The 57,671-nt window shown below is 43.5% G+C and carries 47 protein-coding genes and 2 riboswitches (1 of these 49 only partly in view); of the genes, 43 read left to right on the forward strand and 4 right to left on the reverse strand.

The window, feature by feature from the left end; all coding sequences use genetic code 11:
• Together OCV61_RS00635 and proS are read left to right on the forward strand one after the other, a co-directional pair.
• On the forward strand, window positions 1-3,972 hold a 3,972-nt coding region (locus OCV61_RS00635; protein WP_262582566.1), incomplete at its 5' end, for an Ig-like domain-containing protein.
• A gap of 455 nt (window positions 3,973-4,427) precedes the next feature.
• A complete protein-coding gene (proS, locus tag OCV61_RS00640; protein WP_158420106.1) occupies window positions 4,428-5,867 on the forward strand; it encodes a proline--tRNA ligase in 1,440 nt (479 codons plus the stop codon).
• 8 nt (window positions 5,868-5,875) lie between these two features.
• On the opposite strand, the gene OCV61_RS00645 is transcribed toward proS, so the two are convergent.
• Window positions 5,876-7,306 carry a hypothetical protein gene (locus tag OCV61_RS00645; RefSeq protein WP_158420107.1) on the reverse strand — a complete coding sequence of 477 codons (1,431 nt, stop codon included), beginning with the start codon at window positions 7,304-7,306 and terminating at the stop codon, window positions 5,876-5,878.
• Window positions 7,307-7,622: 316 nt separating this feature from the next.
• On the opposite strand from OCV61_RS00645, the gene OCV61_RS00650 reads away from it, so the two are divergent.
• The 27 genes from OCV61_RS00650 (at window position 7,623) to OCV61_RS00780 (ending at window position 37,108) form a co-directional block, all read left to right on the forward strand.
• Window positions 7,623-8,588 (forward strand): PD-(D/E)XK nuclease family transposase, encoded by a 966-nt coding sequence (locus OCV61_RS00650; protein WP_158420108.1) that lies wholly within the window; start codon window positions 7,623-7,625, stop codon window positions 8,586-8,588.
• 16 nt (window positions 8,589-8,604) lie between these two features.
• Window positions 8,605-9,153, forward strand: a complete 549-nt coding sequence (locus OCV61_RS00655) for a DUF4430 domain-containing protein (RefSeq protein WP_244092983.1) — start codon at window positions 8,605-8,607, stop codon at window positions 9,151-9,153.
• A gap of 25 nt (window positions 9,154-9,178) precedes the next feature.
• Window positions 9,179-9,820, forward strand: coding sequence for a thiamine phosphate synthase (gene thiE, locus OCV61_RS00660; RefSeq protein ID WP_158420110.1), 642 nt, complete (start codon window positions 9,179-9,181; stop codon window positions 9,818-9,820).
• Between the two features lie 20 nt (window positions 9,821-9,840).
• Window positions 9,841-10,461 carry an HAD family hydrolase gene (locus tag OCV61_RS00665; protein ID WP_173728174.1) on the forward strand — a complete coding sequence of 207 codons (621 nt, stop codon included), beginning with the start codon at window positions 9,841-9,843 and terminating at the stop codon, window positions 10,459-10,461.
• The gene (gene thiD / locus OCV61_RS00670; protein WP_158420112.1) at window positions 10,458-11,237 is read left to right on the forward strand and encodes a bifunctional hydroxymethylpyrimidine kinase/phosphomethylpyrimidine kinase; all 780 of its coding nucleotides are present in this window, start codon (window positions 10,458-10,460) and stop codon (window positions 11,235-11,237) included. Before OCV61_RS00665 ends, thiD begins: the two co-directional genes overlap by 4 nt.
• Before the next feature lie 86 nt (window positions 11,238-11,323).
• Window positions 11,324-12,670 (forward strand): CCA tRNA nucleotidyltransferase, encoded by a 1,347-nt coding sequence (locus tag OCV61_RS00675; RefSeq protein ID WP_158420218.1) that lies wholly within the window; start codon window positions 11,324-11,326, stop codon window positions 12,668-12,670.
• A gap of 89 nt (window positions 12,671-12,759) precedes the next feature.
• Window positions 12,760-13,728, forward strand: a complete 969-nt coding sequence (locus OCV61_RS00680; RefSeq protein ID WP_158420114.1) for a protein kinase family protein — start codon at window positions 12,760-12,762, stop codon at window positions 13,726-13,728.
• A 138-nt stretch (window positions 13,729-13,866) separates the two neighbouring features.
• Window positions 13,867-14,142, forward strand: coding sequence for an HU family DNA-binding protein (locus OCV61_RS00685; protein WP_158420116.1), 276 nt, complete (start codon window positions 13,867-13,869; stop codon window positions 14,140-14,142).
• 5 nt (window positions 14,143-14,147) lie between these two features.
• Complete coding sequence (locus OCV61_RS00690) at window positions 14,148-14,387, forward strand: RNA-binding S4 domain-containing protein (RefSeq protein WP_158420118.1); 240 nt, start codon at window positions 14,148-14,150, stop codon at window positions 14,385-14,387.
• Between the two features lie 99 nt (window positions 14,388-14,486).
• Window positions 14,487-14,768: a sporulation protein YabP gene (gene yabP, locus OCV61_RS00695; RefSeq protein WP_262582567.1), complete on the forward strand. Its 282-nt coding sequence runs from the start codon at window positions 14,487-14,489 to the stop codon at window positions 14,766-14,768.
• 3 nt (window positions 14,769-14,771) lie between these two features.
• Window positions 14,772-15,284: a spore cortex biosynthesis protein YabQ gene (yabQ, locus tag OCV61_RS00700; RefSeq protein ID WP_158420120.1), complete on the forward strand. Its 513-nt coding sequence runs from the start codon at window positions 14,772-14,774 to the stop codon at window positions 15,282-15,284.
• On the forward strand, window positions 15,238-15,552 hold the full coding sequence (locus OCV61_RS00705) for an FtsB family cell division protein (protein ID WP_244092985.1): 315 nt from the start codon (window positions 15,238-15,240) through the stop codon (window positions 15,550-15,552). Before yabQ ends, OCV61_RS00705 begins: the two co-directional genes overlap by 47 nt.
• Window positions 15,553-15,808: 256 nt before the next feature.
• Entirely contained in the window at window positions 15,809-17,302 is a 1,494-nt protein-coding gene (locus OCV61_RS00710; RefSeq protein WP_158420122.1) for a SpoIIE family protein phosphatase, read from the forward strand.
• A gap of 3 nt (window positions 17,303-17,305) precedes the next feature.
• A complete protein-coding gene (tilS, locus tag OCV61_RS00715; RefSeq protein WP_158420124.1) occupies window positions 17,306-18,721 on the forward strand; it encodes a tRNA lysidine(34) synthetase TilS in 1,416 nt (471 codons plus the stop codon).
• Entirely contained in the window at window positions 18,714-19,241 is a 528-nt protein-coding gene (gene hpt, locus OCV61_RS00720; RefSeq protein ID WP_158420126.1) for a hypoxanthine phosphoribosyltransferase, read from the forward strand. Before tilS ends, hpt begins: the two co-directional genes overlap by 8 nt.
• A 33-nt stretch (window positions 19,242-19,274) precedes the next feature.
• Complete coding sequence (ftsH, locus tag OCV61_RS00725; protein ID WP_158420128.1) at window positions 19,275-21,131, forward strand: ATP-dependent zinc metalloprotease FtsH; 1,857 nt, start codon at window positions 19,275-19,277, stop codon at window positions 21,129-21,131.
• 238 nt (window positions 21,132-21,369) lie between these two features.
• Window positions 21,370-23,496 (forward strand): glycoside hydrolase family 13 protein, encoded by a 2,127-nt coding sequence (locus OCV61_RS00730; protein ID WP_158420130.1) that lies wholly within the window; start codon window positions 21,370-21,372, stop codon window positions 23,494-23,496.
• Window positions 23,497-23,625: 129 nt separating this feature from the next.
• On the forward strand, window positions 23,626-24,489 hold the full coding sequence (fba, locus tag OCV61_RS00735; RefSeq protein WP_158420132.1) for a class II fructose-1,6-bisphosphate aldolase: 864 nt from the start codon (window positions 23,626-23,628) through the stop codon (window positions 24,487-24,489).
• Window positions 24,490-24,566: 77 nt separating this feature from the next.
• On the forward strand, window positions 24,567-25,775 hold the full coding sequence (locus OCV61_RS00740) for a GNAT family N-acetyltransferase (RefSeq protein ID WP_330382849.1): 1,209 nt from the start codon (window positions 24,567-24,569) through the stop codon (window positions 25,773-25,775).
• Window positions 25,776-26,020: 245 nt separating this feature from the next.
• Entirely contained in the window at window positions 26,021-27,295 is a 1,275-nt protein-coding gene (locus OCV61_RS00745) for an ABC transporter substrate-binding protein (RefSeq protein ID WP_158420134.1), read from the forward strand.
• A gap of 175 nt (window positions 27,296-27,470) precedes the next feature.
• Window positions 27,471-28,325 carry a carbohydrate ABC transporter permease gene (locus OCV61_RS00750; RefSeq protein ID WP_158420136.1) on the forward strand — a complete coding sequence of 285 codons (855 nt, stop codon included), beginning with the start codon at window positions 27,471-27,473 and terminating at the stop codon, window positions 28,323-28,325.
• Window positions 28,325-29,185 (forward strand): carbohydrate ABC transporter permease, encoded by an 861-nt coding sequence (locus OCV61_RS00755; protein ID WP_158420138.1) that lies wholly within the window; start codon window positions 28,325-28,327, stop codon window positions 29,183-29,185. The genes OCV61_RS00750 and OCV61_RS00755 overlap by 1 nt, the downstream gene beginning before the upstream one ends.
• 206 nt (window positions 29,186-29,391) lie before the next feature.
• On the forward strand, window positions 29,392-30,942 hold the full coding sequence (locus tag OCV61_RS00760) for a response regulator transcription factor (RefSeq protein ID WP_158420140.1): 1,551 nt from the start codon (window positions 29,392-29,394) through the stop codon (window positions 30,940-30,942).
• A gap of 4 nt (window positions 30,943-30,946) precedes the next feature.
• Complete coding sequence (locus OCV61_RS18725) at window positions 30,947-32,620, forward strand: cache domain-containing sensor histidine kinase (RefSeq protein ID WP_262582573.1); 1,674 nt, start codon at window positions 30,947-30,949, stop codon at window positions 32,618-32,620.
• Window positions 32,610-34,301, forward strand: coding sequence for a type 2 periplasmic-binding domain-containing protein (locus tag OCV61_RS00770; protein ID WP_262582568.1), 1,692 nt, complete (start codon window positions 32,610-32,612; stop codon window positions 34,299-34,301). Before OCV61_RS18725 ends, OCV61_RS00770 begins: the two co-directional genes overlap by 11 nt.
• Before the next feature lie 163 nt (window positions 34,302-34,464).
• A complete protein-coding gene (locus OCV61_RS00775) occupies window positions 34,465-35,871 on the forward strand; it encodes an MATE family efflux transporter (RefSeq protein WP_244092986.1) in 1,407 nt (468 codons plus the stop codon).
• A gap of 109 nt (window positions 35,872-35,980) precedes the next feature.
• Window positions 35,981-36,078: riboswitch (NiCo riboswitch) on the forward strand.
• 118 nt (window positions 36,079-36,196) lie between these two features.
• Entirely contained in the window at window positions 36,197-37,108 is a 912-nt protein-coding gene (locus OCV61_RS00780; RefSeq protein ID WP_158420143.1) for a cation diffusion facilitator family transporter, read from the forward strand.
• Between the two features lie 106 nt (window positions 37,109-37,214).
• Here OCV61_RS00780 and OCV61_RS00785 read toward each other — a convergent pair whose 3' ends face one another.
• Together OCV61_RS00785 and OCV61_RS00790 are read right to left on the reverse strand one after the other, a co-directional pair.
• Entirely contained in the window at window positions 37,215-39,071 is a 1,857-nt protein-coding gene (locus OCV61_RS00785) for an outer membrane protein assembly factor BamB family protein (RefSeq protein WP_262582569.1), read from the reverse strand.
• Between the two features lie 78 nt (window positions 39,072-39,149).
• Window positions 39,150-40,208, reverse strand: coding sequence for a DUF6786 family protein (locus tag OCV61_RS00790; protein WP_158420145.1), 1,059 nt, complete (start codon window positions 40,206-40,208; stop codon window positions 39,150-39,152).
• Window positions 40,209-40,491: 283 nt separating this feature from the next.
• On the opposite strand from OCV61_RS00790, the gene OCV61_RS00795 reads away from it, so the two are divergent.
• The 10 genes from OCV61_RS00795 (at window position 40,492) to OCV61_RS00840 (ending at window position 53,024) form a co-directional block, all read left to right on the forward strand.
• Window positions 40,492-41,979, forward strand: a complete 1,488-nt coding sequence (locus OCV61_RS00795; protein ID WP_330382850.1) for a sugar ABC transporter ATP-binding protein — start codon at window positions 40,492-40,494, stop codon at window positions 41,977-41,979.
• 15 nt (window positions 41,980-41,994) lie between these two features.
• Complete coding sequence (locus OCV61_RS00800) at window positions 41,995-42,960, forward strand: ABC transporter permease (RefSeq protein WP_158420149.1); 966 nt, start codon at window positions 41,995-41,997, stop codon at window positions 42,958-42,960.
• A 22-nt stretch (window positions 42,961-42,982) separates the two neighbouring features.
• A complete protein-coding gene (locus OCV61_RS00805; protein WP_262582570.1) occupies window positions 42,983-43,921 on the forward strand; it encodes a substrate-binding domain-containing protein in 939 nt (312 codons plus the stop codon).
• Between the two features lie 85 nt (window positions 43,922-44,006).
• On the forward strand, window positions 44,007-44,795 hold the full coding sequence (locus OCV61_RS00810; protein WP_158420151.1) for a DeoR/GlpR family DNA-binding transcription regulator: 789 nt from the start codon (window positions 44,007-44,009) through the stop codon (window positions 44,793-44,795).
• A gap of 19 nt (window positions 44,796-44,814) precedes the next feature.
• On the forward strand, window positions 44,815-46,011 hold the full coding sequence (locus tag OCV61_RS00815) for an L-rhamnose isomerase (RefSeq protein WP_158420153.1): 1,197 nt from the start codon (window positions 44,815-44,817) through the stop codon (window positions 46,009-46,011).
• A gap of 17 nt (window positions 46,012-46,028) precedes the next feature.
• Window positions 46,029-47,525: a rhamnulokinase gene (locus tag OCV61_RS00820; RefSeq protein WP_158420155.1), complete on the forward strand. Its 1,497-nt coding sequence runs from the start codon at window positions 46,029-46,031 to the stop codon at window positions 47,523-47,525.
• Entirely contained in the window at window positions 47,522-49,258 is a 1,737-nt protein-coding gene (dhaK, locus tag OCV61_RS00825; protein ID WP_158420157.1) for a dihydroxyacetone kinase subunit DhaK, read from the forward strand. The genes OCV61_RS00820 and dhaK overlap by 4 nt, the downstream gene beginning before the upstream one ends.
• A gap of 2 nt (window positions 49,259-49,260) precedes the next feature.
• Window positions 49,261-50,082 (forward strand): rhamnulose-1-phosphate aldolase, encoded by an 822-nt coding sequence (gene rhaD, locus OCV61_RS00830; protein ID WP_158420159.1) that lies wholly within the window; start codon window positions 49,261-49,263, stop codon window positions 50,080-50,082.
• A 158-nt stretch (window positions 50,083-50,240) separates the two neighbouring features.
• Window positions 50,241-50,347: riboswitch (glycine riboswitch) on the forward strand.
• The gene (locus tag OCV61_RS00835) at window positions 50,348-51,757 is read left to right on the forward strand and encodes an alanine/glycine:cation symporter family protein (RefSeq protein ID WP_158420161.1); all 1,410 of its coding nucleotides are present in this window, start codon (window positions 50,348-50,350) and stop codon (window positions 51,755-51,757) included.
• Between the two features lie 388 nt (window positions 51,758-52,145).
• Complete coding sequence (locus OCV61_RS00840; protein ID WP_158420163.1) at window positions 52,146-53,024, forward strand: DegV family protein; 879 nt, start codon at window positions 52,146-52,148, stop codon at window positions 53,022-53,024.
• Here OCV61_RS00840 and OCV61_RS00845 read toward each other — a convergent pair whose 3' ends face one another.
• Window positions 53,025-53,855, reverse strand: a complete 831-nt coding sequence (locus tag OCV61_RS00845) for a delta-lactam-biosynthetic de-N-acetylase (RefSeq protein WP_158420165.1) — start codon at window positions 53,853-53,855, stop codon at window positions 53,025-53,027.
• Between the two features lie 615 nt (window positions 53,856-54,470).
• Between OCV61_RS00845 and OCV61_RS00850 the strand changes: the two genes are divergently transcribed.
• The 4 genes from OCV61_RS00850 to secG all read left to right on the forward strand — a co-directional run.
• Window positions 54,471-55,541, forward strand: a complete 1,071-nt coding sequence (locus OCV61_RS00850; RefSeq protein WP_158420166.1) for a M24 family metallopeptidase — start codon at window positions 54,471-54,473, stop codon at window positions 55,539-55,541.
• A gap of 22 nt (window positions 55,542-55,563) precedes the next feature.
• Window positions 55,564-55,968, forward strand: coding sequence for an amino acid-binding protein (locus OCV61_RS00855; protein WP_158420167.1), 405 nt, complete (start codon window positions 55,564-55,566; stop codon window positions 55,966-55,968).
• 97 nt (window positions 55,969-56,065) lie between these two features.
• Window positions 56,066-57,385: a phosphopyruvate hydratase gene (gene eno, locus OCV61_RS00860; protein ID WP_158420168.1), complete on the forward strand. Its 1,320-nt coding sequence runs from the start codon at window positions 56,066-56,068 to the stop codon at window positions 57,383-57,385.
• 119 nt (window positions 57,386-57,504) lie between these two features.
• Window positions 57,505-57,671, forward strand: partial view of a preprotein translocase subunit SecG gene (gene secG / locus OCV61_RS00865; protein WP_158420169.1) — the 5' portion only. Its footprint extends 70 nt past the window's final position; 167 of the gene's 237 nt are visible here — the first part of the coding sequence; its start codon is at window positions 57,505-57,507; its stop codon lies beyond the right edge, outside the window.

Raw genomic sequence — 57,671 nt, forward strand, 5'->3', positions numbered from 1 at the left:
TACACCATTACTGCTTCTGCTGAAAACTATACGGCTGAAGATGGATCCGAGCAGGCTGTAATAAAAGATTTTGTCCCATCTCAGGATGAAACCAAAGCTTTTACTCTGATCCAAAGCCCGGAAGCCAAAGCCGCAAAGTGGATCAAAGACAACTGCGATAACATCTTTGCAGGCTGTTCCGATGCCTACAAAGCAGTCATTACCAAAGATGGCGATACCTACACCATCCCCTACCGGGCTTCTGACAATACCATTATTGCATCTGGCATAAAATTATTAAGACCGGATAAAAGTCTGTATCAGAGTGGTTGGTTTTTCAGTACAACGGAATGTTTTTCCAGACCTTCTAAAACATATTCCACATCCGCCACTTATTCTTTCAGTAATGTCCGTTTCATCAGTCAGACAGACACAGAAATGACTGCAACCTTAAAACTCTACGATCCTGCTACCACAACCTCGGCGATCAAGAGCAATACCGCCACGGCTCTCGCTTCTTACACTTATACATGGATCGTTCAGCCTAAAATTGAGCCTTATTCTGTAACTCTCAAAGCAAAGGATACGGATGGAAATCTGGTAACGGATCCAGTTTATACGGTAACAGATAACTACGGCAATGTTATTACTTCATCTGATGCTGCTGTTTACCAGCTGTATGCGGATCGTACCTATACCATTACTGCTTCTGCTGAAAACTATACGGCTGAAGATGGCTCCGAGCAGGCCATAATAAAAGATTTTGTCCCATCTCAGGATGATTGTATAACTTTTACTTTAAAGAATAAATCTGTTGCTCTGGAAGATGGTACCTACACCATAGATACCATTTCTGACAGCACAATGTTCGCTTTTTATAATACAAAAATCATCGTAAAAGACAAAAAAGCTTACCTGGTAGTTACCCTCAAAGGAACCGGATTTGACAGACTTTACATGGGTGACTGTTCAGAATCTTCTGTAAAGCCAGCAGAAGAAGATACGATTTGCTATGCCCCTGAACAATTTGATGGCTCTGAGCATTACACTTTCTGGCCGGTTCCAATTGTTTCCCTGAATGATCCACTGAGTATTTCCGGACATTCAGCAAGAAAGGATACCTGGTATCATCACACAATTACTTTTGATCAGAATACTCTCAAGAAAATCAGCGATGATTGTCTGGTTCCTTCCGAAAAAATGGAAGCTCAGAAGCTGATGCAGCAATATTACATTGATGGTAACGTAATTGCAAAGAATAAAGAAGTCTGCCAGAAGTCCAAACAAACTTATCAAATTCCCTATTATGAGGCAGATGGAAGTACCCCTCTTACAGAATTTACATTAAAACGCCCGGACACTGCGCGCTTCAAGAGTGGTTGGAAATTTGAAACAACTGAAGCAGCAAACTGTTTCACTGATAAAACCCAGCAAGGATTTTCAACTCCTTCTGTCGGTCAGAATTATACTCTGAAGGAGCAAAGACCCACATCTGCAGCTACAATAAATGCGACGCTTTCCTTCTATTCCCCAACAGAAACAGATGCCGCAATTGATGCCGGAACTGCTGTGGTTCTTGCATCCACGGAAGTTACTTTTGTTATTGCACCAAAAGCAACTACATATCAGATAAAGTTCCAGGCTGTAAATAGCTTTACACAGGATATTCTTCCAGATGCCCGGATTACAATAGTGGATCAGAATGGTAATACGTTAACCCCTGGCGCAAATGGTACATATACTTTGAATGACGCTACCTCATACACCGTAACAGCTTCTCAGAATGGCTATGTAGGCGCCGGAGGCAAGGAAGAGGCCTACCTGGTTTTTGTACCTTCCAAAGATGAAACGGTTTCTCTCCCTCTTACCAGAGCTGAAGACGGGAAATGTTTTATCAAATTTGCCTACGTTGATGAAAACAACAATTCACTGGATTTGACAAATGTGTCTGTCACTGTATATGATGCAGACGATCATACCAAAACAGTAGATCCAGAGCCTGACGGCAGTTATTTAATCTGGAAAGACCGCACTTACCACTATTCCATCAATGCCTATGGATATTACAAGATAACCTATCAGGAATTAACCGTATCTACGGACCAGATTATTACTGTTTCTTTAAAAGAGCGCATTAAAACCTATACAATGACTTTAATAGCTTTTGGTTATGATACGGGAAAAGATCTTTCTGATGCAACCCAAAAAGTCATTGGAGAAAAGAATGGAATTAAAACACAAATAGACGCAAATTCAGATGGAACCTACACACTTGACTGGGAAACTATGTATACAGTGTATCTTTCCTGTGACAACTATTCCGACCGGGAATATTCTATGGGCGCATTTACGGAAAATGAAAAACAGAGCTTTACGCTTCGACTAGCCCTTAGCCCCAGTCAGAAGCATCAGCTGGAAACTACGATTGCATCTGCCAATGATTTTCTTGCAACAATTATAGAAAGTTCTGATCCGCTTGACTGGCCAACTGGAACAAAAGACAAACTTCAATCTGCTATTGCAGAAGCAAATGCAGTCCTAAACAATGATGCTTCTACCGATTCAGATTATAGTAATACAAGAACATCTCTTGAAAAAACGATACGTGAAATAAAAAAATCTCGAAATCCTGCACAGGAGACTATAACCATCCGATATCAGATTGACCGTGATGGTCCAACTTTCCAGAAAACTTTAAACGTTAGCGGAAATCAAGCCTTAAAAGCAGGGTACACGAAAGGAAACCTTGACAACTATGCAAAAGTAAATGTAACAGATGCTCTGGCTGCTTTACATCAGGATCTTTATGGCACTGAATTCGTTGCCAGACCTTATGATTATCTCGATACTATGTATGGCATGGAAGGACTTATCACCAAGGTATTTCAAAATACCGGAAGCCATTATACCTACCGTATTAATCACAAAAATGTAGATTTTATGTATACGGGTACCACACTTTTATCAAACAACGATATTCTTTCCATTTATCCAAGTGCCAGCAGCACAACATCACAAACAGAAGAATATCTTTATTTTACTCAGACAGCCCTTACCACTGTAGTAAATACTCCGTTTGCTCTTACTCTTATGGGCTTAAATAAGGAAGCAGCGAAAAATGTAGAGGCCTATGTGGAAGAAGGATATACTGTAACCTTAAAAAATGCACAAACCAATGACACACTTACTGCTACATCTGATAAGAACGGTATTCTTACTTTTATTCCTTCCGTTGCCGGTATTTACAAAGTAGAAGCCGTCTCTAAAGACGGTATAACAGCAGTTGCAGCTCCATATGCAGAAATCACCGTAAATATTCCGGAACCAACCGCTGTTCCGGTTCCAACCGTTACTCCGGAACCAACCGCTACTCCGGTTCCAACCGTCACTCCGGTTCCAACCACTCCGGTTCCGACCGTTACTCCAGTTCCAACGACAGTGACAAAGCCTGTAGACAAACAGATTCTAATGCTTCAGTTAAAAAGCCGGAAAAATTCTATGGTTTTGAAATGGAACAAAATAAAAGGGGCTGACACATATAAGATTTACGGCGCAAAATGTGGAAACAGCTACAAACTGTTAAAAACGGTTTCATCCAAAAACCTCACCTGGACGAATCGTAAACTAAAGAAAGGAACTCACTATAAATATTATATTGTTGCCATTTCCAATGGACAAAAACTGGCAACTTCTCCACATACTCATGCAGTAACAAAGGGCAGCAGTTATGGCTATGCACAAAAGATCACTGTCAATAAAAAAACTCTGAAACTCCGTACCGGAAAAACAAAACGGATTAAAGCATCCGTAACCAATTCAAGCACTTACGTACAGAAACATGTTGCAACTGTTCGTTATCTATCATCAGACCCTTCTATTGCAACGGTTTCCAAAACTGGTGTCGTCAGGGCTAAAAAGAAAGGTAACTGTACCATTTACTGCTACACATCCAATGGGCTTTTCAAAAAAGTAAAGGTTACAGTTACAAAATAAAATAATACTTTTTACAGAAAAAGCGCTGCGCTCTGTATGGTTCTCTCCATGCAGACGCAGCGCATTGCTATACATTGGGAATAATCCTATCATCGGTCTTGACAGATGGCAGGTTTTCGCATAAAATAAACAGCGAGCAGGGGCTGATCCGATGCAGTTCCTTATATATGAAGTATGACGATGAAGAGAATAGTACATGAGGAGTAATCCCAGAGAGGGCTTTTGAGCAGAGAAGGATACAGTTTCTGCAAAGGTGTGAGAAGCCTGTGCACAAGTCATGGAACCGGCCTTGGAGTCACTGTGCAACTGAAGCGCAGCGCATTTCCAGCGATAAAGGGAAGATGAGAGAGCATCTTTATATGTGAGATGCTAATCAGGGTGGTACCGCCGAGCTTTTCGGTCCCTATGATATGGGATTGGAAGGTTCTTTTTTTATTTAAAAAGGAGAATGCAAAATGGCAAAAGAAAAGAAATTAGTAGAAGCCATCACATCTATGGAGGAAGATTTCGCCCAGTGGTATACAGATGTGGTGAAAAAAGCAGAGCTTTGCGGCTATACAAGTGTAAAAGGCTGCATGGCCATCAAACCGGCAGGATATGCGATCTGGGAGAATATCCAGAAAGAGCTTGACCGCAGATTCAAAGAGACAGGCGTAGAGAATGTATACATGCCAATGTTTATCCCGGAGTCTCTTCTTGACAAAGAAAAAGACCATGTAGAAGGTTTTGCACCTGAGGTTGCATGGGTAACACACGGTGGTCTGGATCCGCTGCAGGAGCGTCTTTGCGTGCGCCCTACTTCTGAGACCCTGTTCTGTGATTTCTACCAGAAAGAGATCCAGTCCCACAGAGATCTGCCAAAGGTATATAACCAGTGGTGTTCTGTAGTGCGCTGGGAAAAGACAACCCGTCCTTTCCTTCGTTCCCGTGAGTTTTTATGGCAGGAAGGCCATACAGCACACGCTACTGCAGAAGAAGCAGAAGCAAGAACCATCCAGATGCTGAACCTGTATGCAGACTTCTGCGAAGAGGTTTTGGCTATTCCAGTTATCAAAGGCCGCAAAACAGATAAAGAGAAATTTGCAGGAGCTGAAGCTACTTATACCATCGAGTCACTGATGCATGATGGAAAAGCCCTTCAGTCTGGCACAAGCCATAACTTTGGTGATGGCTTTGCACGAGCATTCGGCATTCAGTATACAGATAAAAACAATCAGCTTCAGTATGTACATCAGACATCCTGGGGAATGACAACACGTATGATCGGTGCACTTATCATGGTTCACGGAGATAACAGCGGACTTGTACTTCCGCCAAGGATCGCACCGGTTCAGGCTGTGATCATCCCAATCCAGCAGAGAAAAGAAGGAGTCCTTGAAAAAGCAGATGAGCTTCTGGCTGCATTAAAGGCTGCCGGCATCCGTGCAAAAGCAGATGTGACAGATAAGAGTCCTGGATTCAAATTTGCAGAGCAGGAAATGAGAGGAATCCCGGTACGTATTGAGTGTGGACCAAAGGATATTGAAAACGGACAGGCTGTAGTCTGCCGCAGAGATACAAGAGAGAAATACACAGTTAGATTTGAGGAGCTTACACAGAAAGTTAATGAGATCCTTGAAACTATGCAGAAGGATATGCTGGAGCGTGCTAGAGCACACAGAGATGCACACACATACACAGCAACCACTTATGATGAGTTCAAAGATACCATCGTGAATAAACCAGGCTTTGTAAAAGCTATGTGGTGTGGCTGCCGTGAATGTGAGGATAAGATCAAAGAAGATGTTCAGGCAACTTCAAGATGCATCCCATTTGAGCAGGAGCATCTTTCCGATACCTGTGTATGCTGCGGTAAACCGGCGAAGAAAATGGTATATTGGGGCAGAGCTTATTAATTCGTGCTTCAGGGCACATTATCAGGCATGCTTGTTACAGAGAAAGGGTTGTCAGGATTATCCTGATCAACCCTTTTTGCGTATTCAAGAAGGGCAGGATATTCTGAGCATTGTATACTGTCATTTGGATCGTATTGCACGTCTGTAGGGAAAATAGCAACATATTTTTTGTCAGAACTTAGCCCTGCGATCTGATAAGAAGGCAGTTCTGAATAGCTGTTGTCACCCCAGTCATAGGCTCGGATCGTCATAATGTGACCACCGTAGCCGCTTTCTGCTGCCTGGGGATAGTAAAAACGAATAGCGGAATCATCAATTACTTCCCATGCCCACTCCCCATTCAGATAGGCTTCAGTATTAAAATAAAGACAGAAATAGTCAGTGCCCATAAAAGCACCCCCTGCGCTGGCATTAGCATATAGTCCATCGGCGATATTGAAGCTGCCTGTCTCCATGGTAGAAGGCTCTACCTGGGTGTTACCAGAATTGCCTGTATTTTGGCCTGTCAGTGCATCAAGTTCCAGGATATTCTGCTGATAATCGGCCATATTTAAGATGAAAAGCTTCCCAGTGGCATAGGAATAATACATCTGATTATTTTTGATCACACGGCTCTCCTTATCAGGAAGGGAAGTGCTGTGGATCTCTGTTTCCAGGCCTGTGGAAAATTCGTATTTATAGGTACTGAAATCATCGTCAGTAAAAAGCAGATAATCATTCATAGGAACAATATCGTCATATTCATTAACTGAATGGGAAACAGGCAGCTGTTCAAGAGTCTGTGTGTCCAGATCATAAACAAAGATCTGATCGGTTGTAATATACATCCTGGAGCCCAAAAGCGTCATTTTTCCATCGGAAAAAGAATCTCCCAATGTTTGAGTCAAAGTACCGTCCAGGCTAGAAAAGCAAAAACGTCCCTGGCTGGTAAGATAATAAATCCCGTCTGTAGTCAGTTCATAATCTTCCACATTTTCTACAACAAGATCTTCTTCACCCCCATCCTTTGAAACCCGATAAACAGATGAACCATAAGGATAATAAATAAAGCCATCATAGATCTGGAAGCCATCATCTGCACCATCATCGCAGATCAGCTGTGAAACCTGGGTACCCTGATCCTTCTGGGCAATATCCACCCGGTTCAGTTGGGAAGTGGTTCCAAGATATAAATACTGGCCATCCTGGGCAACGGTATAGATGTTCTGATCCAGGGACAGTTCCTGTATAAGGTTGTATACATCGCCTTTTTCATCAAGAAGTCCTGTGATCAGGTGATTTTCATAGGGGATCATGATCACATCGTCCTGGATAAAAATATTCTGACCATAAATGATCCCCTGTGTATGAGACGATGCTTCTGTCTGTGCCATACACAGATTACAGGAAAACAGTGTGCCAAAACATAGAAGTATTGGAAATAAAGCTGATTTTTTCATGGATTCCCTCCTTTTTTTGTGTAAATTGTATCATGCTTTATTGGATAAAAAAAGACTTAGGATCAATATAAATAATCGGCTTGTAAAGGGAGATTGGAGAGAGGGCATTTTTGAAGCGTAAAAGCCTGGAATATGTCAAAAGCCCTTCTTCTTCCGTGGAACAGTATACGGAGAGATGACCTGTCCGGGAAATTGAAACCGGGAAATCAAATTGGACAGAAATCAAATTGAATGTTGTTACAAATGCGGACTTCGAGTATAATAATAGACAGCCGGAGAATGATTTCAAATATACTGTAGAAAGGGAATAAGGTAATTGAATACAGAGATTAGAAATTCAATTCTTACGACAGATAAAGACGCACAGTATGATGAAAGTGCGAAAAGATTACTTGGCCAGAAAGGTATTCTGGCACATATACTGGTGAAAACCGTGGAGGAATTTGGAGGAATGGATCCTATGGACGTAATTCCATATATAGAGGGAGATCCATTTATTAATACGGTTCCTGTGGATCCGGGACTTACCAATACAGAATCGGAGAGAAACGGAACACGGGTTACAGGGCTTAATTCTGAAAACCAGGAGTTACATGAGGGCTTGATTCGGTTTGACATTGTTTTTTATGTGAGGATGAAGGATGGGCTGTCACAGATGATCATTAATGTAGAAGCCCAAAAGGATGAACCGGATGGATATGATATTTTGAATCGGGCGATCTTTTATGTAAGCCGTATGATTTCCTCACAAAAGGAAAGGGATTTTGTAAATTCAAATTACAATGATATCAAGCGGGTTTATTCTATCTGGATCTGCATGAATATGTCGGAAAACAGTTTGGAACACATTCATCTGGTAAAAGAAAGTATCATAAATTCGCATGAATGGAAAGGGGAAATGGATCTGGTTAATATCGTAATGATCGGACTTTCAGAAGAACTTCCACAACGTGAAGAAAAATATGAATTACATAGATTACTGGGGACACTGTTGTCTCAAGATTTATCGGTAAGCGAAAAAATAGACATTATTGGAAATGAATATGCGATTCCAGTAGAAAAGAAATTCAGGGAGGATATAAGCATTATGTGTAATTTGAGCCAGAAAATCAAGGAGACAGGAATTGAAATTGGAATTAAGACAGGCACTGAAATGGGCAAACGGGAAATGATCATAAAGATGCACAACAAAGGTTATACGGCTGCTCAGATTGCAGACATAGCAGAGATGGAGGAAAAACAGATCAAAGATATTATAGAAAATGCAGAGATGCTTGTATAGAAGTACAGAGGATGCCATGAAGAAGCGGAGGAAAAAACAGAAAATCGTGAAAAAACAACATACATTACAAAGGTTTCAGACAGGCAGGCTGTTATTTGGCCTGCTTCTGTGCTGTTTGCTGGCAGCAGGCTGTGGCGGCAGCGACCAGGTCAAGGAAAGCCATACCTGTACCATTTCCATAGATTGCTCTTCCATCCTTGACAACCGGGATGATCTGAAGGCTGAAAAGGCGGAATTTGTGCCTTCCGATGGCTGGATCCTGGAACCTGAAGAAGTATCCTTTAAATCCGGTGATACAGCTTTTGATGTGCTGAAAAATGCATGTAATCAGGCCGGGATCCAGATGTCTTCCAGATATACCCCATTGTACGGAAGCTATTATATTGAAGGGATCAACCAGCTTTATGAATTTGACTGCGGTGCCAATTCAGGATGGATGTTCAGTGTGAACGGATGGTTTCCTAATTACGGATGCTCCGAGTATACAGTGGAGGATGGAGATAAGATCGAGTGGAAATATACCTGCGATCTGGGCTCAGATGTAGGCAACAGTTATCAGGAATAATTATAGATGATCAGGAGATAAAGACATGACTATAGGAAAAAAGGATTTATTATTATATGCGGTGACAGATCAGACCTGGACAGGGAAGCTGTCTTTGTATGAACAGGTGCAGCAGGCCATTGAAGGGGGCATCACCTGTCTTCAGTTAAGAGAGAAGAATATGTCTGAGGATAAGTTCCTTCAGGAAGCAAAAGAGATTGGTGCATTATGTAAGGAGAAGCAGATTCCTTTTATTGTGAATGATGATGTGGAGGTGGCTGTAAAAACAGGTGCAGACGGAGTTCATATCGGCCAGTCCGATATGGATGGAGCAAAGGCCAGAGCACTTCTTGGACCGGACAAGATCCTTGGAATCTCGGCCCGGACTGTAGAACAGGCTCAGAAAGCACAGGCAGATGGAGCGGATTACCTGGGGGTTGGAGCTGTATTTCATACTTCTACCAAGAAGGATGCCCATGCAGTGGACTTTCAAACCCTGAAGCAGATCTGTCAGTCTGTTTCCATTCCGGTGGTAGCGATCGGTGGAATCAGCAAAGAGAATCTTCTGCAGCTAAAGGGAAGCGGTGTATGCGGAGTGGCGCTGGTGTCTGCCGTATTTGCTGCCGAAGATATCAGAAAGGAATGCAGGGAACTGCACAGGCTTTCCAGTGAGATGGTAGAAGGATGATCCGGGGAGCGATTTTTGATATGGACGGTACCTTGCTGGATTCTATGGGGTACTGGAGGCACCTTGCAGAACAATATCTTGCAGAAAAGGGTATCCAGGCCGAAGAGGGGCTGAATGATACCCTTCTTCGCATGACTGTGCACCAGGGAGCCATTTACATAAAAGAAACCTATCAGATCCAGGAGAGCCCGGAGGCGATCATGGAGGGGATAGGAAAGCTGATGTCTGAGAATTACAGTTTACGGGTTCAGCCGAAAAAAGGAGTGGTTCCGTTTTTGAAAATGCTGCATCACAATCATATACAGATGTGTGTGGCGACGGCTACAGATGAGTATCTTGCAAAAGAAGCCTTGAAGCGAACCGGGATCTGGAAATATTTTAAAGGGATCTATACCTGTGCCGGTGTAGGTTATGATAAATCTACACCTCATATTTATGAAGCTGCACTTACATATCTTGACCTTGCTAAGGAAGAGGTACTGGTGTTTGAAGATGCCATTCATGCAGCCAGGACAGCCAGGGATGCAGGCTTTAAGGTAGTGGGAGTGTATGATGCCTGGGAGCCGGAAACAGTTAAGCTTCAGGCAATGGTTTACCGATATACAAAGGATTTTTCTGAAATGGAGGCATTAATACAATGAAAAAAGTACTGACCATTGCAGGCTCTGACTGCAGCGGCGGGGCAGGGATCCAGGCTGACCTGAAAACCATTACTGCCCATAAATTATATGGGATGAGTGCGATCACAGCACTGACAGCTCAGAATACAACCGGAGTAAAAAGCATTATGGAGGCAGAGCCGGAGTTTGTGGCAGATCAGCTGGATGCAGTTTTTACAGATATTTATCCAGATAGCGTGAAGATCGGTATGGTATTAAGCAGCCGGATCATCCGTGTGATCGCTGACAAGCTTTTGGAATATGGTGCAAAGAATATTGTAGTGGATCCGGTGATGGTTTCCACCAGCGGACACCGTCTGATGTGTGAGGAAGCCATGGATGCGGTGACGGATATACTTCTTCCTATGGGAGATGTGATCACACCCAATATTCCTGAGACCCAGGTGCTCTGCGGATTTGAGATACATACAGAAGAAGATATGATCAAAGCTGCCGGAAAACTGGCAGAAAAATATAAAGGCGCTATCCTGATTAAAGGAGGTCATCTGGTAAACGATGCTACAGATCTGTTGTACCAGGATGGAAAGCTTCAATGGTTCCGTGGAAAGAGAGTGGCAAATCCTAATACTCATGGTACAGGCTGTACCCTTTCTTCAGCTATTGCCTGCAATCTGGCTCTTGGGTTTTCAGTGGAAGACAGTGTGGCAAATGCGAAAGCCTATCTTACAGGTGCGTTAGAGGCTATGCTGGATCTGGGAGCAGGCAGCGGACCTTTAAACCATGTATATGCCCTGTAAATATAAAATGATACCATGGGTAAAAGAGACCTTAGCCTCTGGCATCATAATATGAAGGAGGACTGGAAAGAAAAATGGAGAAACATATGTTTATAGAGATTCCTCCAAAAGTTGACAGAATATTAAAAACGTTGGAAAAGGCAGGGTTTGAGGCATATGCAGTAGGTGGCTGTGTCAGGGATCGGGTTCTTTCGGACACCCCGGATGACTGGGACATTACCACTTCTGCCAAGCCGGGGCAGGTAAAAAGCCTTTTTCACAGAACCATAGATACAGGCCTGCAGCATGGTACAGTTACGGTACTTCTTGACAAAGAAGGGTTTGAAGTGACCACTTATCGTGTAGACGGAGTATACGAGGACGGCAGGCACCCTAAGGATGTAACCTTTACGGCAAGCCTGGAAGAAGATCTGAAGCGAAGAGATTTTACGATTAATGCAATGGCATACAATCCGAAGCAAGGGCTGGTGGATCCTTTTGGAGGCCTTGGTGATTTGGAAAAAAAGGTGATCCGGTGTGTAGGAGATCCTAAGGAGCGCTTTACAGAGGATGCTCTCAGGATTCTGCGGGCAGTGCGTTTTTCTGCAAAACTGGGATTTTCCATTGACCCTGCAACGGAAAATGCCCTTTCTTTGCTTGCCCCCAATCTGGAAAAGGTAAGTGCAGAGCGGATCCAGGTGGAACTTGTAAAGCTGCTGATATCTGATCATCCGGACTATCTTCGTACAGCCTGGCGGGCAGGGGTTACAAAGATATTTCTTCCTGAATTTGATACATGTATGGAAACTCAGCAGAATACACCTTATCATATGTATTCCGTTGGGGAGCACATCCTGCACAGCTTGGTAAATATCCGGCCTGACCGTGTGCTGCGGCTCACTATGTTGCTTCATGATATTGGAAAGCCTGTATGTCGGACAACTGATGAGAATGGCAGAGATCATTTTAAGGGACACGGTCCTGTGGGGGAGAAGCTGGCTGGTGAGATCTTGCGGAGGCTGAAATTTGACAATGATACCATCCGGAAGGTATGCCGTCTGATCCGGTGGCATGATCTGCGGCCGAAGGCTGAAGAAACCCAGGTGCGACGTGCAGTGAACAGTATTGGTGAGGATTTGTTTCCTTTATATTTGGAGGTGCAGCGGGCGGATATGCTGGCACAAAGTCTGTACAGGCGAGAGCAGAAGGAAGAAAGACTGGATGCTGTGGAGCAGATCTATCACAGGATCTGTGAACGGGGTGACTGCGTTTCCCTGAAGGGTCTGGTCATCAGCGGCAGGGATCTGATCCAGGCAGGATTAAAAGCAGGACCATCCATAGGAAGGATCCTGGAGAGTCTTTTAGACCAGGTGCTGGAAGATCCCGGGAAAAATAACAGGGAGTATCTTCTTGCCCAGGCAGAACAGTTGGCTGTTCAGAACAGTGAAGCTTAATAGGAATTACAAAGGACATAAATAATATATTCCCCTCATAAGTATAGAAAGTATCGTGGGAAAGCAAGTATGATGAGGGGGATAACAGATTGTATGATTATGGAATCGGCACTTTGGAAAAGTATGGTCTTACAGCTGAAGGAACCAGCAGGACCCGTGGAGCTGTTCTTTGCAGAACACAGAAGGGGCTATTTCTTCTAAGGGAATACTGGGGATCGGAAAAAAAACTGGCCATGCAGCAACGGCTTTTAAAAAAGCTGTCAGAGGCAGGATACAGTGTGGATCTTTACCTGGAAAACCAGGAAGGGCAGCTGATAACAAAGAATAAAGACGACATTCCATTTACCTTACAATACTGGTATGAGGGCAGAGAATGTGATACAAAGTCCAAAGCAGATATTTTGGAGAGTGTACGTATCCTGGCAGTATTACATACTCATATGTGTCTTCCGGCAGAGGGGATTTATCAGGAAAAATCTCTTAAGGATGAGTATTTACGTCATAACCAGGAGCTGCGTAAAATCCGGAAGTTTATTCGGAAGAATGGGGCAGGCAGTGCTTTTGAAAAGGAATATCTGGCTAATGTCCAGTGGTTTCTGGAAAGAGCAGAGGTAGCGCTTGGAAAGCTGCAGGACTCCGATTACGAAGCACTCCGGCAGCAGACAAAGGAAGCAGGCTGGATCTGTCATGGGGAATATAATCAGCATAATGTGTTAATACTGAAAAAGGAAACAGCAGTGACCAATTTTGGTCATTTCAGGTTTGATGTCCAGGTGGCAGATTTGTACCGTTTTATGAGGAAAATATTGGAAAAATATAACTGGGATCCACAGCTTGGCAAGGACATGCTGAAAGAATACGATGCTGTACGGCGGATTTCGCCTGCAGAAAGGGAGAATCTGAAGATCCGTTTTCTTTATCCGGAGAAGTACTGGAAGCTGGCAAATTACTATTTCTCCCACAATAAAGCATGGATTTCGGAGAAAAATGTGGAAAAACAACGGAAGATCATTGAGCAGAAAGAGATTTGGGCAGACTTCACCAAAAAGGCTTTTTAGGAAGCATTAAAAACAGCCCGCTAAAAGGCGAAAATTCTTGACAATGCCCAGTAAAAGGTATATATATAGAGGATAGAGCGCTGTCGCCATCGGCAGTTGCCACGAACTAGAAAGAGATCATTTAGAGGAGGAAACACCATGAATAAAACAGAATTAGTAGCAGCTATGGCGAAAGAGACAAATTTATCAAAGAAAGACGTTGAGGCTGTTCTGAAATCTTTTGTTGACGTTGTATCTGGCGAGCTGAAAAAAGGAGAGAAAGTTCAGTTAGTGGGCTTTGGTACTTTTGAAGTAAGCGAGAGAGCTGCTAGAGAGGGAAGAAATCCTCAGACTGGTGAGACAATGAAGATCGAGGCTTCCAAGGCTCCTAAGTTTAAAGCCGGAAAAGCCCTGAAGGATATGATCAACGAGTAAAGAATATGCGTCTTGATAAATTTTTGAAGGTTTCCCGTTTGATCAAGCGTCGCACTGTGGCTAATGAAGCCTGTGATGCAGGGCGTGTAATGGTGAATGACAAGCCTGCCAAAGCATCCGCACAGGTGAAAGCGGGAGATATTATAGAGATCCAGTTCGGCAGTCGTAATGTGAAGGTAGAAGTGCTGGACGTAAAAGAAACCGTTAAAAAAGAAGATGTGGAGAATCTGTACAGATACCTTTAACAGACATTTATATCGCACCCGACCGGGAAGAACCGGCCGGGTCTATTTTTTTCTGAAAAAGCATACACTGACATAAAGGATACTTTCAGGAGGGCATTTTTGGAAGGAAAAAACGAAAACATGCCTCACAAACTGACCTTTGAAAACAGAACCTCCGGAACTATAACAGGAGTCAGGGATGTGACGTCTTTTGACGAAAAGGAGATCATTCTTCTTACAACCCAGGGAAAGCTGAAATTAAAAGGGGAACAGATGCATGTGAAAAGGCTGGATCTGAAACAGGGAGAAGTGGAAGTGGAAGGAAAGCTGGAGGAAGCGGTATACCAGTCAGGAAACAGTCTGAAAAAAGAAGAACCGTTATTAAAAAGGATGTTTCGCTGATCTGTGGAAAGCTATATCCATTATGAATTCCTCCTTCTGATCCAGTCAGTGTATACCGGGGCTGCCCTTCTTTTGTGCTACAGCTGTCTATTGATCCTTCGCAGACTGCTTCCTCATTCCAGGCTGGGGGTAATGGCAGAAGACCTGATCTACTGGCTTTTTGCAGGATGCTTCCTGTCTGTCAGGCTGTATGATAAAAACCAGGGAATACTTAGGCTTTTTCTGGCTGCAGGGCTTCTTTTGGGGGCTTTTGCTGCAAAAAAGCTGATAGAACCTGTTTTTATAAGCCTTACTGTAAAGATTTTGGAATATCCGTTGAAAATTGTAAAAATCCTGATAAAGAGGTTGCTATTTTGGGCCGAAAGATGTAAAATTTCAGTATGCGAGTTTGCAAGCAGGTGGGGAAAGTGCCCCTTTCGGAAGGGCTTTCACACCCATGCGAAGAAAAACGCAAAAAGGAGTTGGCAGTTTGGCAGGGTCAGGCAAAAAGAAACGAAAAAAGAAAACAGGATATAACCGTCTCGGAATGCTGACCATTGCAGTGACTGTTCTGATGCTTTTGGGGATTCTCATGATGCAGAGCCGGGATATCAGCGATAAGATTGCTGTCTATGATGCAAGGGCTGCAGCACTTGAGCAGGATCTGGAAGAGCAGAAGAGCCGTACTGAGGAGATCGATAAGTACAAGGCATATATGAAGACTGACGAGTATGCCGAGCAGGTTGCCAGAGAGCGGCTTGGTCTGGTAAAGGACAATGAGATCATTTTTGAGGAAGAAAAATAGTATTTCAGCAAGATAACAGTATTTTATCGGGAACATTTTAAAGAGAGACCATAACTGTGAAGTTACATAATAGTTATGAAAGATCGCAAAAAGATCGCAAAAAAGATCGCAAAAGAGGAAATCCTGACGAAAACTTTTTACAGGCATATGCCTGTGTTTGACAGATATTTCCCTGTTCATCCCTTATAATATCAGACTGTGAACAGTGCGGATGACCCGCACAGGCAGGAGCGTTGTTGTAAGGGGAGGGGAGAATATGCAGGAATGGATGATTGCCATGCTCGCACTCAGCATTATGCTGATTGTCCGGGACATGGCAAAAACTATCTTGTCAGGGAAAGGGAGGCGTATGGAGGAAGCATTTCCCCTGTACGAAAGCCATCCTCAGAAAGAAAAAGTAGAGAAATATGCAGAATCCTTTCAGAAGCTGGCAGACACCTTTTACGGGATGCCATACAGGAAGGATTATTTAAGCTCTGGGCAGGTAGAGCAGATTCTGAAGGACACAGGAGAGAATGTGTGTACCAGATGTTATCAGCAGGAGCTTTGCTGGAGGGAGAACCAGCAGCAGATGTGTACCTGGGCCGGGGAACTGATCCGTGCTGTGGAAGAAGGAGATCCTCAGAAGCTTCAGTCTGCAAAGACTCAGTGGATGAGTGTGTGCGGACGTTTTACCCAGTATTATGACCGGCTTTTGGAGAATTTTCAGCGAGAGAAGCAGCGCCTGATCTGGGACAACCAGATGATCGAAGGGCGGCTGGCAGTTGCACAGCAGCTTGCTGAGATTTCAAGGCTTATGGAGATGGTAGCCAGAGATTTATATGATATCAGCCAGCCGGATCCTGATTTTCTTGAGAGTCTGACACGCAGCCTTAAGAAAAGACACATTGTTCTGAAAACAGCCTGGGTAATGGACAAAGCAGAAGGCAGAAGGCAGATCTTTCTCACTATGCGTGCAAGGAGCGGACAATGCATCTCCGTATCAGAGGTTTCCCAGATCCTCTCCGGAGAGTATGGCACGCCTATGACAGCAGCAGGTGATGGAAGGCGGGTGTTGAACGGAGAATTTCATACAGTCCGCTTTACGGAGGATGTAAGCTATCAGATGCTTTATGGGGTGGCACGGCTGACCAAGGAACAGGAAAAGGTTTCCGGGGATAATTATGCATGCCGGCAGGAGGAAGAGGGCAGATTTGTGATGTGTCTTTCTGATGGCATGGGCTCCGGGGCAGAGGCCTGCAGGGAAAGCGAGATCGTAGTGGAACTATTGGAACAGTTCCTGGAATCCGGCTTTTCCCAGGAGACAGCAGCCAGGATGGTGAATACAGCTCTTGTTCTGAAGGGGCAGGAAGGTATGTTTTCTACAGTGGATATTTGTGCGGTGGATCTTTATACAGGGATCTGTGATTTCCTGAAAGCAGGAGCAGCAGCTACCTTTATCAAACGTGATCACTGGGTAGAGGCTATTTCTTCTGAGAGTCTGGCAGCAGGTCTGATGCAGCAGCCGGATTTTGAAACATCTTCACGAAAGCTATATCATGGGGATTATGTGATCATGATGACAGACGGGGTTCTGGATGCGCTTCCTGTGGAGCGGGAAGAGGAGACTATGAAGGAGATTATCATGGATGTGCATGAGGAGGCACCTAAGGATATCAGCAGAGGAATCCTAGAGCGTGTGTTGGGATACAGTGATTATTGTGCAAAAGATGATATGACAGTCCTGGTAGCAGGAATGTGGAGAAAATAAATTATGTACTACAGAAAAGTAAAGGCTTACATAGAAGAATTTGAGATGATCCGTGAAGGGGATCAGGTGATCGCAGGAGTTTCCGGAGGAGGGGATTCCATGGCTATGTTGTCCTGTTTGAGGCAGTACCGGGAAGAGATGGACTTTTCCCTGAAAGTGGTACACGTGCATCACGGGATCCGGGGAGAGGAGGCAGACAGGGATGCTGCTCTTGTAAAGCAGGTGTGCAGTGACTGGCAGATTCCCTGCCAGATCCTCCGCTATGATGTACCGGATCTTGCGAAAGGATGGAAAGTGGGTACGGAAGAGGCCGGACGAAGGGTGCGACAGGAGGCTTTTACACTGGCTTCAAAGGGATGTACCGCCAGAGTCAGGATCGCACTGGCACACAATCAGGACGATCTTGCAGAGACTGTTGTTCACAATCTGTGCAGAGGTACAGGGATCAGGGGACTATCGGCCATGCGTCCGGTATCGGATCCGATCATCCGACCTGTACTGTGTCTTAAGAAGCAGCAGATCCTGGAATATCTTAAGGGGGCTGGGATTCTTTATGGGCAGGACAGTACCAACTTGTCTGAAGAATATACAAGGAACCGGATCCGTCACAGGATCCTTCCTCTTTTACAGGAGCAGATCAATCCGAAGGCTTCTGCCCATATGGCAGAAACAGCACAGCTTCTGGCTGCAGCAGGAGATTATCTGTTTGCACAGGGAGAATGTTTGCTGAAACAGTATGCCAGCTTCAAAGAAGGGGCATATTATCTGCAGGAAGACTTTTTTCGACAGGAAAGTGCATTGGTTCCCTATGGGCTTTTAACTGCTTTTTACCAGGTGAGCGGCAGACAACAGGATTTTACATCTTTACATGTGAAGGATATACAGAAGCTGGTCAGCAGACAGGTAGGCCGTCAGGTACAGCTTCCCTATGGCATGCGGGCAGTACGTACTTATCAGGGGATTTCTCTTTTACCTGGCTCACAGCATGAGGATGGGAAACAGACGGAAGAACAGCTGGAAGAATATAGGAAGGGTTGGGGTATCCCCATACCCGGCAGTGTAAAGTGTCCGCTGGGAGTGGTTTCTGCCAGAGTTTTTTCTTATGAAGGTCAGAAGATTGAAGAAAATAAGTATACGAAATGGCTGGATTATGATACAATATATAGTAGTCTGTCTGTGCGCACCAGGAGTCCGGGGGATTACCTGGTGATCGATCAGAAAGGAAACAGGAAAAAACTGAACCGCTGTTTTATTGACGATAAGATACCCAGGGAGAAACGGGAACAGCTTCCCCTGATCGCAGCCGGTGAGGAAATCCTGTGGATCATAGGCGGAAGGATCAGTGAAAAACATAAGATTACCCAGACTACTGTCAGGGTAATAGAATTACAATACCAAGGAGGAACCATCCATGAGTGAGAAGATCAGAGTATTAATTAATGAAGAAAAGGTTGATGCACGTATCCGTGAGATTGCAGCCAAGATCAGCAAGGAGTATGAAGGCAGGGAGATCCATATGATCTGCGTGCTGAAAGGCGGAGTATTCTTTATGTGTGAGCTGGCAAAGCGGATCACTGTGCCTGTAACTCTTGATTTTATGTCTGTATCCAGCTATGGGGATGACACCAAATCCAGTGGTGTGGTAAAGATCGTCAAGGATCTGGATCAGCCCCTGGAAGGCAAGGACGTACTGGTTGTAGAGGATATTATCGATTCAGGCAGGACTTTAAGCTATTTGATGAAGGTGTTAAGAGCAAGAAAGCCTAACAGTATCCATTTGTGTACACTTCTGGACAAGCCGGACAGGAGGGTGGTACAGGATGTTCAGGTTGACCATTGCTGCTTTGAGATTCCCGATGAATTTGTAGTGGGTTATGGACTGGATTATGCCCAGAGATACAGAAACCTTCCGTATATCGGAGTGGTAGAATTTGAATAAGACAGAAGTGACCATGAAAGGAGAACTAGTTAAGTGAACAAGCAATCAAGCAGAATCGGCCTGTATCTGGTATTGATTGTCGCATTGATTGCCGGGTATTTCTATCTGAACAATCAGGTGGCAACCCAGAGCAATTATACGATGGGCCAGCTGGAAAAAGCATTGAAGAACGGTGAGGTTGCAGATGCAAAGATTCACCAGAACAGCGAGGTTCCCACAGGCTATATCACAGCAGATATTACAGATGTGGGACAGAAGCGGGTATATGTGACAGACGTAAATGAGGCGGATACGCTTTTGAGAGGATATGGACTGGATCCAGTGATGGAGGATGTACAAAGGACCAGTGTTTTCTTATCCAGTATACTTCCTGTTTTTCTGACATGCGGGATAGTGCTCCTTTTTATGGTGATGATGAACCGGCAGGTGTCCGGCGGAGGCGGAGGCAATGCCAGGATGATGGATTTCGGCAAAAGCCGTGCCAGGATGATGACACCGGATGACAGGAAGATCACCTTTTCCAATGTGGCAGGTCTTCAGGAAGAAAAAGAAGATCTGGTGGAAGTGGTGGATTTCCTGAAAGCACCTCAGAAGTATACAAAAGTAGGAGCCAGGATCCCTAAAGGTGTTCTTCTTGTAGGACCTCCAGGTACAGGTAAGACCCTTTTGGCAAAAGCAGTGGCAGGAGAGGCAGGAGTTCCCTTCTTCTCTATTTCAGGCTCTGATTTTGTAGAGATGTTTGTAGGTGTAGGTGCTTCCCGTGTAAGAGATCTTTTTGCAGAGGGCAAGCGTCATGCACCATGTATTATCTTTATTGATGAGATCGATGCTGTGGCAAGGCAGAGAGGCACTGGTATGGGTGGCGGCCACGATGAGCGTGAGCAGACTCTGAACCAGCTTCTTGTGGAAATGGACGGCTTTGGTGTGAATGAAGGCATCATTGTGATGGCAGCTACCAACCGGGTAGATATTCTGGATCCCGCTATCCTGCGTCCTGGCCGTTTTGACCGTAAAGTGGCTGTAGGCAGGCCGGATGTGAAAGGCAGGGAAGAGATTCTCCTGGTGCATGCAAAGGAGAAGCCTCTTGGAGAAGACGTAAATCTGAAGCAGATCGCACAGACTACTGCAGGTTTCACAGGGGCAGATCTGGAGAATCTTCTGAATGAGGCTGCTATTGCAGCTGCCAAGGCAGGCAGAGTATTTATCCGTCAACAGGATATTAAGGATTCCTTTATTAAAGTAGGCATTGGCGCAGAAAAGAGAAGCAAGGTGATTTCTGACAAAGAGAAAAAGATCACAGCTTATCACGAAGCAGGTCATGCGATCCTGTTTCACGTACTTCCAGATATGGAGCCGGTTTACACCATATCCATCATACCTACCGGTATGGGGGCTGCCGGTTATACCATGCCTTTGCCGGAGAATGATGAGATGTTTAATACCAGAGGAAAGATGCTTCAGGATATCACCACCCTTCTGGGAGGGCGTGTGGCTGAGGAGATCATCTTTGGAGATATTACTACTGGCGCTTCCAATGATATTAAGAGAGCTACCAGTGAAGCAAGAGCAATGGTGACCAAATATGGCATGTCAGAGAAGCTGGGGCTGATAGCCTATGGGGATGATGAGGACGAAGTCTTCATTGGAAGGGATCTTGCACATACAAGAGGATACAGTGAAGAAAAGGCAAAAGAGATCGACGAGGAGATTCAGAGGATCATCCGTCAGTGCCATGACCAGGCAAGGGAGATTATTTCCCAGCATATCCAGGTGCTTCACAGCTGTGCAGAACTGCTTCTTCAGAAGGAAAAAGTCCACAGAGATGAATTTGAGTCACTTTTTACAATGGAAAAAAACGGGGATAAAAAAACTAATATACAGAATGCATAAAAAACAAACTCCATTTTTGTGAAGTTTGTGCAGACTTTTCCGGGGAACCGTGGTACTATAATAACCGTAAAAACCCCCCAATACATTATATAGTTTTTGCTACACCCCATAAGAAGAAATACCTTCTCCAAAAAAGACAGCTTATCCCGCTGTCTTTTTTACTTTGTACCGGACATCTTGGAAAACTGCAAAGAGCAGACACTTGACCCGGTAACTACAACGGAAAAGAGGTTGAGTAATGAAAAGGGAAAAAGCGGATGTAATGAAAAATATGCAATATGTATTAAATATGCGGCCTGTCTTGAATAAGGATGCGCTGTTCAGCGATGGGTCTGAGTATTACAGATGTCCGTCAGAACCAATGCCGGGTGACACTGTAAAGATACGGTTTCGTACCCAGAGAAATAATGTGGATGCAGTGTATCTGGTTTATGGTGATGTGAGGCAGGAGATGGAGATATGGTCTTCCTTCAATGGCTTTGATTATTATGAAACACAGATCAAGATGGGAGAAGATATATTCAGATATCATTTTGAAGTTGTATATGGATGGGTTACATGTTATTACACCTATCAAGGAGTATCAGTCAATTCGGAAGAACGGACAGAGTTTGAAATATACCCAGGTTATCATACGCCTGCATGGGCCAAAGGTGCAGTGATGTATCAGATCTTTGTTGATCGGTTTTATAATGGGGATCCATCCAATGACGTGGCAACCGGAGAATACTCTTATATTGGGGATGTAAGCGTGCACGTAGATGACTGGGGAAAGGTTCCGGCAGTAATGGGCGTCCGGGAATTTTATGGTGGTGATCTTCAGGGTATCTTGGATAAGCTGGATTATCTTCAGGATCTTGGGGTGGAAGTTCTGTATCTGAATCCTGTATTTGTTTCCCCAAGCAACCATAAGTATGATATTCAGGATTATGATTATATTGATCCTCATTATGGAAAGATTGTAGAGGACACAGACGAGGGAATCCTACAGAATGGGGATAGGGACAATTCACATGCGTGGAAATATATCCGCCGTGTAACAGACAAAAGAAATCTGGAAGCCAGCAACCAATTGTTTGCACAGCTAACAGAGGAGATCCATAAGCGTGGCATGAAGATCATCCTGGACGGAGTATTTAATCACTGCGGTTCCTTTAATAAATGGATGGACAGAGAGCGGATCTATGAGAATCAGGAAGGCTATCCTAAGGGAGCTTATATTTCGGCTGACAGTCCTTACCGCAATTTCTTCAGTTTTTATGATCAGAACCGCTGGCCTTACAATCCTTCTTATGATGGATGGTGGGCACATGATACACTTCCCAAGCTGAATTATGAAGGCTCCAGGGAATTATACGATTATGTACTTGAGATCGGCAAAAAATGGGTTTCACCTCCTTACAATGTAGATGGCTGGCGTCTGGATGTGGCAGCCGACCTGGGACACAGCAATGAGTTTAACCATCAGTTCTGGAAGGATTTTCGCAAGGCAGTAAAAGAAGCCAATCCTGAAGCAATCATCCTGGCAGAGCATTATGGCAATCCTGAAAGCTGGCTTATGGGTGACGAGTGGGATACAGTTATGAATTATGACGCATTTATGGAGCCTTTAACCTGGTTCCTGACAGGTATGGAAAAGCACAGTGATGAGTACAGGCAGGATCTGTATGGCAACAGTGATGCATTTATTGGTGCAATGAAGAATCATATGCGTTCCCTTCATATGTCTGCTTTTTACACTGCTATGAATGAGCTTTCCAATCATGATCATTCCAGGTTCCTTACAAGGACCAACCACAGGGTGGGCAGGATCTCATATGCAGGAGCAGAAGCTGCATCTTCAGGGATCAATCCGGCAATTATGAGAGAAGCAGTGGCCGTTCAGATGACATGGCCTGGAGCGCCTACCGTATATTATGGCGATGAGGCAGGAGTCTGCGGCTTTACAGATCCGGATAACCGTCGTACTTATCCATGGGGAAGGGAAGATCAAAGCTTGATTGATTTCCACAAGGTGATGATCCGGATCCATAAAGAATACGGATTCCTTCGGGAAGGCTCCCTGAAGTTCCTCTGGAATGATTATCAAGGCTTGTGCTATGGCCGTTTCTCCAATGATGAACAGATGATCGTGATTCTGAATAACCGGGATTATGACCGGGATGTGGAGATCGAGGTATGGCAGACAGGTATCAGCCGTCTGGAGGAAGCAACCCTTAAAAGAATCCTTCTGACCTACAGGGATGGGTTTACAACAGAGGAATACAGCTATATTACCAATGCAGGTGTGATACATGTGCCAATGCCGGCTTTTGGAGCGATGATCCTGTATCATAAATGTGATGATACTGTGTCAGAGAAATAAACGGCGAGACAGCGATACAGTGCAATTATAATATTTTTTGTAAAAATATAGACGAAAGCTGTAAAATCTGCTAAAATACATCTTAGACGGGTGCAAAGACTGTACCCAGAAAGATAGGAGGAATTTATCATGTTAGTAAGTGCTACAGAGATGCTTCAGAAAGCAAAGGCCGGCCATTATGCAGTCGGACAGTTCAATATCAACAATCTTGAGTGGACAAAGGCCATTCTTCTTACCGCGCAGGAGCTGAATTCCCCGGTTATCCTGGGAGTTTCCGAGGGTGCTGGTAAATATATGACAGGATTTAAGACCGTTGTGGGAATGGTGAACGGTATGATGGAGGAACTTAATATCACAGTTCCGGTTGCCCTTCATCTTGACCATGGTACTTATGACGGATGCTTGAAATGTGTAGAGGCAGGATTTTCATCCATTATGTTCGACGGATCTCATTATCCAATCGAGGAGAACGTAGAAAAGACAAAAGAGCTTGTTAAGATTACAAGAGAGCATGGCATGTCCCTTGAGGCAGAGGTTGGCTCTATCGGTGGCGAGGAAGACGGCGTTATTGGTATGGGTGAGTGTGCAGATCCTAACGAGTGCAAGATGGTTGCAGATCTTGGCATTGATTTCCTGGCTGCAGGTATCGGTAACATCCATGGTAAATATCCTGCAAACTGGAAGGGCTTAAGCTTTGAGACTCTGGATGCTATCCAGAAGCTTACAGGCGACATGCCGTTAGTACTTCATGGTGGTACAGGTATTCCTACAGATATGATCAAGAAAGCTATCGATCTTGGTGTTTCTAAGATCAATGTAAATACAGAGTGTCAGCTTTCATTTGCAGCAGCTACACGTAAGTATATCGAGGAAGGCAAAGATCTGCAGGGTAAAGGATTTGACCCAAGAAAGCTTCTTGCTCCTGGATATGAAGCAATTAAAGCAACAGTTAAAGAAAAAATGGAAATCTTCGGTTCCGTTGGAAAAGCCTGAGAATCCATGTAATATACAAGGGGATGCTGCAATGCAGTGTCCCCTTCTATATTGCAATACGAGGAGAGAAAATTATTATGAATAAGAAAAATCTGAAAATGGGACCAGTAGGACCTGAATACATGGAACAGTACAATGCACTGCTTCGCTATGTATTTCAGGTTACAGACCAGGAACTGAATTCTGTAGGATGGAAAGAAAAGGAGATCATCAGGGCAAAATTCCCTACCATGAAACGAGCTGATGTGATTGGCTGGTTTGATGATGGCACATTGGTTTCTCAGGTGGCCGTTTACCCGATGAAGGTTCAGATTTTTGGAAAGACCTATTCCATGGGCGGACTGACAGGAGTGGGCACTTATCCGGAATACACAAATATGGGGCTGATGCACAGGCTTCTGGAGCAGGCTCTGGAAAATATGCGGAAAAAGAAACAGTATATCTGCTATCTTTATCCTTATTCCATTCCCTATTACAGACGAAAAGGCTGGGAGCTGATCTCAGACAAGATTTCTTATGAGATTAAGGATTACCAGCTGCCTAAGAAGAAATGGGTATCAGGTGATGTACGCAGAGTTGACACTGACAGCAAAGAACTGAAGGATACATATGACCGATATGCAGCTCATACCCATGGAGCCATTATCCGTGATTCCCTTGCCTGGAATGAATACTGGCTGTGGGATCGGGATGATATTATGGCAGCTATCTATTACAATGCACAGAATGAGCCGGATGGTTATGTGATCTATTGGATTGAGAATGAGGTTTTTCATATCAAAGATATGATTTTTAACAATGAAGAAGCCAGAACCGGCCTATGGAATTTTGTATCGGCTCATTTTTCTATGATCAATCAGGTAGAAGGAGATACCTACACAGATGAACCGTTGGCGTTTCTTCTGGAGGATGCGGAGATCAAAGAAGTGATTTCCCCATATTATATGGGAAGAATCGTGGATTTTGCAGCTTTTGTGGCAGAATATCCTTTTAAACCGGACATTACTGAAAGAGAATGGCGCTTTACTTTGACGGATCCTGTAATGGAGTGTAATCAGGGGGCTTTCCTGCTAAAAATCTCCAGAGAAGGTAAAGGATGGGCAGAGCGGATCAGTCAGCCCTGCCAGGATCAGATCAGTATCCAGACAATGACCACCATGCTGATGGGATATAAGCGCCCGGATTATCTGGCCAGGATTGGGCGGCTAAAGGCTGGTGAGCATATTATTGACATGCTGGAAGATGCCATTGAACAGCAGACTCCTTATATATCCGATTATTTTTGATATATTTTCCTGTATGTATTTGACAAAAATTACATAAACATGTAAAAAAAAACATACGTTGTTTATAAAAAATGAAAAAAGAACATATTTCTTGAAATTTTAATATAGTGCATTTTGGTTGAAAGCTATAAAATATAATCAACGTGAACGGGGGTGGTTGAACATCCCGGATTCAGCGTATAAGACGCAGCGGATCTGTTAAGGATCCGACCAAAAATGATTCTCATGAAAAGGAGAGACAAAAAATGAAGATGAGAAAATCAATGGCAATGGGACTTGCAGCAGTTATGGCAGCATCCATGATTCCGGCTGTACCGGCAATGGCAGACGATGCTACAGGAAAGGTATATTATCTGAACTTTAAACCAGAAGCTGATGAAGCTTGGCAGAACCTTGCAAAAGCTTACACAGAGGAGACTGGTGTAGATGTACAGGTTGTTACAGCAGCTTCCGGACAGTATGAGACAACTCTTCAGTCTGAGATGGCTAAGAGCGATGCTCCTACTCTGTTCCAGGTAAACGGACCGGTTGGACTGAAAAGCTGGAAAGATTACTGCTATGATCTGAAAGATTCCGATATCTATTCACAGCTTACTTCCGATACTTACACTGTTAAAGACGGTGACGCTGTTGATGGTATTGCATATGTTATCGAGACTTATGGCCTGATCGTAAACAAAACTCTTCTTGAGAAAGCTGGATACACACTGGACGACATCAAGAGTTTTGATGATCTGAAGAAAGTTGCTGATGATATCCAGGCAAGAAAAGATGAGCTTGGTATCAAAGGTGCATTCACATGTGCAGGTATGGACGGATCCTCCGACTGGAGATTCAAGACACATCTTGCAAACCTTCCACTCTACTATGAGTACAAAGATAAAGGCGTAGATGATGCAGACACAATCGAAGGTACATATCTTGACAACTACAAGAATGTATTTGATCTGTACATCACAGATTCTACATGTGACGGTGCTGATCTTTCCGCTAAGACAGCTGATGATTCCCGTAATGAGTTCATCAATAGCGAAGCAGTATTCTATCAGAATGGTACATGGGAGTATGCAGAGCTGTCTAAAACATTCAGCGATGACGAGCTGGCTATGATCCCGATCTACTTTGGTGTAGATGATGAGAACGAAGGACTTGCAACAGGTACAGAGAACTACTGGTGTGTAAACAAAGAAGCATCTGAAGAAGATATTCAGGCAACACTGGATTTCATGAACTGGTGTGTAACTTCTGAGACAGGTACAAAGGCTATGAATGAGGATATGGGCTTCACAATTCCTTTCAAAACAGCTGCAGAATCTACAAACGTATTTGTTAAACAGGATCAGGAATACACAGAAGCTGGTCTGACACCTGTATCATGGAACTTTACAACAATGCCTTCTGAAGAGTGGAAGAACGGTGTTGGTACAGCTCTTACTTCTTATGCAGCTGGTGGTTCCTGGGATGATGTTGTATCTGCATTCGTTGACGGATGGGCAACAGAGAAAGCTCTGACTGAGTAATTTGTGTAAAGTATATCCAAAACCTTTCAAGGATTTGGATGTTGGTGTAAAGAGAAGGGGGAGGCAGTAAGTATGGCCTCCCCTTTCCACATGAAAGACGTAGTCTTACGAAAAGAGGGCCTGGAGTGCAGAAACTGCAGGCACACAGGAATTAAATGAAGTAGGAGGAGCAGAGATGGTAGGAAAATCTCTTAAAAAGTGGTGGCCTGTCTTTGTGTTACCAACACTTGCAGCGTTTATCATTGGTTTTTTATGGCCTTTCATCTGGGGTATTTATCTTTCATTTTGTAAATTTACTACAGTTAAAGATGTGACTTTCGTTGGCCTTGCTAACTATCAGAAGATTTTAATCGGCGGAGACTTCAGTCATGCATTCTGGCTGACGGTTGTTTTTGCATTTGTTTCAAGTATTCTTATTAATGTACTTGCTTTTTCCGTTGCACTTGCACTGACAAAAGGTTACAAAGGAACTAATGTGTTCCGTACAGTATTCTTTATGCCGAACCTGATTGGTGGTATTGTGCTTGGTTATATTTGGCAGACTTTGATCAATGGTCTTCTGTCCATGTGGGGACAGCCGCTGCTGAAGTTATCTGCCAGAAACGGATTTATTGGAATGATCATACTGCTTTTATGGCAGCAGATCGGATATATGATGATCATTTATGTTGCTGGTCTTAACAACGTATCTCCGGATCTTATCGAAGCAGCCAAGATTGATGGAGCTACTTCCAGACAGATCCTGTTTAAGATCAAGATCCCGATGATCATGCCGTCTGTAACTATTTGTACATTCCTTACCCTTACTAATGGATTCAAGATGTTTGACCAGAACTTGTCCCTGACAGGTGGTGATCCGGGCAAGCAGTCCCAGTTGCTGGCATTGAACATTTACGATACATTCTATGGGCGAAGCGGCCCACAGTGGAAAGGCATCGGCCAGGCCAAAGCAGTTGTATTCTTTGTACTTGTAATTGTTATTGCTTTGGTACAGCTTCGCGCAACATCATCTAAGGAGGTGCAGGCATAATGGCAAAGAATAAAGTTATTGCAGATAAACCAAAGAAAAAAAGTATTGTGCCTACGATTATCCTTTCCATTATCTCTGTGGCCTGGATCTATCCGATCGTAATGATCCTGCTCAATTCTCTGAAGATTGAATCAGCAATCACTACATCCGGGGTATTTAAGTTTCCTACAGAAGAGACCTGGAATGGCATTAAGAACTTTGTTGCCAGTGTTACACAGATGGATTTCCTTGCATCTTTCTGGTACAGCCTTGTAATCTCAGTGATGTCTGTAGCACTGATCCTGCTGTGCTGCTCCATGTGTGCATGGTACATTGTCCGTGTAAACGGTGCACTTTCTAAGATTTTGTATTACCTTTGTGTATTCAGTATGGTTGTACCTTTCCAGATGGTTATGTTCACCCTGGCAAAGACAGCAGATACACTTCGTCTGAACAATCCGTATTTCATCTGCATCATCTACCTTGGATTTGGTGCTGGTTTGGCAGTATTTATGTTTACCGGTTTCGTAAAAGGAAGTCCTCTGGAGATTGAGGAAGCAGCTATGATTGACGGCTGCAGCCCACTGCAGGTTTTCTTCAAGATCCTGGTTCCGATCCTGAAACCGACCATTATTTCCACTGCAATTCTGGAAATGATGTGGGTATGGAATGATTATCTTCTGCCTACACTGGTGCTGGATATTAAGAAGTACCGTACCATCCCTATGGCAATCCAGTATTTCCGTGGAAGCTACGGACATGTACAGATGGGACCGATGATGGCAAGTATTATGATCGACATTATTCCTATCATTGTAATGTATTTGGTTTGCCAGAAATATATCATTGAAGGTGTAGTTGCAGGAGCAGTAAAAGGCTGATTTATTAGCAGCCCGTTCTATAGAATTATAAAACTGGTATTATTCAATCAAATTTAATCTTTTCAAGATGTTCATTGAATGATAAAATAGAGATAGTTCCATGCATTTATGCGGGGAACTATCTTTATTTGACTAACCGAAAGTTTTTGTAACTGTAAAGATACTGAACAGTTACAGGATTTTATGATCATAGACGGGGTGCTTGAATGTACAGGATTTTAATTGTAGATGATGAAAGGATTGAGCGAGAAGGTATCAAATACCTGATCGGGAGAGAAAAGGGAGACTATGAAATCTGCGAGGCGTCCAATGGGAAGCAGGCATTGGATGTGCTGCACAGCAAGAAGGTGGATCTTTTGATGACAGATATCCGTATGCCTCATATGGATGGTCTGGAGTTAAGCCGTAAGGCAAGAGAGGAATATAGTGATCTTCAGATCGTGATCTTCAGCGGATACAGTGATTTTTCTTTTGCACAGGAAGCCATCCAATATGGAGTGCTTGATTATGTACTAAAGCCTGTGGATCCGGAAAGGTTTCACCAGGTGCTTGCCAAAGCCCAGGAGGAGATGTCACGCAGGCATCAGCAGAATGCACAGAAGCAAAAAGAAAAGAATTATCTTCAGCAGTATTTTCTTCTAAGCTATCTGTATTCCGGAAAGGCAGAGGTTCTGGAGCAAGCAGGAGAAATTATAGATCTGAATAATTGGGAGCAGTGGCATTGCGGGATTCTTGCGGAAACGGATCAGGATTATTTTGACACTGCAGATGATTTTGCAGCAGAAGGATTGCAAAATGAGGTAGGAAGAAAGTACTTTTATCTGAATCTGAATGCCAGGCAGTCATTGTTTTTGTTCAGAGACAAATATTGTGAGTACCGTCTGGTTGCGGAGCAGATTTATCAGATTTTAAAGCAAAGAACCTCTCTTCATTTCCATCTGGCAGTGAGCCGTAAGTTTGATGGCTGTCGAAAACTTCCAGAAGTATTGGAACAGCTGGAGCAGCTAATGGAAGAGAAGTTCTATCATCCGGATGTTCATATTTTTACTTTTGACGAAGATGAAGAGAAAATGTGCAATGCACAACGCCAGGATTCTCAGCTGATGCAGAAAATCTCAGAAGATGTCAGTCGTAAAGACATTGAGGCCTTATGGAGGCATTTTGGATGCCTTACTGAGAAATACCAGAAAAACACTCAATTTTCAGCCATGTATGTGAAGTTTGTGTTTTCCAATGTGATCCAGGAACTGTTCCAGGAGAATCAGTTTTCCGAAGAAAGACGGCTGGAACAGGAGGTGGATCGCCTGTACCGATGCAATAATATAGGACAGATCCTTAAGATCACCAAGGAGAATATTCAGGAATATGAGAAATTTCTGAAAAATTCCATGGCAGGCTCCAGAGATGAGGTGGGAGCTGTTAAGAATTATATCCATCAGCATTATGCAGAGGATCTCAGTCTGGAAACATTGGCTGAGAAAGTATACCTTTCCTCTGGGTATCTTAGCTTTATCTTCAAAAAAGAAACAGGTATGAATCTGAATCGGTATATCCGTGTGGTGCGAATGGAAAAGGCAAAGGAGCTTTTGTGTACCACCAACATGAAGGTGGCACAGGTCAGTGAAAAAACCGGATTTACCAATGTATCTTATTTTTGCAGAAGCTTCCGTGAATATTATGGAAGCAGTCCGGAATCTTACAGGAAAGGAACCGGAGAGGATGAAGAGATTTCAGACAGGGTTGATAAGAAAATTTAAAAATATGAAATATCGTCATAAGCTGACGATCCTTCTGGTAGTAGCCAGTCTGGTTCCTATGGTGATCCTGGCATGGTACAGTCATATACGGATCAGCAGTATGAGCCGGAGAAATGAAGTGGAGGATATGAATTCTATGCTGGAGCAGATTCGGGAAGGGATTGACAGTCAGATCGAAGTATACTCCAGCCTTCTGAATTACCTGACCTATTCACCGGATATTGAAGAGATCATCAACGAAAAGGATATTGATAATTATATTGCCTACCAGAAATATACAGAGATCGCTGATCCGCTTCTTTCAGTTCCAAAGTCTTATCATGATGCCATTCTTCAGATCCAGTTATTTGCAGAGAGTATTAAGGTGCGCCATGAGTATACCTTGGTGCCTCTGGCACAGATTGATAAGGAGTGGTGGAACGACAGGCTTTCAGATGATATGAAGATCCAGTGGCTGGTAGAAGGCTCATTGTCTCAAATCGCAGCTGTGCGTAAGATCTACCGTGGAGCGAACGTAGAAGCAGTACTTTGTGTGACCTTGGATTATGATAAGCTGTTTCAACCCTTTGAAAATATCATTAATGAGAACTGCGGCGGCATGATTCTGGACAGTGATGGAAATATTATTTATCGAAAAGAGAATTTTAAGGATGAAATGTTGGAGAAAGCAAAGGACAGTGCTCAGATTGTTGCTGCCCTTGACAAGAAATATGCTTCTGTAAACAGCCTTAGTGAGGAAAGCGGCTGGCATTTTTTCTTGTACAAGCCGCAGTCCGTGATAGACAGTACTGTATCTCAGATCCTGATCAGTGAGATTCCGTTGATCGGTATCTGTGCAGGATTGATCCTGGCACTGGGACTTTCTTTTTCAAGGCTCTTTACCCGGAAGATCGAAGAACTTACAGAGAATATGAACCAGGTAAGCCAGGGCGTGCGTGAGGTTACAGTATACAGCGACTCTGAAGACGAAGTAGGACTGTTGATCCGAGGTTTCCAGAGCATGATGGATGAGATCAATCGACTGTTTAAGGAGGTTTATGAAAGTAAGATCGCTTTGAAGGAGTTTGAGCTGAAAGCACTTACTGCACAGATCAATCCCCACTTCCTGTATAATTCCCTTTCTATTATCAACTGGATGGCGATCCGCAGTGACCAGACCGAGATCAGCAGGGTAACACTGGCTTTGTCCACCTTTTATCGTACCGCTCTTAGCAAAGGCAAAGATATGGTTACAGTTGAAAGCTGTATCCAGAATATTGAAGCATATCTGGAAATCCAGCTGGTTATGCACGACAATGATTTTAGAATAGAATGGAAGATTGATCCTGATGTAAAGGGGGAGATCGTTCCCAAGCTGCTGCTTCAGCCTGTGGTAGAGAATGCACTGGAGCATGGTCTGGATGTAAAGGAAGAAGGGGAAAAAATCCTGAAGCTTTCCTTTGTACAGGATGGAAATGATGTTCTTCTGATGGTAGAAGATAATGGAGCAGGTATGGATCAGGCAGAAGCGGAGACCCTGGTCACATATCAGGCTGTAGGATATGGTTTGAAAAATGTAAATGACCGTATCTGTCTCTTGTATGGAGAGGATCATAAGATCCGTATTTATAGTAAGAAAGGCGAAGGAACCCGGGTGGAAATGCGGATTCCGAAGGGAGTTTTACAAAGTGAGAATTAGTAAGAAAATCTGTGCTGCCATTGTTGCTTCGTGTGCAGTTTTGGCATTTTCAGGCTGTACCGGCAGTCCTGAAGTTAAAGAAGAGCCCAAAAAGTCGGCGGCAGACACAGAAGAAGAATGGAAAAAAGCTGCAACTACATCTTATGGGAAGTATCCGGAACTGGTTACGTATACGCTGGCTCAGATGAACGGTGCCAGTAATTCCAATCTGCCTTCAGGGGATACTTATGAGGACAATGAATATACCAGGTATCTGAAAAAAATGTTGAACATTCAGAACGAGAATGTATACATGGAGAGAGAGGATCGGTACAATGAAGGACTCAATGTACTGGTCCAGGATCGTAATATTCCGGATATCATGGTAGTAAATGATCGGGAAACACTGAATCTTCTGGTAGAAAATGATATGATCGAAGATCTTTCCCAAGTATACGAGTCCTGTGCCTCCGACAGAATTAAGGAAATGTATGACAGTTATGGTCCGGCACTTCTTGCATCCGGTACTTATGACGGAAAGCTGATGGCATTGCCTGAAACTGTGATCGATCATGGCCCTTGCTTCTTGTGGCTCAGAAGAGACTGGATCAATCAGCTAGGGCTTGAGGAGCCTGAAAATCTGGATGATGCATTTGACATTATTGAAGCTTTTGTAAAGAACAGGATGGGAACGGACGAAGGGGAAGAGCCTATTGGTCTGATCTGTGACAATGTTCTTGTAGGCTCCACCAGTGCCAATTATTCCATAGATCCTATTTTTGATTTGTTTGGAGCCCATCCCAGAAAGTGGCAGATTTGTAGTGATGGGGAGATTGTATATGGATCTCTTACTGCATCCACCAAGAAAGCCATTGCCTATATTCATGATCTGTATGAAAGAGGAATCATTGATAAGAATTTTGCATTAAGAGAGCAGAATAATCTGAGGGATCTGGTATTAGAAGGAAAATGCGGCGCTTTCTTTGGATTGTGGTGGACTCCTAATAATCCCTTAATGGATGAAGTGATGAACAATCCGGATTCTGACTGGGAACCATATTATCTGGTGCAGCGGGATAAGGATTATGGAACAGACTTTTATAATTCTTTCAGTGACAATAAGTATGTGGTGGTCAGAAAAGGATATGAGCATCCGGAGATCGTTATGAAGATCGTCAGCGTACTGTTTGATTATAGCAGATATGATGCAGATGATGCAGATGAAGTGAATGGATATTTTGCATTGAATGTAGATCCTACCGCAAGGCCTCTTGTGATCAATGTGGATTATTATGATGCCACTTATATGGCTACTAAGGATATCCGTAAAGCGATGAATCGTGAGATCTCAGAGGACAAGCTTTCCGCACTGGAGGAGTCTTATTACACGGCATGTACTAATTATCTTACCAACTACATGAAAGGGGAAGCAGTAAATGCAGAGGACTGGGCTGCATACAAATCCAGGATCTCAGCTATCGGCCTTTTGGTAGATCATGGATATGAGCCGCCTACGATCCAGTATCTTGCAGAGTCAGATGGAGAAGCACCCCAGATCCTGCAGAATCTGGAAAAAAATGCCTTTATCCAGATGGTTATGGGGAATAAGCCTATGGATTATTTTGAAACCTTTGTGGAAGAGTGGCTGGAGCAGGGAGGACGGGAATTGTCCCGGAAAATCCAGCAGCAAAACAACAAATAATCGGTGCTGGATCAATTTGGGTACAGTAAAATAATATTTGGCAAATTATGATAGATTTGCTAATGATTATTTTACTGTATCTTTTTATTTATGTGCGAAAATGCTTGCAATTGTTACTGGTATCATGTAGTATAGCAGATACTATGTGCAAGGAGGAAATAAAATGGAAGGAACCAGGATGAGGATGAGCTTTCGACAGAAGTTTATCGGTGATAAAGCCTTTTATAAAATGGTTTTGGCTGTAGCGGTGCCTATTATGATCCAGAATGGGATCACGAATTTTGTGAGTATGCTGGATAATATTATGATCGGCCGGGTAGGGACGGAGCCGATGTCAGGGGCAGCGATTGTGAATCAGCTGCTCTTTGTTTATAATTTGTGCATTTTTGGCGGTGTTTCCGGGGCCGGTATATTTACGGCTCAGTATTTTGGACAGAAAGACCATGAGGGTGTACGGCAGACATTCCGGTATAAGCTGTGGCTGGCAATTGGATTGACTGTGATTACATTTTGCCTTTTTATCACCTGCGGCAGTTCTCTGATCGGTATGTACCTGAATGGAGAGGGGACAGCCCAGGCGCTGGCAGCAACCAAGGGATATGGCCTTGATTATCTTAGAATCATGCTGTTCGGACTTCCTGCTTTTATGATGGTACAGATATATTCCAGTACCCTTCGTGAATGTGGTGAGACAGTGCTGCCTATGAAAGCCGGTGTAACTGCAGTCGTTGTAAATCTTGTATTTAATTATTTTCTGATCTATGGTAAATTTTTCTTCCCAAAACTGGGAGTAGAGGGAGCAGCCATTGCTACCGTACTTTCCAGATATGTGGAGGTTGCCATTGTGATCGGATGGACCCATACACATCAAGAGAGAGCACCTTTTGCAAAAGGTCTGTACAGTACACTGAAGGTGCCTGCTGTTCTTACTAAGAAGATCCTGGTCAAGGGAACACCGCTTCTTCTGAATGAAACCTTGTGGGCCGGTGCAATGGCTATGCTGGCGCAATGTTATTCTTTGCGAGGATTGAATGTGGTGGCTGCGCAGAATATCTCCAATACCATAAATAATGTATTTAACATTGTATTTATTGCTCTGGGAGATTCAGTTGCCATTGTAGTAGGACAGCTTCTGGGAGCCGGGGATATGAAAAAAGCCAGGGATACAGACAACAAGATGATCGCTTTTTCAGTATTCTGCTGTACTGGGGTTGCCCTTTTAATGTTGGTGCTGGCACCATTTTTTCCAAGGCTTTATAATACAAACCAGGAAGCAAGGGGGCTGGCTGTACAGTTTATTATGGTAATGGCTGTATTTATGCCAGCCAACGCCTTTTTGCATGCAGCCTATTTTACGTTGCGTTCCGGTGGCAAGACCATCATCACTTTCTTTTTTGATAGTGTATTCGTATGGTGCATCAGCGTTCCTATCGCTTATGTGCTCAGCCGGTATACCCAGCTGCCCATCATCGGGATTTTTGCAGCAGTGCAGACTGCAGATCTGTTGAAGTGCGTAGTAGGATATGCACTTGTGAAAAAAGGAGTCTGGCTGCAGAATATTGTTTCATAACAGGCATTCTTGAATTTTTTTTCTTGACAGAAGAATATGCTTGATGTAATATTATCTAAATCTCTTTGCACTGCATTACATTCTTATTGAGAAACAGAATGCGAGATCAACAGTACAAACTGAGCAGGCGATGCCGATTCTGGCATGGGGCCGGGCTGCATAAAGCGGCAGCGGATGTGAGACTTATTGCACATCTGTGGGACAGTGTATGTTCCGCAGGTGTGTTTTTTATTTTAAAAGGAATGACAGATCTGTGGATGCGCTGCGTGGTTTAATGTATGTGCCATAACGAGAGACCATTTTGTATTGCTTAGGAGGTCTTATTATGGAACAGGAAAACAAAGAAAATGGAAGCCAAACTCAACAGAAGATTGCTATGAGAGTTTCCGGAGTAAGTATTACAGTGAACCTGGTTTTATCCTTGTTTAAACTTCTTGCAGGTATTCTGGCTCATTCAGGAGCTATGCTTTCAGATGCAGTACATTCTGCATCTGATGTGATCAGTACGATCGTGGTGATCATTGGAGTGAAGCTTTCCGGTAAGAAGTCAGATGCAGAGCATCAGTACGGCCATGAAAGGCTGGAATGTGTGTCTGCGATTATTCTGGCAGGACTGCTTTTTGCCACAGGTGTGGGGATCGGCATGAGTGGGATAAAGAGCATTCTTGCTGGCTCCAAAGGGCAGAAGATAATGGAGCCGGGACTTCTTGCCCTGATAGCTGCAGTTGTTTCCATAGTGACGAAGGAGTGGATGTTTTGGTATACCAGAGCAGCGGCGAAAAAGATAAGTTCCGGTGCACTGATGGCTGATGCATGGCATCATCGTTCCGATGCCCTGTCCTCTGTTGGATCTTTTGTTGGTATATTAGGCGCAAGGCTTGGCTGTCCTATTATGGATCCTATCGCCAGCGTGGTGATCTGTATTTTCATTTTGAAAGCAGCAATTGATATTTTTAAGGATGCCATAGACAGGATGGTAGATCATTCCTGTGATGAGGAGACAGAAGACAAGATGCGTCAGGCTGTTCTGGAAGTACCAGGGGTAAAGGGGGTAGATGTTCTTCAGACCAGGCTCTTTGGATCCAAAATATATGTAGATCTGGAGATCTCTGCAGATGGGCAGCAGAGTCTGAATGATGCCCATGCCATTGCAGAAAGAGTACATCACATGATCGAGAATACCTTCCAGGATGTAAAACACTGTATGGTACACGTAAACCCATATACAGGTAAATAAATAACAAATAACCAAAATAACCATTGAAAAAGCTGCAGAACTGATAATGTTCAGTTTAACTACACTTTGTTCAATGGTTATTTCATTTCATTCTCTTATTCTGATTTTATTCTAATTTCAGGCCGCAGATCCTGCAGTCCCGGGTTCCCACAACCATATAATCATTGTATATAGCTGGTGATGCTTCGATCGCTCCACTGGAAATTTCATTCTCATCCAGAAGCTTTCCGGAATTTCCATCCAGAAGATAAGCCTTTCCACCACAACTGCAATAAAGCACCTTACCGGAACCATCGGAATTGTATACACATACAGGAGAAGACCAGGCATAATATGCTTTATGCTCCCACTTGACTTCACCGGTCTTTTTATCAAGACAAGCCAGTACACCATCATACTGAGCACCGGTTTTGGCTACGGTTACATAAATATAGTCAGACAGCTTCTTCTTTCCTAAAGCAATGGTTGACTGTACACCACCGGATACACCGTCATCAGAGTAACACTCATAGGAAGTTTTCCATATGATACGGCCGTTCTGTGCATCAATCTTCCAGATCGGTACTTCAGCAGAGCTGCTGCTTCTCCAGCCTAAACGGAAAGAAGTGCTTACATAAAGGTACAAATGGTCATCTTCTATGGACAACACAGGAGTGGAGTTGGAGTCATCCAGTGTATCCTGAGCCCAGACAAGCTGAAGCGTATTCAGATCCAGACACATCAGATTGCCCCCATTGTCTGTGACAAAAAGATATCCGCCATATACAGCGGCACTGTCCTCCATGCCAAGCCAGTAGGACGCAACGCTGGTACGGTTCCCATAATAATGCCATTTTACTATATGATCCGGATTGATGGACAGAGTACCGGCTTCCTGGTCGTATTGTGTGTTCAGACGGATCAGATAAAGAATCCCGTTTTCGCCAGGATAGATCAGAGTATCTGTGTCTGCATCTACAAGCGGAGAAGAGTCAAAATAGCTTAATGCTCCCCGCAGGGAAAATGGATCGTTGTTCCCAAAGGTGTACATTACGGAACAATCAAGAAGGTTTACCACAAAGACGCGGGCTGTACCCTGATTGCTGTCATAACCGGCGCCAACATACAGAATCGGATATCCTCTGGGATCAAGTGCGCCGGAACCTTTAAATGTGAAACCAAGATTCAAAGTGTCACGGGTCGCTTCTCCGGTTTCCAGATCCAGGAAATATACATACCCATCCATGCAGGCATAGATGACTTCCACAAGATCATCCTTTTCTTTTGCCCAGTCATACATATTCATGACCTTTTTCACTTTCTTAGGCCATTTCATTATCAACGGCTGTCCGGTCCAGCCACTGCCAGACCAGGTGGCACCATTATAAGTAATGGAACTGGTTTTGGCAGACCAAAGACTGGTAAGCTTGTTCTTCTTCATATCAGCAGTTCCATAAACAGGGTTATCGCGGAAATTATTACCCCGGAAGGTAACAATGCCATCTACATCTGTATATTCGCTGCCTTTTCCAAAAGAAATCTCCTGGTCCGGTTTATAGCTTAACGGATTGGTCAGTGTAGTCCCATCAATATTGATCTCTGTAGTCTGTATGTAATTGGAGGGTGCGGTAGACTCAGTGCAGTGGGGAGCAAAAGCTTCCGGCTGCAGCCCTTTGGGAGTATCCCCAGAGCTGTCCTTGCTATTTTTCTGAGCAGCTTTTGCAGATCTGGCTGAGGGATCCGATGCATGAACAAGGTTCAGACCATCTGGCTTATCCTGAAGCACAGCGGAAGCTGCAGAAGCAGGATTACTTTTCTGCCAAAGCCGAATGCCCATTAAAACCATAACTGCCAGAACGATCAGAAGACCTTCCGTAAGCAGAAGGGATTTTGCAAATCTGCCGGAATGCCCGGATTGTTTTCTTTGGTTTTTAGCCTTGCTGTTTTTACCGTTGCCTGGAGAGACTTTTTTTTGTGTTTTCATTTTATATTTTTCCTTTTCCCTATAAATAACCTGATAAAATACATTATACCATCAGGAAAAAGGAAGGGCAAGAACTGGTTAAAGTAGCAGGTCAATAATCTGCTGTATATTTTCTGAAGTCCCGGTGAAAAACCAGAAATCCAGATCCATATATCCGTTACCGCTGTCTGGGTATCCGAAAGTAGTGCTGGTTGTTTCAAGTTCTGCGAAACCATCGTCTCTGGTATCGTTCATATAGATAAAAAGAGAACAGCCGGTTTGTCCGGGGGTATCAGAAGGCTCCTTGATATACGGATCAGAAGGATTGTTGTAATAGTTTCGTATCAGCAGTGTCCATTGATTTTCGGAAAGCTTTAACAGATATCCCACCCTTCCATGAGTCTGATAAGCCTTAAAGCCTATTTTATGTTCTTCATGGGAATGAACCTTTACTTTGGCAAGCCCATTTTCAAAGGACAGTACATTTCCTGAAGAAGGGGCATAGTAGTCCACATAGTCCAGAGTTTTTCCGCGATAAGGGATAAGAAAGGTTCCGCCTGGACGTACCTGGAAAAGATTCCAGATTTCCAGAGGCATGGGAGCGTCTGGTGTAAAATCTTCCAGATAGATATGCTCCTGAAAACCACAATAGGAAACCTTTGTGACCAGATCGGAAAAAACGCAGGATGCCGAAAGAGGATTTGAGAGCGGACGGATCTGGCGGCGGATATGAAAACGCTTATGTTTCCAACTGGATTCATATAAATCTGCCTGGAGCAGAGAACTAAGTTCTATCAGCCCTGGTGCCTCACTGGAAATATGATAGTCTGCAGGGTCAATACCGGGTTGTACAGTATAAGATTCCTTAAAGTGTTCCCTGGATTTGGTGAAAAAAGGAAATTCCGGGGCAATCCAGATTCTGTCACCGCCCATATCCCAGTTTCCTGCATTGAAAAAGTCATCAAAAGAAGGACTTTTAGGATATTTGCTGTTGATCCATGTAAGAGGAACTGAAGAATCCGAAATATATGGACCAAAGATGCGACAGCCATCCTCTTGGATCAGCATTTTGTGTCTGGAATCCAGGGAAAATTCACGAAATGTTTTACCACTTTTCTTCAAAAAATTTTTCAGTTGTTTGATTTCGATTTCACTCATTGTAATCTTTCACCTCTCTATAACTGGCATAAGCTGTAGATACTATTGTTTATTATAATTAATATAATTGGAAAAACCAATCTATATATTGAATTATATATAAAAAATTGGAAAATGCAAATAAAAATGCAAAAAACAATATAATTCTCCGATATTAACAAATAAAAAGATGCAATTTTATGCAAAAATATTGGAAAAGTATGTTGACGCATTGGAAAAACCAATATATAATCAGACTCAAGAAATGAGGCAAGCAAAAACGAAAAATAATGGAGGAAGTAATGTGGATGAACCTATTTTGAAAATGCAGGGAATTGAAAAAAGGTTTCCAGGGGTTATAGCACTTCATAATGCTTCATTGAATGTACGGAAAGGTCAGATTATGGCTTTGCTGGGTGAAAATGGAGCCGGTAAAAGTACATTGATGAAGGTTTTGACAGGCGTTTATAAAAGGGATAGCGGAACCATTGTCTACAAAGGAAAACAGGTGGAATACCAGAATACCAGACAGGCCATGAATGATGGAATCGCAATTATCCATCAGGAACTTACCTTGATTCCTAAGATGACTATTTATGAAAATATTTTTATGGGAAGCGAAAAGACTAAAGGCCTGGGAATTGCAGATAAAAAATACATGATACAGAAAAGCCGGGAACTGCTTCGTATATTGAATATGGATTTGAATCCGGAAAAAAGAATTGAAACATTGTCCATTGCCCAGCAACAGATGGTTGAAATCGCAAAAGTGCTTTTATATGATGCACAAGTGATTGTTATGGACGAACCTACAGATGTGCTTCCAGATGAAGAAGTGGATAGTTTATTCCGGGTACTTGAGGATCTGAAGAAAAGAGGCAAGGCTATTATTTATATTAGCCACCGTCTGAAAGAAATCTTCCAGATTTGTGACATGGTAACAGTGATGAGGGATGGGGAATTTATTGGGGAGAAGTCGGTAAGTGAGATCACCAATGAGTCACTGGTAAGTATGATGGTAGGAAGAAAGCTGGATGAACAGTTTCCACATGTGGAAGTACAAAAGGGGGAAGAAGTTCTGAAGGTGGAGCGGATTTCCAACGAATATGTGCATAACATTTCTCTTTCTGTACATGCCGGGGAAATCGTAGGGATCGTAGGGCTGGTAGGAGCAGGCCGGACGGAGCTTGCAAAGACCATATACGGCTGTTATCCATATCAGGAAGGCCAGGTCTGTGTAAAGAACCGGAAAGTGCCGAAAGGCTCCATCAAGCAGGCAATTCATTCAGGGCTTTATTATATGACAGAAGACAGGAAAAGAGACGGCCTTGTGATGCTTTTGGATGTACGGACAAATATGACATTGTCTTCCCTGAAAAAAATATCCAGGTGCTTTACTGTATTGAAAAAAACAGAGAAAGAAGCTGCTGAAGATTTTAGGCAGAGAACTAGGGTAAAAACCCCATCCATTTTTCAACTTGTGAGAAATCTGTCAGGTGGAAACCAACAGAAAGTAATCCTTGCAAAGGCGCTGATGACTGAGCCAGATGTACTGATCCTGGACGAACCTACAAGAGGGATTGACGTAGGAGCAAAAAAAGAAATATATAACCTGATCAATGAATTGAAAGAAAAGAATAAGGCAATTGTGATCATTTCTTCAGAGATGCCAGAAATCCTGGGAATGAGTGACCGGATCATTGTTATGAATGAAGGCTATATCAAGGGGGAATTATCCAGGCAGGAAGCTTCTCAGGAAAAAATCATGCATATGATCCTGGATCAGGCATGAGGAAAGGTGTGGAAAATGAGTAAAAGTAAAAAAGAATATATCAAAATATTGGGAAGATACAGAATGTTTCTGATTCTGATTTTTGCAGCAGTGATTCTGGGAATCATAGAACCAAAGTTTTTAACGGTATCAAACTTTTCCAATATTTTCAAACAGATCGCAACAAATGCCATTCTTGCAGCAGGAATGACCTTTGTAATCCTTACAGGAGGAATTGATATTTCAGTAGGAGCAACTCTGGCTTTTGTTGGGGCAGTAACCATAAACATGATTGGAAGCGGTGTGAATCTGGGAATTACCCTGATTACAGGACTGGCATTTGGAGCGGTGATAGGTGCTTTTAATGGTATTTTCGTATCACAGATGCAGCTTCAGCCAATGATTGTTACATTGGCTACTCAGTCTATTTTTCGGGGACTTACCTATATCATTACAAAAGGCTCTCCCATTCCACTTGATCTTTCATCCAAAAGTGGGCTGGGATATAAATGGATTTATGGAGGTCTGATAGCAAATTCAATCCCATTTTCTTTTGTACTGGTATTTCTTGTATACATAGTTTCTTACTATCTGCTAAACAAAGCAACTTATGGAAGACATATTTATGCAGTAGGAGGTAGTGAGGAAGCTGCAAAGCTTTCCGGAATCAATACAAAACTGACAATGATACTGGCATATGTAGCTTGTGGAGTAATGGCGGCAATTGCTGGGATCATCATATCTGCCAGAGTGGCATCCGCACAGCCTAATGCAGGTGAAACATATGAAATGGATGCAATTGCAGCCGTTGTAATCGGCGGTACATCATTACGAGGAGGGGAGGGACATGTTGGATTTACCATTATAGGTGCCATTATTATCGGAATGCTGAATAATTTTTTAAATCTGATGGGTGTGGATACCTATTATCAGGTAGTTGTAAAGGGTGTGGTAATTCTTTTGGCAGTATTGGCAGATGCAAAAACGGGGAAAAAGGCATAAAAATTTAAAAGGAGAAGGTATCATGAATAAAAAATTAATGAAAAAACTTACAGCAATCGGTGTTGCAGCAGCAATGACAGTTCCATGTGGAGCAGTGATGGCAGAGGAAAGCAAGGATACAGAGAAAAAGGATGTTCTGATCGGTCTTCTTGTTTATAATGATAAAAATGAATTTATCCAGAAGCTGATTGATGGTGCCCAGAAAAAATGTGATAAATATGGATATGAACTGGTGGAATATGGCGCTGATAAGGATGCTGCAAAAGAAATGACCAACATGGAAGACCTTCTGTCATTGAATCCGGATGTGATTCTTTATAATCCTGTGGATTCCGATGCAGCAGGAGCCACTCTTGCTCTTGCCAACGATGCCGGGATCCCGGTTATTACTGTTGACCGTGTGGCAAATTCAGGAGAAGTGATCTCTCATCTTGCATCCGACAATGTATATGGCGGAAAGATTGCAGGAGAGTACATTGTAGAACAGCTTGGCGATGATGGCGGTGAAGTAGTGGAGATCCAGGGACAGGCAGGAACTTCTGCTGCCCGTGACAGAGGACAGGGCTTCCATGAAGCGGTTGATGATGTGGAAGGCATTGATGTAGTTGTCAGTGATATCGGTAACTGGGATAAAGCAGAAGGTATGACCATTATGGAAAATGCACTGCAGGCACATCCTGATATTAAGGCAGTATTTGCCCACAATGATACAATGGCAATGGGCGCAATGGAAGCATGCCAGGCAGCAGGCAGAGAAGATATTGTGATCGTTGGTTTTGATGCAGATGACGATGCAGTACAGGCAGTAAAAGATGGAAAACTGGCAGGAACTGTAGCACAACAGCCAGAGCTTATGGGAACAGGAGGCGTGGATCTGGCTCATGATTATCTGGAAGGAAAAGAGATTGAGGAGTCTACAGCGATTGAAGTAACTCTGATCACCAAAGACACAGCAGAATAATCTGAAAAAATGGTTGCTTTTCTGTTTTATTTAGATTACCTTAAAAAAGACAACCAGTATAATATACAGTGTAAACAGGAGGCGTATGATGAATAAAACAGAAAGGCACCAGATAATCCTGGATTATATGCATAAAAATGGTAAAAAAGGAGAAATCGAGGAGCTTGTAAAAACCTGTGGCGTGACCAATGAAACCATCCGTAAGGATCTGATCCAGCTGGAAAAAAAGAATCTGATAAGGAGAGTCCTTGGAGGGGCGGTACTGGTAGAAGAATTTGATGAGAAACCATTTAATAATCGCTACTGGGAGAAACTGGATCTGAAAAACCAGATTGCTGCCGCCGCTGTTTCACTGATTAATGACAGGGATTTTATCGCACTGGATTCCGGGACGACCACATTCTGTCTGGCAAAAAAGCTTCAGAAGAATGTTACAGTGTTGACCAATTCACTGGATATTGCCAGGGAGCTTGCTGTGGCAGAGGGAGTCAGATGCTTTGTAGCAGGTGGAGAACTAAGGGAAAGAAACATGTCTATGACAGGGGAAACAACGGAGAAGATCGTTGGCAGTTACAGGGTAAGCAAATGCTTTCTTACCAGTGAAGGAGTAGGTCTTGGATATGGGATGATGGATGCCCATGAGTCTGAAAGCAGGGTAAAACGGGCAATGATGTCATCCGCAGAGAAGATTTATCTTCTTGCAGACCATACCAAGTTTTCCATCCTTACCCCGATCGTAACAGCACCCCTGGAAAGACTGACAGGAATTATTACAGATTCACAGATTGATCCGAAAATCGTAAATGCATATGAAAAAGCCGGGATACCAATGATTGTTGCAGATCCAGATGGAAGTGAAAAACAGCTGGAATAGACAGAAAGGATATGAATGAATGGATAGGACCGGATTTGAAATACTGGCAGAAAAACTGGAAAAAAACGGAATTGATGTGGAATGGGTGCTAAGGGAACTGGATCAGCTTCTTGTGGAGGTTCCTTCCTGGGGATTTTCAAAATCAGGAACCAGATTTTTCTCTTTTGAACAAAAGGGAGATGCAAGGGACTTTTTTGAGAGAGTGGATGACTGTGAACAGGTTCTGAAATACACAGGAAAAGGCGGACAGATCTGTATGCATATTCCGTGGGATCAGTGTGATTATAAAGCTGCCAGGGAATATGTGGAAGAAAAGGGGATGACCTTTGGAACTTTAAATACAAATATGTTCCAGGACAATGATTTTAGGCTCGGCACACTTGCAAATTCAGATAAAAAGATACGTAAAAAGACCGTAGATACACTGAACCACTGTATTGATGTAGCCCATACAGTTGGTGCTAAATCCCTGAATGTGTGGACCATTGACGGGAGTGACATTCCAGGACAGAATGATTACAGAATGCGTAGAAAATGGATGCTGGAATCCTTGAAAGAAGGCTATGACCATGCAGTGTCCTGTGGCGTTCAGTATAATATTGAATATAAACTGTTTGAACCATCTTCCTACCATATGGATATTCCGGACTGGGGTACAGCCTTATATTATGCGTCCAGACTTGGGGAGCAGGCGAAAGTAACCGTAGATCTTGGACATCATGCTTTCGGTGTAAATGTGGCACAGATTGTTTCCCTTCTCATTGATGAGCAGCGTCTGGGAGCTTTCCATTTAAACGATAATGTTTGTGCAGATGATGACCTGATCCCGGGAACCATCAATCCATTAAGGCTTTTTGCAATTGAAAATGAAATCGTTGCAGGGATTTGTGAAAAAGAAACAGAAAGCTCTGCAAGAAGTGTATTACAGGGACTGGACATCAGTTTTTATATTGAACCAAAGGTAGAAGCCATGATCCTTTCCGTGGTAAATCTTCAGACAGCCTATGCAAAAGCCCTTCTGGTAAACAGGAAAAAGCTTCAGCAGCTGCAGCTGGATAATGATATCCTGGGGGCAAATCAGTGCCTGATGCAGGCTTATCATACAGATGTAAGTCTTCTTCTTGAGGAGTGGCGGAACCGTCATGGGATCCAGGGTGATCCATATACAAATTATATTCATTCTGAATATTTTGCAGACAGAAAGAAAAGAGGATAAGGAAGCAGGAACAGGATATGGACAGGAAAAAATACGTATTGTCCTTTGATCTTGGTGCTTCCAGCGGAAGAGGAATCGTTTTTTCTTTTGACGGAACAAGGATGGAGCAGATCTGCCAGCACAGGTTCGGCAATCAGGCAGTTTATCTGAACGGTACTGCTTACTGGGATTTTCTGTATCTGTATCAGAATATCCTTGAGGCTATGATCCGTGTGGGGACACAGTATCCCATAAGCAGTATGGGGATTGATACATGGGGCCTTGATTACGGAGTGATTGACAGCTGCGGCAGACTGTCAGGCAATCCGGTATCCTATCGGGATAAAAGAGGGGCTGCAGGAGCAGATCTGCTTTTGCGGAAGATGACGGGGAAGGAACTGTATCAAAGGACAGGAACCCAGTTTTTATGTGGCAATACAATCTATCAGTTATTTTATGAAATTCAGAAACATCCGGAGCAGTTAAATAACGCAGAAGCAGTTTTAATGATCCCGGATCTGATCTCTTATTTTCTTACCGGCAAAAAGGGAGCGGAATACACTATCGCATCTACTACCCAATTGCTGGATATGAAATCAAAACAATGGAATTTCCCTCTGATCAGTGAAATTGGATTAAGAAAAACACTTTTTTCGGATATAAAGTATCCGGGAGAGGATTCTTATACCCTTTTTTCAGAGATTCAGGACAGAACAGGGATGAAAGAGGCAAAACTGGTGACGGTGGCATCTCATGATACAGCTTCTGCTGTGCTGGCTGTTCCGGCAGCAGAAAAAGAAAATTTTATCTATATCAGCAGTGGAACCTGGTCTGTGATCGGGATAGAAACCAGGGAACCTGTGATCAATGAAAAGGGATTTCTGGGGAATTTTACCAATGAAGGCGGATTTGGAAAAACGATCCGCTACTGCAGAAGCCTGACAGGAATGTGGCTGATACAGGAATGTATGCGGTGCTGGAAGGAACTGGGACAAACGATCACCTATGATCAGATGGGAGAGGGTCTGAAAGATACAGAAGAATTTATGTGCTTTATCTATCCGGAGAATGAAGCCTTCCAGAAACAGTGTGATATGCCAAAGGCTATCCAGGAGTATTGCCGGAAGACAGGACAGAAAGTGCCACAGTCACAGGCACAGATCGCAAGATGTATTTATGAAAGTCTGGCAATGAACTACCTGGAAACTGTGGAAATATTAAAGGAGCAGAAAAAAGCGGATTATGCCAGGATCTATATTGTGGGAGGAGGATCCCAGGCTGCGTTCCTGAACCAGTGTGTGGCCAATGCCACAGGAATGCAGGTGGCAGCAGGAATCTCGGAGGCAACCTCCTATGGTAATGCATTTGCCCAGCTGTATCATGCAGGAGAATTTCATTCCCAGTGGGAATTTCGGGAAATGTTGAAAAGAGAAGAAAATATCCGATATTATGAACCGGAAAACAAGGATGTCTGGAAGCTTATGTACGAAAGATACAGACGGGTAATAAAGAATGACGGAGGGCAGAGGATTTGAGAAAAATCATGAATAAAGCCGACAGATTTGTTTATGAATTGTGCAATGGCATTGCAATGACAAATCCGCTGGTTACAAATGATGAGCGATATAAGATAATCAGAAGAAAAGATCTGGATCCCGGCAAGGTTACATTGATCAGTGGAGGCGGCAGCGGTCATGAACCGGCACATGCCGGATATGTAGGAAAAGGTATGCTGGATGCAGCTGTATGCGGAGACATTTTTGCATCCCCTACCCAGATCCAGGTATATAAGGCGATTGAAGAAACAAGAAGTGAAAAAGGTACTTTGCTGATCATAAAAAACTACAGCGGGGATCTTATGAACTTTAAAAATGGTGCGGCCCTGGCAGAAGAAGAGGGGATAGAAGTAAAATATGTAGTTGTAAGTGATGATATTGCTGTGAAGGACAGCCTATATACAGTAGGACAGCGTGGCGTGGCAGGAACTGTGCTGGTGCATAAGATTGCAGGAGCTGCTGCAGAAGAAGGTTGTTCCCTGGAGGAAGTACAGAAAATTGCAGCACATGCAGCAGATTCTGTAAAATCGATTGGTTTTGCATTTTCTTCCTGTGTGGTTCCTGCAAAAGGCTCTCCTACCTTCCAGATCTGTGACGGTGAAATGGAGTATGGCGTAGGGATCCATGGAGAACCCGGGATCCAGAGGGAAACATCTGTTACCAGCAGGGAACTGGCAGCACGTATGACCAGCCAGCTTCTTAAGGCGCTTAATATGGAAAATAAGGGAGAGATCGCCATTTTGGTAAATGGCTTTGGCGGAACGGCACTGCAGGAACTGTACGTACTTGCCAATGATGTGCGAAGAGAACTGGATCAGTATGAAAATCTTACAGTGTACCGAAGTTTTGTTGGAAACTATATGACCAGTATTGATATGATGGGGGCATCTCTTACCATTATGAAGCTGGATGAATCTTTAAAGCATTATCTGGACTGTGAATCCTGTGCGCCTGCTTTTCGTGTGGACGGGCCTGTGCCAGTGATCCCTTTCAGGGAAACGGATCTTACTGTAACAGAGGCACAGGTTTTTGAAACAGAAGACTCCTGGAAGTATGTGGGAGAACAGGTATCTCCTGAAAATATAAAATATATGGTTGCTCAGATGGGACAGTGTATCATTGACCATGAGGTGCCTTTCTGTACCATTGATTCTTATGCCGGAGACGGGGACTTTGGGGCAAGCGTGGCAAAGGGATTCAGACAGCTGAGAAACGAATGGCTGATGCTGAAAGAGAAAGACACCATAGAAGGTTTTCTGAAAGCCTGCGGAATGATCATTATTGAGTATTGCGGAGGAGCTTCCGGACCAATTTGGGGTTCTGCCTTTATGGGAGCTGGAAAATGGGCAAAAGGAAAAGTATCTCTGTCTTTGGATGAGTTCGGCGAAATGATGGAAGAAGTAGTAAGAAGCATTCAGAGAACCGGAGAAAAATCCTTTGGCAGAGGTGCAGTTGTCGGTGATAAAACTTTGATCGATGCACTGGTCCCTTATGCAGATACACTTGTTGCATGCGGAAAAAAACAGATGGATATAAAAGAAGCTTTTAAGGAGGCATCTGCGGCAGCTGTGAAAGGAGCAAAGGAAACGGAAAAGATTGTGGCAAGAATGGGGAGAGCCGGTGTGGTAGGAGAGAGAAGTCTTGGACATCCGGATGCAGGTGCTTATGCCCTTGGTGTTATATTCAGTTGGATTACGGAGGCGTTAAAGTAAATATGGAGATGAAAAAAATACGCTTTTTCAGGGATTTGATCCGTATGGCCTGTGATGGATGGCAGCTTGGCTGGCATGAATATCACGGGGGAAATATTACCTATCGAATGAATAAGCAGGAAGCAGAACAGGTACAGCCCTTTTTGACAGAAGATTCTCCATGGGTGGAAATGGAGGAAGGCTTTTCTGTTCTGGGAGACAGCTTCTTTGTTGTTACAGGCAGCGGGGAATGCTTCAGAGATGCATCAGAGTATCCGGAAGAGGTTTTTGGAATCGTAAAGCTGAATGAAAAAGGAACCGCCTATAAGGTGTTGTGGGGACTGACCGGAAATGGGGGAAAACCAACCAGTGAATTTATGCCTCATCTGTTTATACATGAAACAAAGGTGCAGATTGGGGAAGAATATAACAGGATCGTTTATCATGCCCATCCGAAAAAGGCTATTATCCTTACCAGCATACTGGAGCATGACAGCAGAAAAATCACTAGGGCATTGTGGGATATGGAGCCGGAGTGCCCCATGACATTTCCAAAAGGGATCGGAATCATCGACTGGTGTGTACCGGGAACAGTGCAGCTGGCTCAAAAAACCGGTGAACTGATGAAAAAATATAATGTGGTTCTTTGGAGCCAGCATGGAATCCTGGTATCCGCAGCAGACTGTAATGAAACCATCGGGATTGTTCATACGGTAGAGAAATCATCAGATATGTATCTGGAGATTCGGAAATATAAAGAAGAACCGGTTGGCGTGGTAACAGATGAGCAGTATAGAAAACTGGCAGAAGTGTTTCACCTGGATCTGCCTGAGGAATATATTTAGTAAGATAGACCACTTTAGGGAAAAATCCTGAGGTGGTCTTTTTATCTGCAAATTTGTGAATTTAATCTTGAAAAAGTGAGGAAAATGTGCTAACCTGTATTCCTGTGTGTTTATTTTAAATACGAATGACCGCCACAGTCGCACAGAAATAAGGCGGATTCGTAAACTCAGGAGAGTCTCTTCAAAAAAATCCGAGGAAGAGCGCCGAAGGTGTACGCAGCAGTAAAGCTGTCATTCTCTCAGGCAAAAGGATGGAGGAAAAATTATGTTTACACAAATCAACAACTTTATCACATGGTTTGACGGAGTCGTATGGGGACTTCCGCTGATCATTCTGATCCTGATCACAGGATTTCTTTTAACCGTTCGGTTAGGTGTTTTACAGGTAAGGCATTTGGGAAAAGCCCTGAAATTCATGGTAAAAAATGAAGAAGGCGGCGAAGGTGAAGTTACCAGCTTTGGAGCCCTTTGCACAGCATTGTCTGCAACCATCGGTACAGGGAATATTGTAGGTGTTGCCACTGCAATTGCAGCAGGAGGACCGGGAGCTTTGTTCTGGATGATCGTAGCAGCATTCTTCGGAATGGCAACAAAGTATGCGGAAGGCTTGCTGGCAATCAAATATCGAACCATCGATAAAGATGGCCATGTACTTGGAGGCCCATTTTATTATATCGAAAATGGTATGGGCAAACAGTGGAGATGGCTTGCCAAGATTTTTGCATTTTTCGGGGCTGGAGTTGGACTGTTTGGCATTGGTACTTTTACCCAGGTAAATGGTATTGCGTCTGCAGTTAAGAATTTCTTTGACCCGGATACAGTACATACTGTTTCGATCCTGGGAAGAGATTATTCCTGGGCAACAGTGATCGCATGTCTGATCCTTACGGTATGTGTAGGACTGGTTGTACTTGGCGGGATCAAACGTATTGCAAATGTATCACAGGTCATTGTGCCTTTTATGGCAGTTTTATATGTGGCACTTGCATTGATCATTGTTATTACAAATATTACGGCTGTACCTGCAGCCATTGCCCAGATCGTAAAAACAGCCTTTTCAGGAAGTGCCCTGGCAGGCGGAGCGATGGGAACTATGGTTGTAGCTATGCAGAAGGGTATTGCCAGAGGAATCTTTTCAAATGAATCCGGTCTTGGAAGTGCACCGATCGCAGCAGCTGCGGCACAGACAAAGGAGCCTGTACGTCAGGGTCTGGTATCTATGACAGGTACATTTATTGATACGATTGTGATCTGTACCATGACAGGACTTGCCATTGTTATGACAGGAACCTGGAATACAGGACTGGAAGGCGTAGAGATCACCACTGCAGCTTTCCAAAAGGGTTTGCCATTCCCTCCACAGGTGGCATCCTTTGCATTGATGATTTGTCTGGTATTCTTTGCGTTTACCACGATCCTGGGTTGGGATTACTATGGAGAGCGGTGTCTGGAATATTTATTTAACAGGAATCAGGGAGCAGTAAAGACTTATCGTTTACTTTACATCATCTGTGTATTTATCGGACCATATATGACAGTTGCGGCAGTATGGAATATTGCGGATATTTTCAATGCACTGATGGCCTTCCCCAATCTGATCGCTTTGCTTGCATTAAGCGGTGTGGTAGTAAGGGAAACCAAGGATTTCTTTAAACGTCACAAAAATTACGAATAAATATCAAAATATATAAAACAGGGGGCTGCTGCAGCCCTCTGTTTTGTGCATATGGCGTTCTCCTTTTCTGTTTTGCATTCCAATACTGTAATCGTAAGATCTGCTTTTCCAACACTGTAATCGTAATATTGTCTTTTACAAAATAAATGATCTATGGTAGAATGATTCTGATTATATCAGCTGGGAGATGACTCCCACCTCTATAGGTGGTGAGCAACAAGTTGGTATCAGTGGTGGGAGTCAATCCCCCAGCTGATATAGCCTCCGGCAGGATTGCAGAGGTGCGCAGGAGAAGTATGTCATGCAATTGCATGACGCGCACCTCGCAGCAAGAATGCCGAGGCATTCTTGAATAAATATTGAAAAGAAAAACGTGAAGGAGAAAATCATGAGCGAATATATAATTATGACAGATACTTCCGCAGATATTCCGGAAGTAATACTTGCAGAAGGTCACATTCAGCTTATTCCCATGGCGTTTGAATTGAATGGAGAAGAGCGGGTACATTCTGATCCGGGAAAATGGGACAGTAAGGAATTCTATGGTAAACTGCGTGATGGCGGACAGGGCAAGACCTCACAGATTCCTCCTATGGTTTATACAGAATATTTTGAAAAGATCTTAAAAGAAGGAAAAGACATTCTGTATCTTTCTCTTTCAGGCGGACTTACATCTACCTGGCAAAGCTCAAAGCTTGCTGCCACTGACCTGATGGAAGAGTATCCGGACAGGAAGATTTCCTGCGTAGATTCCCATGCAGCTACAGGAGGGCAGGGGATCCTTACCCTGATCGCAAGGAAAAATCAGGAAAAGGGCATGAGCCTGGAGGAGAATACCGCCTGGCTGGAAGAAAACAGAAATAATATCTGCCACTGGTTTACTGTAGATGATCTGGACTTTCTGAAGCGAGGAGGCAGGATCTCACCGGCAATTGCCTGGATCGGCGGCAAATTAAAGATCAAGCCTGTTCTTCGGATCGCTGAGGACGGGACTCTTGCTATTATGGAAAAGGTAAGAGGGTCAAAAGCAGCCCTGAATTATATTTCCGGTAAATATACATCTATTCCGGAAAATTATGATCCTGAGTATCCATATGTATTCCTTTGCCATGGGGATGCACAGGAGCAGGCAGAAAAGTTAAAGGCAGACATTCTTGCAGCAATGCCCCAGGCACAGGTTGTGATCATGCCAATGAGCCCTATTATTGGCGTACATACAGGACCGGGTGTCCAGGCTGTGATCTATTATGGGAAGAACCGGGTCTGATCATAGATCCTGAAGACTGCCAAAGGAATAACCCATGGCTTCCCATTGGGTAAGAAGTTCATCAAGAATATCAGCATTTGTAGAAGAGGTACTGTGAAGCAGCACGATGGCACCAGGATGGATGCGTCCAAGCAGCTTTTCAAAGGCCTCTTCTTTTGTTGGCTGTTTGTCCTGATACCAGTCTACATAGGCAAGACTCCAGAAAAAGGTTTTATATCCCAGTTCTTTTGCCATGGAAAGATTGGCGGGGCTGTAGATTCCTCTTGGGGGTCTATAGTATTTTTGCATAGAGGACCCGGTTGCGGATTGGTAAAGCTCTTCCACATCCTGAAGTTCTTTTTGGAATCCTTGCATGGACGAAATGGAAGACATATCCGGGTGGGTCATAGTATGATTTCCAATGGTGTGGCCTGCCTGGATCATTTTTCTTAAAAGATCCGGATGATCTGAAATAAAGTTTCCCACCACAAAAAAAGCTGCAGATACCTGATGCTTTTTCAGGGCTTCCAGGATCTTAGGCATATTGCCGTTTTCATAACCACAGTCAAAAGTAAGATATATGATTTTTTCTTCTGTGTTTGCAGCATAGTACGCATTATATTTTTCCAATTCTTCTATGGACGCATTTCCAATAGGACGTTTTCCTTTTTCCTGAAAGCTTAAGCCCCAGCTGGTGTTTCCCGAGGACGCGCTGACGCTGCCACAGTCAGGCAGTAACTGCCCGGTGGTTTTGCCAAGCAGGGATCCGGTACAGAAAGCTGCTGCAAAAAGAACCAGGATCATAAGGTGGATTTTTGAGACGGGAAAAAATTTTAAACGGAGATTTTTCATAGAACCTCAGAAGAAAAGATTTGTATCAGTTTATGAGAAATAGTAAAAAATATGTGAAAAAATAAGAGCCATCCGTCTTAGCAACCGATGACTCTTAGCAGTGTTCACTGTCCAATGGAATGTACCTCACTTTCAAAGTTTAATAAAACAATTCAGGTATTTCGCTTAAGTTCTTGGTGGACCGTACCTTCCTTTCTTAGAATATGGGAAAATCAATTCTTATTTCGGTGGTCTGTACCTCACTTTCCTGGAGATTATTTGAATAACAATTCTACGTTTCTGGGGGAATCACTCCTTTTCTTTTTATTATGTTTCCCTTTTGTTTTATGTGCTTACTATAACAGAATATTCTGTATGTGTCAATAGAAAAATAGAAAATAAATAAAAAATATAGCAAATAAAAGACTATAAAACAATAATGTATAAAAAAACAGAAAATTCATGCAATTGCCCGAAGGATATTCGGAAAATGCTGAAATGAAAAAATAAAAGGCAAGACAGAAAGGTGAAAGGCAGGTGAAGATTGTAAAAAGTGTATGCACAGGATGTTGCGGTTTGGGGAGAATAAGGGTATAATATCAAGCGTATTTGACAGAGATAAGGGAGGAACAGATCATGTTAGATCAAATTCTGAAGGACAGACAGGTTCAGGCGATTCTGATCACAGACCCATATAATATGCGCCATGTAAGCGGATTCAGAGGAGGAGAAGGTGCCCTTTATATTTCCGGTACCCAGACCGTCCTGATCACAGATTCCAGATATACGGAAGCAGCAGCAAAGGAAAGCAGTTTTACCGTGCTCCAGGAGTCTAATCAGCATAAAAGAGAAGAAATCCTGAAAGAGTGTATAGAAAAAGAGCAGGTACAGGGTGATTTTGCTTTGGGCTATGAAGACCAGTCAATGCTTTGCTGTGATTTTGCAAAATTAACAAAAGCATTGCCGGTTCAGTGCTGGGTACCTCTTGAAAGCAGCATCAATGACCTGAGACAGGTGAAGACCCAGGAAGAGATCCAATACCTGAAAATGGCTGAGGAGATTGGCGACAGAGCATTTGCAAGGCTTCTGCCTCTTTTGAAGCCAGGAATGACAGAGCTGGAGGCAGCTGCTGAGTTGGAATACCTTATGAAACAGGAAGGGGCAGAGGATCTCAGCTTTAATACCATCGTGGCTTCAGGACTGAACAGCTCTATGCCTCACGCTATTCCAGGTACAAAGAAATTTGAAAAAGGCGATTTTATCACCTTTGATTTCGGATGCAAATATAAGGGATATTGTTCAGATATGACCCGTACAGTAGTCCTTGGAAAAGCAAGTGACAAACAGAAAGAGATCTATAATGTTGTTCTGAAAGCGCAGCTGGCCGGACTGGATGCATTAAAGGCCGGCAAATCCGGAGCAAGTGTAGACAAAGTTGCCAGGGATATTATTGCAGATGCAGGTTACGGAGAGTATTTTGGACATGGACTGGGACACAGCGTAGGACTTTTCATCCATGAGAATCCAAGGCTTTCTCCGTCTGATGACAGCATTCTTCAGGAGAATATGATCGAAACCGTAGAGCCAGGGATCTATGTACCTGGTTTGGGAGGCGTAAGGATCGAAGATATGGTGGTTGTTACAAAAGAAGGTCATATAAATCTGGCCCATTCACCAAAGGAACTGATCGAGTTACCAGTAGAATAGAACATATACCGAGGAGATTATTATGTTAAAACAGTTGTCTATTTTCGCAGAAAACGTAAAAGGTGCCATGCACAAAATGACACAGATCCTTCAGGAGAATGATATCAATATTCTTGGATCTGTTACCAATGACAGTGCTGAGTATGGTATTGTACGTATGGTGGTATCGGATCCGGACAAGGCTGGCAAGGCATTGACCGAAGCAGGATTTCTGTGTAAGCTTACCGATGTCCTGGGGATCGAGGTTAAGGATGAAGTGGGAAATCTTAACAATCTTCTTCAGAGTTTTCTTGACAGTAATGTAAATATTGATTATCTGTACCTGTCCTTTAACAGGGATACAGGACGCCCCATTATGATCCTTCATGTAGAGGATATTCTGGAGGTAGAAGCCTGCCTGAAAAGCAAAGGATTTATTTCCCTTTAAGCTGCAGTCAAAATGAAAATGTGATAAAAGGATCTGTTTTGAATAGAAAATGCTGTTACAGGAAAAACTACCTTCATAAATATCAGGAGGTAAAAACATGTTACGGTATCTTCCTATCAGAAAGATTCACGCAAGACAAGTACTGGATTCCAGAGGCAATCCTACGGTAGAAGTAGAAGTTACAGTAGGAGAAGGTGTGATCGGGATCAATGGATATACAGCAAGAGCAATGGTACCTTCAGGAGCATCTACAGGGAAATTTGAAGCTGTAGAGCTAAGGGATCAGGAAAAAGACAAATATCTGGGGCTGGGTGTGGAGAAAGCAGTCCAAAATGTGAATACGAAGATTGCTGAAGCAGTTCTGGGAGAGAATGCCTTAAATCAGATGTACATTGACCAGATCTTGCAGTACACAGACGGGACAGACAACAAGGGGAATCTGGGGGCAAATGCTACACTTGGAGTATCCATGGCAGTAGCAAGGGCAAGTGCCATGGCCATGAGGATTCCCCTTTATCAATATCTGGGAGGCTGTCATGCCAGCCGGCTGCCTGTGCCTATGATGAATATCCTGAATGGGGGCTGTCACGCAGACAATACGGTGGATCTGCAGGAATTTATGATCATGCCCCTTGGGACGGACTGCTTTCCGGAAGCATTGCGAATGAGTGCAGAAATATATCAGCATCTGAAATGTATCCTCAGACAGAGAAATATGAATACCGGAGTGGGCGACGAAGGCGGTTTTGCACCGGATGTGAAGGACTCCAGGCAGGTTCTGGAGCTGATCATGGAGGCCATTGAAAAAAGTGGTTATCAGCCGGGCAAAGAGATTGGAATCGCAATTGATGCGGCTGCCAGTGAATTGTATGATGAAGAAAGAGGAGTTTATGTTTTCCCTGGAGAAAGTCAGATGACAGGGGAAGAAGTATTACGGGACAGTGGAGAGATGATCCATTATTATCAGACGCTGGCTCAGGATTTCCCTGTTGTGTCTCTGGAGGATGGACTTCATGAGGATGACTGGGAAGGCTGGAAGAATTTGACAAAGGCTCTGGGAAGCCATCTTCAGCTGGTAGGAGATGATCTTTTTGTTACCAATATTAAAAGACTTGGCTGTGGGATCCGTCTGGATGCTGCCAATGCGATTCTGATCAAAGTGAATCAGATCGGAACGGTAACAGAAGCCCTGGATGCTGTGGAAATGGCTCATCGTGCAGGATATCGTTCTGTCATATCCCACCGTTCCGGGGAAACTGAGGACCCTTTTATTGCCGATCTGGCAGTGGCAACAGGAGCAGGGCAGATCAAAACAGGAGCACCATGCAGATCTGAGCGGAATGCCAAATACAATCAGCTTCTTCGGATCCATGAGCATCTGGGTGGACTGGCAATCTATCAGAATCCATTTTCTTGATCTGTTTGTATGTTTTCAGTAATTTTAACAAAACATTATAAAAACATTTTGGAAAAACAGTTGAAATCCCACTTTACCTATGATACAATGAAAAACAGTTGATTAGGAGGTGTAACAGAGTGGAGATTTTAAGAACGATATTGACAGTTATTTTTGCTATAGATTGTATTGCCCTTACCGTAGTAGTCCTGATGCAGGAAGGAAAGTCTCAGGGACTGGGCGCAATTGCAGGAGCAGCAGATACCTACTGGGGAAAGAATAAGGGACGTACCATGGAAGGCGGCCT

The organism is Blautia ammoniilytica (genome assembly GCF_025566965.1).
Classification (GTDB): domain Bacteria; phylum Bacillota; class Clostridia; order Lachnospirales; family Lachnospiraceae; genus Blautia_A; species Blautia_A ammoniilytica.

What these genes read in the sequence shown, in the direction of transcription:
- OCV61_RS00780 (WP_158420143.1), top strand. Translation starts at nt 36,197, where the DNA reads ATGGAACAGGAAAACAAAGAAAATGGAAGCCAAACTCAACAGAAGATT.
- OCV61_RS00710 (WP_158420122.1), top strand. Translation starts at nt 15,809, where the DNA reads ATGCAGGAATGGATGATTGCCATGCTCGCACTCAGCATTATGCTGATT.
- OCV61_RS00845 (WP_158420165.1), bottom strand. Translation starts at nt 53,855, where the DNA reads ATGAAAAATCTCCGTTTAAAATTTTTTCCCGTCTCAAAAATCCACCTT.
- tilS (WP_158420124.1), top strand. Translation starts at nt 17,306, where the DNA reads ATGTACTACAGAAAAGTAAAGGCTTACATAGAAGAATTTGAGATGATC.
- proS (WP_158420106.1), top strand. Translation starts at nt 4,428, where the DNA reads ATGGCAAAAGAAAAGAAATTAGTAGAAGCCATCACATCTATGGAGGAA.
- OCV61_RS00790 (WP_158420145.1), bottom strand. Translation starts at nt 40,208, where the DNA reads ATGAGTGAAATCGAAATCAAACAACTGAAAAATTTTTTGAAGAAAAGT.
- OCV61_RS00745 (WP_158420134.1), top strand. Translation starts at nt 26,021, where the DNA reads ATGAAGATGAGAAAATCAATGGCAATGGGACTTGCAGCAGTTATGGCA.
- rhaD (WP_158420159.1), top strand. Translation starts at nt 49,261, where the DNA reads ATGGAGATGAAAAAAATACGCTTTTTCAGGGATTTGATCCGTATGGCC.
- OCV61_RS00665 (WP_173728174.1), top strand. Translation starts at nt 9,841, where the DNA reads ATGGACGGTACCTTGCTGGATTCTATGGGGTACTGGAGGCACCTTGCA.
- OCV61_RS00750 (WP_158420136.1), top strand. Translation starts at nt 27,471, where the DNA reads ATGGTAGGAAAATCTCTTAAAAAGTGGTGGCCTGTCTTTGTGTTACCA.
- fba (WP_158420132.1), top strand. Translation starts at nt 23,626, where the DNA reads ATGTTAGTAAGTGCTACAGAGATGCTTCAGAAAGCAAAGGCCGGCCAT.
- OCV61_RS00785 (WP_262582569.1), bottom strand. Translation starts at nt 39,071, where the DNA reads ATGAAAACACAAAAAAAAGTCTCTCCAGGCAACGGTAAAAACAGCAAG.
- thiD (WP_158420112.1), top strand. Translation starts at nt 10,458, where the DNA reads ATGAAAAAAGTACTGACCATTGCAGGCTCTGACTGCAGCGGCGGGGCA.
- OCV61_RS00675 (WP_158420218.1), top strand. Translation starts at nt 11,324, where the DNA reads ATGTTTATAGAGATTCCTCCAAAAGTTGACAGAATATTAAAAACGTTG.
- OCV61_RS00810 (WP_158420151.1), top strand. Translation starts at nt 44,007, where the DNA reads ATGATGAATAAAACAGAAAGGCACCAGATAATCCTGGATTATATGCAT.
- OCV61_RS00800 (WP_158420149.1), top strand. Translation starts at nt 41,995, where the DNA reads ATGAGTAAAAGTAAAAAAGAATATATCAAAATATTGGGAAGATACAGA.
- OCV61_RS00760 (WP_158420140.1), top strand. Translation starts at nt 29,392, where the DNA reads ATGTACAGGATTTTAATTGTAGATGATGAAAGGATTGAGCGAGAAGGT.
- hpt (WP_158420126.1), top strand. Translation starts at nt 18,714, where the DNA reads ATGAGTGAGAAGATCAGAGTATTAATTAATGAAGAAAAGGTTGATGCA.
- OCV61_RS00815 (WP_158420153.1), top strand. Translation starts at nt 44,815, where the DNA reads ATGGATAGGACCGGATTTGAAATACTGGCAGAAAAACTGGAAAAAAAC.
- OCV61_RS00730 (WP_158420130.1), top strand. Translation starts at nt 21,370, where the DNA reads ATGAAAAGGGAAAAAGCGGATGTAATGAAAAATATGCAATATGTATTA.
- OCV61_RS00740 (WP_330382849.1), top strand. Translation starts at nt 24,567, where the DNA reads ATGAATAAGAAAAATCTGAAAATGGGACCAGTAGGACCTGAATACATG.
- OCV61_RS00835 (WP_158420161.1), top strand. Translation starts at nt 50,348, where the DNA reads ATGTTTACACAAATCAACAACTTTATCACATGGTTTGACGGAGTCGTA.
- OCV61_RS00690 (WP_158420118.1), top strand. Translation starts at nt 14,148, where the DNA reads ATGCGTCTTGATAAATTTTTGAAGGTTTCCCGTTTGATCAAGCGTCGC.
- OCV61_RS00655 (WP_244092983.1), top strand. Translation starts at nt 8,605, where the DNA reads ATGAAGAAGCGGAGGAAAAAACAGAAAATCGTGAAAAAACAACATACA.
- thiE (WP_158420110.1), top strand. Translation starts at nt 9,179, where the DNA reads ATGACTATAGGAAAAAAGGATTTATTATTATATGCGGTGACAGATCAG.
- eno (WP_158420168.1), top strand. Translation starts at nt 56,066, where the DNA reads ATGTTACGGTATCTTCCTATCAGAAAGATTCACGCAAGACAAGTACTG.
- OCV61_RS00855 (WP_158420167.1), top strand. Translation starts at nt 55,564, where the DNA reads ATGTTAAAACAGTTGTCTATTTTCGCAGAAAACGTAAAAGGTGCCATG.
- OCV61_RS00805 (WP_262582570.1), top strand. Translation starts at nt 42,983, where the DNA reads ATGAATAAAAAATTAATGAAAAAACTTACAGCAATCGGTGTTGCAGCA.
- OCV61_RS00645 (WP_158420107.1), bottom strand. Translation starts at nt 7,306, where the DNA reads ATGAAAAAATCAGCTTTATTTCCAATACTTCTATGTTTTGGCACACTG.
- OCV61_RS18725 (WP_262582573.1), top strand. Translation starts at nt 30,947, where the DNA reads ATGAAATATCGTCATAAGCTGACGATCCTTCTGGTAGTAGCCAGTCTG.
- OCV61_RS00820 (WP_158420155.1), top strand. Translation starts at nt 46,029, where the DNA reads ATGGACAGGAAAAAATACGTATTGTCCTTTGATCTTGGTGCTTCCAGC.
- OCV61_RS00755 (WP_158420138.1), top strand. Translation starts at nt 28,325, where the DNA reads ATGGCAAAGAATAAAGTTATTGCAGATAAACCAAAGAAAAAAAGTATT.
- OCV61_RS00775 (WP_244092986.1), top strand. Translation starts at nt 34,465, where the DNA reads ATGGAAGGAACCAGGATGAGGATGAGCTTTCGACAGAAGTTTATCGGT.
- OCV61_RS00850 (WP_158420166.1), top strand. Translation starts at nt 54,471, where the DNA reads ATGTTAGATCAAATTCTGAAGGACAGACAGGTTCAGGCGATTCTGATC.
- OCV61_RS00840 (WP_158420163.1), top strand. Translation starts at nt 52,146, where the DNA reads ATGAGCGAATATATAATTATGACAGATACTTCCGCAGATATTCCGGAA.
- OCV61_RS00685 (WP_158420116.1), top strand. Translation starts at nt 13,867, where the DNA reads ATGAATAAAACAGAATTAGTAGCAGCTATGGCGAAAGAGACAAATTTA.